This window comes from Virgibacillus senegalensis (genome assembly GCF_000821245.2).
GTDB lineage: Bacteria > Bacillota > Bacilli > Bacillales > Amphibacillaceae > Sediminibacillus > Sediminibacillus senegalensis.
Genome location: NZ_LN611424.1, coordinates 572,289 through 618,292 on the forward strand (window position 1 = coordinate 572,289; position 46,004 = coordinate 618,292).

Consider the following 46,004-nt stretch of genomic DNA (forward strand, 5'->3'; position numbering starts at 1 on the left):
CCCCCTTTTTTCGATCCTCTAAGCTTATACAGAAATTAGGAATCAACAATATCTACTTGAAAAATGAATCTGTAAATCCTACTTTATCATTCAAAGACCGTCCTTTATCAGTAGCGTTAACATTAGCGAAACAGTATGAAGTGGAGAAGGTAATCACCGCTTCAACCGGTAATACTGGAGTCGCTGCTGCTGCGTACGCAGCAAGGGCTGGAATACCTTGTGAAATTTATATTCCCGCCAGCACCCCTCAAGAAAAGCAGATGATGATGGAGGTTTATGGAGCAAAAATCAAAACCATAGAAGGTACATTTAGTGACGCCTATAAAGTAGCTGGGGAAACTGCTATTGCGAATGACTGGTTGAACCTTACGTCTACTTTCCTCAATCCTTTTGCAATAGAAGGGGATAAGACACTGGCTTATGAAATTTATGAACAATACGGGGGAGTACCTGATTGGATTATCATCCCTGTCGGAGCCGGTCCTCTGTTAGTTTCATGTTATAAAGGCTTTAAAGAGTTACAACTTGCCGGAAAAATCGATTCATTGCCAAGGATGGTGGGCGTGCAAGCTGAAGCATGTGCTCCAATCGTGGAAGCTTTTAAAAAAGGGACAAAAGTTGAACCATGGACCAAATCAGGAAAATCAGTTGCTGGAGGAATTGCTGACCCGTTGACAACTTATTCACAGGATGGAACCCGGACATTGAGGACGATTATAGAATCGAATGGACAGGCTATAGCTGTTAACGATGATAGCATTATAAAACACCAAAGACTGTTGGCAGAGGAGGAAGGGGTTTTTGTAGAACCTTCATCAGCTACAGCTTTGTCTGCTCTGGAAAAAATGAAGGAAAATGAGCTTGTACAAAAAGATCAGAGCGTCGTATGTGTGATTACAGGGCACGGTTTAAAAGATTTAGACGTCATTAAAAAGGAGAATTAAAATGAAGAGAATGATAAATTGGAGAGTCTATACAGGTCTTGCATCGCTTCTTTTGGCCTTGTTGTTGGTAGGTTGCTCTAGTAGTAGTAGTTCAGATGATTCAGGTGTTACAGAGATAACACTCTGGCATATGGAAGAGCCGCCACACCGCGTGGAAGGATTTAATAAAGTAATTAATAAGTTTAATAGCGAGCAATCTGATATCGAAATTAAGCCCCAGGTTCAGAGTTGGGATGATGCTTACTCAAAATTTCCTGCTGCCATCCAAGCAGGAAACGGTCCAGACTTATTATTTACACTACCTGATTATACAACTTTAATTCAAGACCTCGGTGTAGTTCAACCAGTAGATGAAATTGTAGAAAGTTTAGATGAAGAATATGATTTCATTGACTCCTCTTTAGCCCCTTATCAATATGATGATCATACCTGGGCAGTTCCTATTTTTGGCATGGTGCAAGCCCTTTGGTACAGAGAAGATTTCTTTAAAGAAGCAAATTTGGAAGCTCCTCAAACCTGGGAAGATTTGACCCAAGCAGCAGAAACATTAAATAAAGATGGTGTAAATGGGATAGCCCTCCCTGCTTCTAAATCTTTGGCAACCGATCAAGTGCTTTATAGTTTCTTAATCACTGCTGGTGCAAAAGATATCATAGACGAGAATAATAATGTTGATTTCAACAAGCCGGAAACCGTAAAAGCATTTAAGAAGTATGAAGAACTATTGCAGTATTCACCTAATGATAGTAACACTTATACATGGGGAGAACCTCAAGCTCAATTCAATTCCGGAAAAGTTGCCATGGCTATCGAAAAAGGACAATATTTAGCTCCATTTGAAGATGAATCTGGCCAGCCTGCTGAAGACTTAGGTGTGGTTCCTATGCCAGTCGCAGAAGGTGGCGAAGAAGGCAGCATTTATTATTCTAATGGGATAATGATCCTAACAGAGGATGAAGAGAAGCAACAAGCTGTTGAAGAATTTTTCGCTTATCTTTACAAGCCAGAAAATTATGCAGAGTTTATAAATGCTGAGCCTGGCCTGTTCCTGCCTGTTACTGAGGTAGCCTCCCAATCAGACGAATATTGGAACAATCCTGTTATTTCCAAGTATGAACAACAAGTTCAAACCTTGATAGACGTTTCAGAGAACGGCGCTTTATTTGGGTTTACTGATGGAGTCTCTTCAGAAATCGGTCAAATTTCCGGTCCTAACCTCTTAGCCCAAACTCTTCAACAAATGACGACTAATGGCATGTCAGCTGAAGAAGCAGTGGAATGGGGACAGGAACAAATGAAAAATGCAGTGGAATAAAACAAAGAATTACTCAGGGAAATAAATTTCCCTGAGTGATTCATAGGTAGGGGGTATAACTTTGAAGAAAGAAGAAGCTATATATAAGTCATCGGCATTAGTAAGTTCAAAGAAAAGCAGTCAAATAGTAAAAAAACATCGTAAAAAGTCTTTTGTTCCTTATCTACTAGTCGGCCCATTAGTTATTTGGATTCTTATCACCGTCTTTTTACCACTTAGTTCTGTAATAAAAGAGAGTTTTTTTAGTACTGGATTCGTAGGGACCGAAGGAGAATTCGTTGGATTTCAAAATTATTTCAACGTACTAACCTCTGAAATTTATTGGTCCTCATGGGGCAAAAGTTTATTTTGGGTTATCGGTAATATGCTAATACAAACTATTTTAGCCTTCAGTGTTGCATTGTTACTTAATAATAGCCGACGAATTTCAAAGATAGCGCGTACGTGGATGATTATTCCATGGATTATTCCAACAATAGTTGTTGCAATATTTTGGCAATGGATTCTGAATGGGTCTTATGGAATTCTAAACAATTTTCTTTTATCTATAGGTGCTATACAGGAGCCATTAAATCTACTTGGAAATTCTGATTGGTCATTGCCCATAATAATCTTTATCAATTCTTGGCACTGGTTTCCGTTCTTAGCTGTCATACTTTTAGCAGGTTTGTCAGGTATCCCGGAAGAATTGTATGAAGCTTCAGCGATGGATGGAGCAAATAAATGGCAGGAATTTTGGAATGTGACACTACCATCTCTTCAACATACAACGTTTGCATTAGGTTTGGTTGGAACACTTTGGATGTTTAATATTTTCGATCTTATCCAATCTTTGACGGAAGGTGGACCTGCTGGTTCTACAACCACGATTCCTGTTCTGATTTATCAAGAAGCGTTTGAAAGCTATGCATTAGGAAATGCATCTGCCATGTCAGTAATTACAGCAATTTTTATGATTGGTTTTGCGATAACATTTGTTAAATTCGCAGCTCCAAAGGATTGATAAGGGGGATAGCAAATGAAATTTATTAAATGGTTGTTTGCTGCAGTACTTATTTTTTTGATTGCTTTCCCGTTTTATTGGGTTACAATCTCTTCTTTTAAATTGCCGAATCAAATTCTAATCCCAGACTTATGGCCTAAGGGGTGGACTTTACAACACTATCAAGAATTATTGGTGGATACTCCTTATTTAAATAATTTAACTAATAGTTTAATTGTTTCATTTGGAACGATGGTTATAACAATTTTTCTTGTGGTGCCTGCTTCTTATGCTATTTACCGCATGCAATTTAAAGGAAGAAACTTTTTTTACTATTTAATTCTGGCAACATTTATTTTTCCAACTATGCTGCTATTGGTTCCCGTTTATCAATTAATGTCTAATATAAATCTTATCGATAATCTATGGAGTTTAATCATTATAAATGTAACATTTGCAGCTCCGTTTGCAACTTGGCTGATGAGTGGGTTCTTTAAAGGAATTCCACCTTCGCTAGATGAATCGGCAGCTATTGATGGCGCAGGGCAATTGAGAATACTTTTTCAAATAATTCTTCCTTTAATTGCACCTGGTCTAGCTACTATTGCTGTATATTCTTTTGTCGTATCCTGGACAGAATTTGCTTTTGCTTCAGTGCTTATTTCTAGTGAGGAAAATCAAGTGCTGACCGTAGGCTTAAATCAAATAATGGGGCAATATACAGTCCGTTGGGGTTCAATCACAGCTGGAGCTGTTTTAACCTTACTTCCGGTCTTAGTGTTCTTTGCATTTGTCGGTAAGTATTTTGTTAAAGGTTTAACGGAAGGATCTGTTAAATAGGAGGAGAAATATGAAAAACCTGAAAATAGGTGTAATCGGAACTGGACGGTTCGGCAGACTTCACTTGGAAGTGTTCAGCCATATTGATAACTGCCAAGTTTTAGGGATAGCAGATATAGATAAAGAGAATTTAAAAGCAACTCAGAAGAAGTTCCGCGTTGAAAGAACGTATTCAGATGCTATGAAACTGATACAAGATAAGGATATTGATGTCGTAGATATAGTCAGTGATGAAAGTACCCATGGTACTTTCGCTATCGAAGCAATTAAAAATGGCAAACATGTTTTTATCGAAAAACCTATCGCTACCTCCTTTGATGAAGCAGTCAAGATCGAGGAATTAGCCAGCTTACACAATGTACAGGTTATGATAGGCAATATCAGCCGTTTCAGTACACCATATTTTTCAATAAAAGAAGCTATAGAGAATGGAGCTTTAGGTGATTTGGCTATGATTCGGGCTAAAAGAAACTTCAGTAAAAGTTGGTTTGATCACTTTGGCAAAAGAGTACACCCTGTTTACGAATCTGGAATCCATGATATCGATTTAATACTTTGGTATGCCAATTCTCCATGTGAGGAAGTGTATGCAGTAGAGAACAACATAAGCGGTTATAAATATCCGGATCTCTTCTCCGCAATATTAAAATTTGGAAATGGTCTGGTTGCTTCTTTGGACTCTGCTTGGCTTTATCCCAAGGGTGGACCGCAGAATCTAGTTGAAACCCTAGAACTTGAAGGTACCATAGATGCAGACATTGAAATCATTGGTAAAAAAGGTACTGCTAATTATAAGCTTAACCATTCGGGTTACTCTATCTGGACGGAAAAGGATGTAAAGCATCCAGAGCTAACCTTGTGGACTACAGAACATGATGGTATCGGAGGAGCGATTAGAAGTGAATTACAACACTTTATTTTCCAAATTGAAAAAGGGGAAGAATCTCTGGTCGCCCCCGTCCACGACTCAGTTGAAGCAATGAAAATTGCTGATGCCATAGTACAAGCAGCAGCAAAAAATAAACCAATAAAACTATAAATGGGGGAATCAGATGAGTGTTTATGATCGTATAGAAGAACTAAATATTACTGTCCCTAAAGTCGAGCCTCGGTTCATGTTTGTCCCCGGGGTTCAAGTAGGCAACCTATTATTTATCTCTGGCCAAACACCTGAGGTTGAGGGTGAAATGTTTTATGTCGGCAAACTAGGTAAGGACATGGATATCGAAGAGGCTAAAAAAGCTGCAAGGTTAGCTGCTCTCAACTGTCTTGGAGAAATTGAAGCTGTCCTCGGAAGTCTTGATCGCATTGAGCGTATAGTGAGAGTGATTGGCTATGTAAGATCAGCCGAAAACTTTGGTGAACAGCCACTTGTTATAAATGGTGCTTCAGAATTATTAGCAGATGTATTTGGAGAAAACGGAAAGCATGCACGAGCAGCATTAGGAACGAGCGAACTTCCGTTTGGGGCTCCTGTTGAACTAGAGATGATTGTTCAAGTTAAAGAGGATGGTGCTAATGAAGATTAATGATTATGTTTATCTAGTAGCAAGTGGACAAATGGGGTTTGATTGGACCCATCCTTCTGATTGTAATGTTTATCTTTTAGAAAGCCAAGGTGAGCTTGCTTTAATTGATACAGGGACTGGTTATTCAGTCAATGATATATGTGAAAACATTGAGAAGTACGGGTTTTCTATTTCCCAGCTTAAAAAAATATTCCTTACTCACATCCATGCAGATCATGCTGGAGGTGCCGCACTCTTAAAGGAAAAAACAAAAGCGGAAGTATATGTGATTGAGAGCGCATTTGAAACATTGAAAAATGGTGATGAAGCTGCAATTGATTTAACAATAGCAAAAAGGTTTGGCTATTATCCTGACGATTACCAATTTAACCCATGTCTTGCAGACCACCTTCTAAAAGAAGGAGACCAGCTATGTCTTGGTGACTTCCAACTCAAAGTTTTTGAAACTCCCGGTCATTCTAGATTTGATTTATCATTCGAAATAAAAAGTAGTGAGAGCCCCAAGTTGTTATTCAGCGGTGATACTGTCTTTTATAACGGGAAGATTTCAATGTTGAACACCCATGATTTTCATATGCAGAAATTGGCAGATAGTATAGCGAAGTTATCCGATGTCGAAGCGGATGTTCTATTGCCAGGACATTATCAACCTGCGTTAAAGAATGGAGCAAACCACGTACAGAAAGCCCATGCAACTTTTCAGAGTATGGGTATACCTAGCAATATCGTAGGTTAGGAGGATGAAAATGTTAGAAGAAGATTATGCTTCTAAAGTCAAAGAATTATTAGATGAAGTACAAGATAGGCAGGCGGGAGTTATTAAACAGGCAGCTGCATTGATAGCTGACTCTATTATAAATGATGGACTATTACATTTATTTGGATGCGGTCATTCCCATATGCTAGTAGAAGAAGTTTTTTATCGTGCCGGAGGCCTTGTTCCTATCAGCCCTATTTTTGAAACTAGTACAATGCTGCATGAAGGGGCTGTTAAGAGTTCGAAAATTGAGAAAATGCAAGGGTATGCCGTACATATATTAGACAATTATACTTTGAAAGAGGACGAAGTAATTATTATTATATCGAACTCAGGGATTAATAGTTTGCCAATTGAAATGGCTATGGTAGCAAAAAGGAAAGGGCTTAAAGTAATAGCTTTAACATCAACTTCCTATCTATCTAAAAGATCCAGGCACCCGTCTGGCAAGAAACTTTATGATCTTGCTGATATCGTAATAGATAATATGTTGCCATATGGCGATGCTTTGGTGAAAATTCCTGATACGGAGCTTCACATGGGTCCAGGTTCTTCAGTCGTAGGGGCATTTCTAATAAATACGTTGATGGTAAGAGTAGTAGAAGAACTTCGGGCTTCAGGAATAACCCCTCCTGTTTTTGTCAGCGGAAATGTTGAAGGGGGAATGGAATACAACCAAAAGTATATTGATCAATATCAAGAGCGTATCAAGCATTTGTGAGTATAGAAACAGGAGGGGTGGAAAACTTGGATGACAAACATTTCCTCATGGCTATAGATATTGGCACAACATCCGTGAAGTGCCTAGTGATGAACGCAGAAGGTGTTACACTAACCTCTTCCTCACATGGTTATCAGATTATTAATCGGCACCCTTCATGGGTAGAGCAGTGTCCTGATGATTGGTGCAATGCCGTAATCCGTTCCATTAAAAATTGTTTAATAGACATTGATTCCAAAGATATAAAAGCTATATCATTTTCCGGCCATATGAGCGCTCTAGTAATGGTGGATGAAGAAGGGGAGCCTTTATACCCAAGTATTTTAATAACAGATACCAGGTCTTCTAAACAGACTTCTTTCTTGCGGGAAAGGTATTTAGAAAGGGTTTCCAAGGTAACGGGAAATGAACCACTCGATGCTTTTACATTATCCAAATTATTATGGGTAAAGGAAGAATATCCTGATTTGTTGGGTCGTACCTCAAAGTTTCTTTTTCCGAAGGACTATGTCAGGTATAAAATTACAGGATTAATGGGCACCGATCCTACCGATGCTGGAAATAGCTTATTGTATGATATTAAGAAGAAAGATTGGAATTGGGAATTTATAAATGAACTTGATATACCAGAGAGTATATTTCCTGCTATATCCAATACTACAGCAATCTTTGGTCAAGTAAGCAAAAAAGCGGCTAGTCTCACCGGATTAAAAGAAGGAACTCCTGTAGTGACAGGGGGAGCAGACATGGCATGTAGCCAAGTTGGAACTGGAGCGATTTTAGAAGGCGTAATGGCCATTACACTAAGTACTTCGGGACAAGTCGTTATGGCTGTGCCGGGACCACACGAATATGGGATTGGTAAGGTTACCTTCCATCCAGCAGTTAATACAGAATCTATGTACACCATGGGCACTATTTTTACAGGTGGTCTCGGAGTAGAGTGGGGCTACAAGCTATTATTTAATAAGGAAAGATTGGACAAGACGGACTATAAGGAACTTGGCATTCTGACTAAAGAAATGGAAGGTTGTTCCCCTGGAAGTGAAGGATTATTATTCTTACCTTTTCTTGTAGGTAGTAGCACTCCGCATTTTGATACTACAGATAGAGCCTCTTGGGTCGGTTTATCGTTAAACCAAGATAAAGCGTTATTATTACACTCTATTCTGGAAGGAATTACATTTAATATTTTAGAAAATGTAAATGTAGTTAAGAAAATTGCTGGGAATGCACATAAAGTTCATATTGGTGCAGGTGGAAGTCGTAACCGAGTCTGGTGCCAAATGATTGCAGATGTACTTGGAATGGATATTTGCACATTATCTAACCGTGATGGTTCAGCGTTGGGTGCAGCTATTATTGCTGGAACAGGAATAGGGCTATTTTCTTCTATAGAGGATGCTGCTTCAAAAATAGTTACAATCAAGGATGATATCCCCTTTAATACAGAAAGACACAAAACATACCATAGTCTATTTGAAGGCTATCAAGAAGTTTATCATTCAATGAATAGGTATATGCATAAGTATCTATCCTCCCCTAAAAATCACTAGCTATATAATTTCGAATAAATATCGTTTTCACAAGTATGGAACTATAAAACCAACGATTACATTTATGTAAACATTTGCTTGGGTGCCTACGACAAATATGAGAGTTCACCTCCCTCACAGCATCGTAAACCTCTATTATTTATAGGGGCGACAAAATAAGCAAATAAACTTCCGCGGAATCGACCGTTGCGACACTCTAAGAACAAAAGTGTTGTTATATCATCCCTTAAAGGAATTAGAGGCTTTCAACGGGATTGAGGAGGAAGAGCAAAATTCTCCACCTCAATATTTGACTACGCACCTACCCTTTCACTTTTAACGATTATGAAAGTGAAAGGAGGTGAGCGGCATGGCTGACACTCAAAAGGTTGATTCCCGGTTACAGCTGGTCTTCCAAGAGGGGATTGATGGGGAAACTGGAGATCCGATTCTCAAAAACAAATCCTTCAACAATGTAAAAACCGAGGCGACAGCTGACCAATTGATGGCGATTTCCACAGCTTTGGTCGACTTGCAGCAGCGTGATCTCTACTCGGTTAAGCGTAATGATAGCTCGCTTATTACGGAGTAGCGGTTAGGAGTTATTTTTACTTGATTGATAATGCAAGGGAGGAGGTGGAAAGATGAAAAAGTTGGAGCTAAAGTTTTTAAATGAAGAAGATAAAACGGTGACAATTTCTCTGGACCATCCAGTAGAACCGGCAGACCCGGCAGCAGTCAGTGCTGCGATGGATGAAATCATTTCCCAAAACGCCTTCTTTTCTTCTGGCGGTGATCTCGTCAGTAAGAAAAGTGCCCGCATCGTAGAACGTAACGTCGAAGAAATCGAAATATAATTCAAATCCCAAAGGGAGCGGCATCCACCGCTCCCTTTACTAATACGAGAGAGGGGACAGTCCCCAATCCATTAATAAGTTTCGGGTGATAGGATTTGGGGTCAGTCCCTCTTTCGTTAGTTTTAGCGAAGGAAAATGGAGGTACACCTTGATTTAACAGGCTTCTATTACTTTCGGGGACAGTCCCCATCCGGGGAATAAATTGCCGATACAGTTAATTGGGGTCTGACCCCAAAAGAAAGGAGGAAGGGGAACTTGGAGACGTGGTTATCGTTGATAACGGATGTCGGTTTTCCTGCAGCGGTGACGTTTTATCTACTCCATCGTATCGAAGGTAAACTGAATACGTTGATTGAATCCATCCATGCCCTGCCAGGGAAATTAAAATGAATGGCCCTTTAAAAGCAGGCAGCTATTTCTTTAGCTGCCTACTTTCACTTATTATGTTGATTTTTTTTCGCTCGCTGCTCACAATCTAGCTTAGGATGAAATTGGCAAGACGATATTATTTGCCCTTTCCATCCCTTTTCCTATATCCTAGTACGGAGACCAATTGAGTAAGGTGGTATTCCTTTGAAACACGAATTGGAGTATATCGGGAAAAAAGTAGTCGATATCCATCGAGAGCTGGCGAATAAGCTGGAAGACATCATGGATGATGATTATACGGAAGGCCTGGAAAAAGTAGGAATGCCTTTAGAGGAGCGGACGGAGTACCGGGCCGAACTTCTAAGATATCTTGGCGAGTCTTTATATGAAGGATCAGAGACGATGATGGCCGCGGTCGAGGATTGGGGGAGGCGTACGTCTGATTTTACGATTCGTTATAACGTAAAATTGAGTGATGCGTTGCGAGCTGTTTCTTTTTATCGGCGGGTGATATGGGATGCAGTCACTCTGGAATTAGAAAGCCGGCAGTTTGCTCCAATTACTCTGTTGGATGTATCCAAGATTATTGACCCATTACTTGACAAAGTCAGTGCGGTGGTTGGGAATGTTTATGAGGAGTATAACGACCGTTTGATGAAAGTCGCATACAGTGCGCTGGAAGAATTGTCCGTTCCTGTTGTTCCGGTTGCCCAGGGAATTGCTGCCGTTCCGATTGTGGGGGAGATTGATACCCATCGTGCCCAACTGATAACGGAGATTGTGTTAAAAGAAGGGACAAATTTGGAACTCGAGTTTGTAATATTGGATATTTCCGGTGTACCGATGATTGATACGATGGTATCCGACCAAATATTCCAAATCTTGAAGGCACTCAGTTTAATCGGAGTTAAAGCAATCATCACCGGTATACGACCAGAGGTTGCGCAAACAATCGGTAACCTTGGACTTGATTACAAAGGAGTAACAACGAGAGCAACATTACAACAAGCATTAGCCGAGTTAGGATTTAAACAAGTTAAATCTCCTAAATGGTGAAATAATCATAAAAGGGACTGTCTCCATGGATATTGGGGACAGTCCCTTTTTGCTGTTCTAGCTATTCAAAAAGCCTCTGGAGGGACTGACCCTCCTGAGCCTGAATAGAAACGATAAATCAATACGTTTCCCGGTCTAACAGCGTTTGTGCTGCTCAGGGGACTGTCCCCAAACGTGGGAATATTAAGTGAAACCTTGAACAGAGGGACTGTCCCCGGTACTCATTTAAGTGAACAGCATCCCTCTAGGAGGGACTGTCCCCTCAATTAGTCCCCTCAATTACTCATTCCTCCATTCAGTCCCGTCATCCTCTATTTATTCCATCATCCGAACCAGCCTTTTTTCTTGAACCAGAAGATCATGCCGACGGTGAGTATCAGCATGACAATTAAGCTGGCATAGTAACCATAATGCCATTCTAATTCCGGCATGTTGACGAAGTTCATCCCGTAGATACCAGCAATGAATGTTAACGGGGCAAAAATCGAGGTAATCACGGTCAACACTTGAATCACTTTGTTCTGTTGATAAGAGTTGATCGATATGAAATTGTCCCGAATGTCATTGGTGATTTCCCGGTTGGACGCAACCATCTCGGACAGCTTCATCAAATGGTCGTAAATGTCTGCGAAATATTCCCGCCGTTCACGAATCCCTTCTAAACGATGGGAGCTTAACACCCTGTAAAACAAATCCCTGATCGGGTTAATGGTGTGTCGCAGCCGCAACAGTTCATGTCGTAAATCAAATAACTGGTCCAGAAGGACATCCATTGGTTTGTCCTCTGGATTTTCTTCCACTTCATTTATTTGATCCTCCAATTGATAAACGATCGGGAAAAAATTGTCTACTACCTTGTCCAGCACCTCATAAAATACCCTATATTCATCCCAGCCTGTTAAGTCCTGTTGCTGCAACAGTCTTTCCCACACCTGTCGGACCTCACCAGAATTCCAATGATGAAAGGTAACGATATAATTACTTCCTAGGAAAAAATCAATTTCCCGCTGTTCCAGACTTTCAGGCCGAATGGCATGGGTCACGAAAAAGGAGAAATTATCATAGTAGTCAAGCTTGGGACGCTGCAAGCTGTGGATACAATCTTCGATGGCAAGTGGATGAAAATGCAATGCGGTATCCAATTGCTTGATTTCTTCCGATGTCGGTTCACTGAAATCAATCCACCACCACTTGTATGCTGAAAAGTCGACTTCAGTGATGTCAATATCAGTCAGTTTTCGGTTGTCTTCTGTTACTGCGACGATTTTGATCATATAGATGCTCCTTAACTAATCCTCTATTCTAAGTATAAACAGATTCCCCAGTCGGTTAAACGCCAAATTGGCAGCCCTTGCTAATGACATACCCGAAAATCTATGACATAATAACATTGTTGAAAAATGCAACGGAAAAAGAGGGGTAAGTATGATAAAAGCAATGGTAGTTGCTCCATATCCTGGTTTAGCAGAAACAGTTAAGCAGATCCGTCAACAAGAGACAGAGCTTACAATAGAGATTGGAATCGGGAACCTCGAAGATGGGGTGGAACTCGCCATCCAGGCGGAAAAGGACGGTTATGACATAATTATTAGCCGCGGGGGAACAGCCTCCATGATCGAAGAAGCCGTATCCATACCAGTTATCCATATTAATGTCACTGGCTATGACATGTTGCGGGTATTTACGTTGGTTCGTGGCATCGAATCAGGAGTAGCGCTAGTCGGTTTCCCGAATATTTCGCAAGGGGCCTCAACGATCTGCAATATTCTGGAATACGATATTAAAATGATTACCATCGGAAGCGGCAAGGAAGTGAAAGGGCACCTGCGAGCTCTAAAACAAGCAGGTTATTCCGTGGTGATGGGCGATGTGGTAACTGTCCAAACAGCAGAACAAGTTGGATTAAGAGGAATCCTAATCACTTCTGGAAAGGAAGCGGTTTTGGATGCGATCAGTGAGGCAAAACGGATTCACCGGCTGTTCAGCAGAGTGAAGTTCCAGACCTCACATATACATAACACTTTTCAATCTTTGCCTGTGGCTCTGGTAATCACCACAACGGATGGAGAGATTATCGATCATAATCGGACGTTCGCAGAAACGATTGCTGATCAAGATATCCTTCAGTCTGAATCGGTTCAGTCGATATTGGAAAAAACGAACAAGCAGCAAACCGAACAATCAGCCACGGTCGAAAGTAAAACACAATCCTACTTTGTACAGTCCTTTCCGATTAAAGAGGATCCCTCGCATATAGGTATCCTGATCCGACCGTCCCTTTTATACAAAGAAACAGACCAGGCGATTCGGATTACAGGAAATCCGGCGCATGTACCAATAATAGGGGAAAGCTCTTTCGCGAAAAATATAAGAGAGAGCATTCAAAGCTATGCAAGCCTGGATGAAGTGCTCTGGATTGCTGGGGAAACAGGAACTGGCAAAGAAACAATAGCGCAGGCTATCCATTTTGAACGTCATGGCCAGGAAGCGCCGATCATCACAATCGACGGAGCCTTGGCTACGGAGAGAGACTTGCATATCCTGGCATCCAAAACCTTATTGACAGAGTTGAAGCGAGGAACCGTCTTACTTAAGCATTCGGAAAAAATGCAAAAAAGTGCACAGGAAATGTTGTTACAGTTGGTTGAGAAAAAATCTGAGAACGTGTCGGTGATTGCTTTGGGGGATATCCAAATCGCTTCTGAGCAGTTGAATAATGAGCTATTCCGGAAACTGGCACACACAACCCTGCATTTAATTCCGCTTCGTAAAAGAAAACAAGACATTTCAGCTTTCGTTCATTACTTTTTATCAGAAATCCATGCCAATCAAGGCAGTGAAACATTGGGGATTAAGCAGGAGGCTATACGGCAGCTTAAAGAATACGACTGGCCGGGAAACCTGGACCAACTGCAGTTCGTTGTGCGGGAGTTAAGTATACGTACAACCGGCTATTATGTCGACCAGACCCTTGTACAGTCTGTTCTCCAAACGCACATCGACCTCGCTGATCGTGAAGATGCATCCGTAATTCCCTTAAATGGGACCTTGGCCGACATGGAGCAACTTATTATGCGGAAGGTATTAGCGGAAGAGGGGATGAATCAATCAAAAGCGGCAAAAAGACTAGGAATCAACCGATCTACCTTGTGGCGCAAGCTTAATCATTGAGCTCGCGCTTTTTTGTTGCAGAATAAAACGGTGATTTAGGAGAAAAGTTGTTATTTTCGACAAAAAATTAACAATAAGTGTTGCTTTTTGTAACTTTATGACTTAATATAATAACTGAAAACGCTTTATAGCAATTATAATTGTTTAATTTTAAAACATTCATGTTAAAATGGGGGAGGAAGAAAAAATGCAAATTAAAGCAACGCTTGATAGAATTCCAGGAGGTATGATGGTTGTTCCATTGCTTTTGGCAGCTATCTTAAACACATTTGCTCCTGATTTACTAAGAATCGGTAACTTCACAGAGGCACTATTCGTGGATGGAGCAAGTACTTTGATTGCACTGTTCCTACTTTGTACTGGTGCACAAATCAACTTCCGTAATGTCGGGGTCAGTCTTGGAAAAGGTGCAACACTTTTAACCACAAAATGGATTGTCGGTGCTGCATTCGGTTTATTAGCATATGCACTAGCAGGTGACAATGGTTTATGGCTCGGCTTGGCTCCGATTGCGATTGTCGCTGCAATGACCAATAGTAACGGCGGATTGTTCATCGCGATTGTAGGTCAATACGGGAACAAAACAGACCGCGCTGCCTACTCTTTGCTGGCACTAAATGACGGACCGTTTTTCACCATGGTAGCCTTGTCCATTTTTGGAGCAATGGGCTTTGTGGACGGCATGTTCTCATTGCAATCTTTCATCGCTGTTCTTTTACCGATAGTCGTTGGTATGGTTTTGGGTAACTTGGATCCAAACATGCGGGACTTTCTTGATAAAGGAAGCTCGATGCTGATTCCATTTTTCGCATTTGCCTTAGGTATGGGAATCGATTTCGGTAAAATTATCGAGGGTGGATTGTCAGGTATTGTGCTTGGACTGCTTACGGTATTCCTTACTGGAACAGTTTCCTACTTTGTATTCAAAGCATTCAAATGGAATCCGATTGTCGGTGCTGCAGAAGGCTCGACTGCCGGAAACGCAGTGGCCACACCTGCCGCAATCGCAGCAGCAAATGCCAGTTTTGCCAGTGTAGCAGATTTGGCAACCGTTCAAGTAGCAGCATCAGTAGTAACCACTGCGATTTTATTGCCTTTGTATATTGCATTCTTAGTGAAACGACTGGAGAAAAAGGGAGTCAACCTTCCAGGAGATTACGAAGAGAAGGAAACCTCTTCAAAAGAAGCTTCCATCTCAGCATCATAAGAACGGGGGAGTATTATGGCACAAGTAATCGGAATTATTGCAGATGATTTGACTGGCGCTAATGACAGCGGCGTTCAGCTAAAAGAAAAAGGCATCGATACGTCCGTGTTATTTGATGTTCCTGAACAGCAGGAAAACGTGGATAAGGGCATCGTCATCGATACAAATTCACGGGCGCTAAACAGGGAAGATGCCTATGCAGTTACGAAAAAAGCGGCAAATTTCTTGAAAAAGTCAGGCTATCAGCATATTTATAAAAAAATGGATTCTACGTTACGCGGCCATATTGGGACAGAGTTGGAAGCTGTGCGGGAAGTATTTAAACCGGAGTTTGTCATTATAGCTCCGGCTTTTCCCCCTTATGGCAGAACAACTGTAGATGGCCACCACTATGTGAAAGGTGTCAAAATTTCCGAAACGGAGATTTCCCAGGATCCGAAACATCCTGTTAAGGAATCTTATATTCCGGCAATCATCGAAGAGGAAATCGGCGCGCCAGTCGGATTAATTAAATCCGCTGATTTACGTAAAAGCTTTGTTTCCTGGGTAGATAAAATAAAACAATTCAGAGCAGAACAAGTTCACTATATTGTCTGTGATGCGGAAACACAGGCTGACTTGCAAGCCATCGTGGAACGGATGGTGTTAGTGACAAACAACATTATTTGGGCAGGCTCAGCCGGTTTGGCAGAAGTTCTTCCACTTGTGCTAAAACTGGGTGATCAACCTTCTGAAACAACAATCCCGCATTCAGAGCAAGTCATGACCGTGTGTGGAAGCCTGTCCGAAGTGACGCAGCAGCAAGTCCATTACGCAAAGGACCAGGAAAACGTTGCCCCAATCGAAGTCGACACGATGCAGATTTTTTCTGATAATTGGCAGCTTCATGCGGAACGTTATGTACAGAAGACCGGTTCGGCATTGAAAGAAGGCAAGGACATTGTGCTTTATGTTCCGTCCAACCAGCAAGTTCGGGAGCAGGTTAAGCAGTTGGGACAAGAGCTGGGTCTTAGTAAAAATCAAATCGGTGAACGGATTTCGGAAGCGATTGGCCAGATTGTCGCAAAGGTTTCGGAGCAGAATCAGAATTTGAGAGGATTCTTCTTGACTGGCGGCGATACCGCCAAAGAAACCGCCCGCCACTTAGGCGCAGTGGGCTTTCGACTAATCAAACAAATTGAGGCAGGCATTCCTGTCGGTACTTTGATTGGAACCAACCGAGAAATTACAGCAGTGACAAAAGCAGGAGCGTTCGGAAAAACAGAATCGATTTACCGAGCCATGCAGGAATTGAAAGGAGTCTTACATGATGAGCAAGAAGCCAATCGTCGGTATAACTATGGGTGATGCCGCAGGTGTCGGTCCAGAGATTATCGTAAAGAGTTTACAAAAACAAGAAGTATATGACAATGCCCATCCATTTGTTATCGGAGATGCGAAAATGCTAGAACGGGCAGCAAAAGTACTTGATACAGAAATCACGATTAAACGCGTTAATGAAGCTGAAAGTTTTGAAGCTACGACTTTCGGAGAAATTGCTTGCTATGACCTCGATATTTTACCGGAAGACTTGCCGTTTGGCCAGGTTTCACCAGAAGCAGGACATGCAGCTTTTGAATATTTGAAAACGGCAATCGAGCTTGCAAACGCCGGCCGGATCGATGCGATTTGTACAGCGCCTTTGAACAAAGAAGCCTTGCACAAGGGCGGCCATGTCTACCCAGGACATACGGAGATTTTGGCCGAATTGACCGGAACCAAGGATTTCTCGATGATGCTTTCCTCACCGAAGCTGAAAGTAATCCACGTAACGACACACGTCGGTCTTATCGACGCCATCAATATGATCGAACCGGAGCGCGTTTACCATGTAATCCGTCTCGCTCATGAAACATTAAGCAATTCCGGCATCAAGGAGCCGAAAATCGCTGTTTGCGGCATTAACCCGCATGCTGGTGAAAACGGACTGTTTGGCTATGGGGAAGAGGAAGAAAAAATCATCCCTGCTATCGAACGTGCAACAGGTGAAGGAATCAATGTAGAAGGACCACTTCCTGCAGATACATTGTTCTTCCGGGCACAGCGCGGAGATTTCGATATTGTAGTTGCTATGTACCATGACCAGGGCCATGGTCCAATCAAAGTACTCGGCCTCGAAGCTGGTGTAAACATCACCGTCGGCTTGCCGATCATCCGGACGAGTGTCGACCATGGAACAGCCTTCGACATTGCCGGTACAGGCATCGCTGATGACCAAAGCCTTTTAGAAGCATTACGCCAGGCGATAGAATTGGCACCTGAGAAATAAATAAGATGAGAGAGGAACCCCCAACATTGTGTTGGGGGTTTATTGTGTAGTGGCAAAGTATTACGACAGTCGCAAAGAAGATCAACTATTTGCGGAAGAAGATCAAGTACCCGTAAAAGATGATCAACTAACTTCGGAAGAAGATCAAGTACCCGGAAAAGAAGATCAACTCCCCCTGGAAGAAGATCAAGTACCCAGAAAAGAAGATCAACTAACTTCGGAAGAAGATCAAGTACCCGGAAAAGAAGATCAACTCCCTGCGGAAGAAGATCAAGTACCCGGAAAAGAAGATCAACTCCCTGCGGAAGAAGATCAAGTACCCGGAAAAGAAGATCAACTCCCCCTGGAAGAAGATCAAGTACCCGGAAAAGAAGATCAACTCCTCCTGGAAGAAGATCAAGTACCTGTTAAAGAAGATCAACTAACTTCGGAAGAAGATCAAGTACCTGTTAAAGAAGATCAACTAACTTCGGAAGAAGATCAAGTACCCGGAAAAGAAGATCAACTCCCTGCGGAAGAAGATCAAGTACCCGGAAAAGAAGATCAACTCCCTGCGGAAGAAGATCAAGTACCCGGAAAAGAAGATCAACTCCCCCTGGAAGAAGATCAAGTACCCGGAAAAGAAGATCAACTCCTCCTGGAAGAAGATCAAGTACCTGTTAAAGAAGATCAACTAACTTCGGAAGAAGATCAAGTACCTGTTAAAGAAGATCAACTAACTTCGGAAGAAGATCAAGTACCCGGAAAAGAAGATCAACTCCCTGCGGAAGAAGATCAAGTACCCGGAAAAGAAGATCAACTCCCTGCGGAAGAAGATCAAGTACCCGGAAAAGAAGATCAACTCCCCCTGGAAGAAGATCAAGTACCCGGAAAAGAAGATCAACTCCTCCTGGAAGAAGATCAAGTACCTGTTAAAGAAGATCAACTAACTTCGGAAGAAGATCAAGTACCTGTTAAAGAAGATCAACTAACTTCGGAAGAAGATCAAGTACCCGGAAAAGAAGATCAACTCCCTGCGGAAGAAGATCAAGTACCCGGAAAAGAAGATCAACTCCCTGCGGAAGAAGATCAAGTACCCGGAAAAGAAGATCAACTCCCCCTGGAAGAAGATCAAGTACCCGGAAAAGAAGATCAACTCCTCCTGGAAGAAGATCAAGTACCTGTTAAAGAAGATCAACTAACTTCGGAAGAAGATCAAGTACCTGTTAAAGAAGATCAACTAACTTCGGAAGAAGATCAAGTACCCGGAAAAGAAGATCAACTCCTCCTGGAAGAAGATCAACTACCTCCAAAAAGAGCCGGGCTCCTGCAATGTACCTATTCAAGTCACTTAAAATATACTCTTTTATTCGCGTATCCGGAGACTTTTAAATTCTTACTGAGAATTCTTTTTGCTAAATGCCGATTGATATGAAGAAACTTTTGGCATTGGTTATTGGTGATAGATGGATTGACGAGAAGCAGATAGTCGTTGAGTGCCTGCAGATGAGCATCTTTTGACTTACTAGAGCAGAAGGGGCAATACCAGTTGTTATACAATCGTTTCATTGAAAATTTTTTGCACTCTGGGCACTGCACGCCTGTTCGAATATCCTTTTTGTTAATTCCTTTGAATAGATAGTCTTTGGCTGTGAGTTCTGTGTGCGAGGTAAGCAGGTGCTTGAATACTTTTTCGATAGGAAATGAGGGGGAATGGGCATAATTATTTTTTAACTGATCGAGCCTTTCCGCCAAAAACTCTGAGTGGATAACTTTCTGTGAAACTTCTTCTTTATCATTGTCGGCTTTGATAATCGTGCCAGGGTGGCTGATTACAATGAGGCTCTCTACTGGTAGAGAAGGAAGCTGGTGTTGTTGTAAGTATTCTTTCAGTTTTCTTCTCTGATTCTCCGCTTGTACCAGGGGCGACTGGAATCCTTCTTCTTTCCCGTCTGCGGTCCGGATTAATTGCTTAAAATGTTCATCAAAAACAAGCGTTCCGGTAAAGTTTTTCACTTCTAAAATAACTGCATAATTCTCCGTAATTAATAACGTATCAATCTGAAAATAATGTTGATAATGCGGGAGGCGTAAATCGTGAAATATGTAGAGGGGTTTTTGAGGGAGTAAGTTCAATTGGTAATCGACCTGTCGTTCACCGTGATACCCAGCCAACCTTTTGGCGTATTCCTCTTGTATGAAGGAAAATCTGGGGTGATTCATAGAAAGACGTCTTATCAATGCTTCTAACACTTGTAACTTGCGGGGAATTTCTCTTTTTTTAACGATCAATAATCATCACCTTCCTTTATATACATCTTTTCTACTTATGATTTGAAACTCCTTTTGTTGAACAAAAAAATTATCACATTTTGACAGCGTGGGGGATGTTCTTTACAAACAAACAACCAGGGCCTGTCCCTCGACAGGCCCCTTACAAGAAGATGCTTAATGCTTTGGCTCGAAGGTTTGGCAGTCTGTTTCTTCTTGGTCCGATGCTTCTTTGCCAGTATGACTTACAACATAAATGGCATCGGCCGCACACTTATTACCGTGTGCCCAATATATACAGTTTTTCACTTCGCATAACACATCTTGAGCCATCACTTACACCTCCTGTAAGAGTATCATTCCAAGTTTGCTTGTTAACATGTATGTGGGGGTCAGTCCCCCAACATAGTAATGCTGCGTCGTGGTAGTGTGTTGGGGGACTGTCCCCAAATCCTGACCCCAAAAATCAAAAAAATTTTAAAAAAGTGGTTTAGCTGTTTTTAAGGCGGGTATATAAGGAGTAATTCCAACTCTATCCCTAGAGATCTGTCCCTGTAGTACAACTGAGTGTGCAGCAGCCCGCAATTGGGTTTAAATAAAAAACAGATCGAGAATGCATCTCTCGATCTGTCTGGATTCTTCAATGTTATATCGGCTTATAAGCTGCCGTAGCCTGCAAAATGACCTTTCCAGTAGGAGTTGCTTAGGCTTGTAAGCTGTACACCGCTTGAACTTGCGTGTACGAATTGGTTATTTCCTGCATAAATACCCATGTGAGAAATACCAGATTTATAGGTATTTTTGAAGAAAACTAAGTCTCCTGGTTGTGGGCTGCTGATCTTGGTTGATTGATTGTAGTATCCAGCGGCATTGGCACGGGAAACATTTTGACCAGCTTTATTGAATACATAATAGATAAAACCGCTGCAGTCAAATCCGCTCGGACTCGTTCCACCCCATGCATATGGAGTGCCGACGTGCTTCTTCGCTTCATTAACGAGAGCAGAACCGTTGCTTACTGTAGACGATTTTACTTGTGTTTTCGGTGAAGAACTGGAAGTTCCGTTAATTTTCAAGGTTTGTCCCACAAAAATTAAATCAGAAGAAAGACTGTTCCATTTCTTCAGGCTGCTGACGGAAACACCGTATCTGACACCGATATGTGATAACGTATCTCCAGCTTTCACTTTATATGTAGTAGATGAACTGGAACTAGCTGTATTGTTGGAAGATGTAGTAGTAGATTTGTTAGAGTCCGTTTCAATTACCTGGCCAGGATAAATGATATGGCCGGAAATGCTGTTGATCGATTGTAAATTGGAAACGGATGTGCCATATTTCTGCGAAATTCCCCAAAGGGTATCCCCAGATTTTACTGTGTACGAGGCGGCTTCAACGTTTGTTGTAAAAGCAGATGCGATAGCGACAGTTGCTGCGAAAGACAATAATGTCTTTTTAGTCTTCATTCCTTCACTCCTCAGATGTTTTATGACTTTTCCAATATAGCATGAATTTGCCAGATTAATAGCTTTGTAATAGTTTTGTAATGTAACTTACAAAACCTTGTCATAGTAGGTCGAACTATATTCCTATGGGCTGGAATTGCAAGGTATAATTCAAAATATACTAATAAATTTAATTCTGGTCATAAGAAGATCTAGGCGATGAAAGGAGTGTAGAAAAACAAAAAACTCTCAATCATCATTTTAGATTGAGAGTTTTGCTATATTAATAAAACCGCTTAAATCCATCAAAGTGCTTTTTCCAATAAGAGTTATCTAAACTAGTCACTTTCACACCGCTTGATTCAGCTGAAATAAAACTGTTATTCCCTACATAAATGCCGATGTGGGAAATACCTGCCCGATATGTACCTTCAAAGAACACCAAGTCACCGAGCTGCGGTTTATTGACATAGTAGGAACGGTTATAATATCCATCGGTAGAGTAGCGTCCAATGCTTTTACCCGCTTTATTATAAAGGTAATAGATAAATCCGCTGCAATCAAAACCGCTCGGTGAGGATCCTCCCCAAACATATCCGGTTCCTATGAAACTCTTCGCTTCATCGATCAATTTGGTAACATTGTAATCAACAGTCTCGGACTCTACTTTTGTATCAGGAGTATCTTTTTTTGTTTCAGCTGATGAGTTGTTACCGCCATTCACTTTCAGCTTTTGTCCAACATAAATTAGGTCAGAGGACAATCCGTTCCACTTTTTCAGATCGCTTACCGATACACCATACTTACTGGCAATTTTTCCGAGATAGTCACCAGAAACTACCTTGTATGTAGTAGTTTTCGTAGAACCAGAAGACGAATCTGTTTTTTTATTTGAGGTTCCCGTATTTCCCGAATCTGAGGTAGAACCAGAAGAAGACTTGGAGACAACAAACACATCGCCAGGATAGATCAACGTTGTCGAGAGATTGTTCCATTCCATTAGATCAGATAACGAAATGTTGTGCTGGGCGGCGATTTTGCTTAGTGAATCGCCAGATTTTACTGTGTATGTAGAAGACTTAGAAGACCATTGATTTGTATCCTTTTCTTCCTTTTTGGTAGAAGAGGATTTCCCGTCCACCTGTAAGACTTGGTTAGGGAATATGATATTGTTTTTTAGCTTGTTTACTGATTTCAAAGAATCGACAGAAGTATTATACTTTTGGGCAATGGACCAAAGCGAGTCACCTTTTTGGACCTTGTAGGAAGCAGCTTCAACTGTCATGCTGTAGGATGAAGCAATCACAGCTGTGGCAGTAATCGATAATAATGTCTTTTTCATACCAACTTTCCCCCTTATGTACCGTTCTTTTACAAGTTTTTCTAATAAAATTAGTATAGCATATAGGACGAAAGATTCTGTATTTGTAATAAAAATGTAATATTAATTATGCTTATACAGGGAGTAAACCTCTCTATATTTAATAGATTGACTTTTCCTGCAAAAACACTATGTCACCAATTGTTAAATTGTGTTATAATTTCGAAGATGCTTACTAGCGTAGCAAAGTAGAATGTACCCGGGGGGAAAGGCATGGAAGAAACTATTTCATTGAAGGAAATTTTTGAGGTAATCAAAAAGCGCCTGAAGTTAATTATAGTGTTAATTGTCGGAGCTGCTGTTTTGAGTACGATTATCAGCTATTTTATCATTACGCCAACTTATGAAGCCAGCTCACAGTTTATCGTTAACCAAAATACCAACAATAAGGAAGAATCTGTCGAAATAAACGAAATTCGTTCCAATGTTGAACTCATCAATACGTATAATGTGGTAATTAAAAGCCCGGCTATCTTAGAACAGGTCGCGGAAGAGTTGCATTTGAACCTTACTGCTGGGCAGTTAAGTGAAAAAATACAAGTGTCGAGTGAACAAAATTCACAGGTGGTAAATGTGACAGCATCTGACATCAATCCAGAAACTGCTGCATCGATTGCCAATACAACGGTGAATGTGTTTCAAGATCAGATTCCTGATTTAATGAACGTAGACAATGTGAAAATACTTTCAGAAGCCGATCTAACAGAAAACCCTTCACCGGTAAGTCCTAAACCAATGCTAAATATTGCCATTGCCATTGTGTTAGGCGGAATGGTCGGTGTAGGACTAGCATTCTTGCTGGAATATATGGATAACACGGTTAAAACAGAATCCGATGTCGAGAAGAAGTTGGAAATGCCGGTTCTAGGTGCTATCTCCCATATCAGTGAAGATGATATGATATCTAATCAATTCGGCAATGCAGTTAATCCAAGGGGAAGGGGAGAGTTGAATGGCCAGACGAAAAAAACTGTCTAGAAGCAATATCCGTCACTTAATTACAAAAATGAATCCCCGCTCGCCGATATCTGAACAATACCGAACCATCCGTACCAATCTTCAGTTTGCAGCTGTTGATGAAGAATTAAAAACGATGATGGTAACTTCTTCCGGACCATCGGAAGGTAAGTCATCAACGGTAGCGAATATGGCAATCGTTTTTGCACAGCAAGGAAAAAGTGTGCTTCTGATTGATGGAGATATGAGGAAGCCGACCCTTCATTATACGTTTCGGATGGACAATCGATTTGGTTTGAGTAATGTCCTTGTGGGCGAAAAATCACTGGGCGAGTCAGTAGTACAAAGCGACGTACCCAACTTGGACTTGCTTTCTTGTGGACCAATTCCCCCTAATCCCTCAGAGCTTTTAGGGTCAAAGGCGATGGAAAGGATGCTGGAGGAAGCTTCCGGACGTTACGATTTAGTCATTTTTGATACCCCGCCTGTATTGGCAGTGACCGATGCACAAATCTTAGCGAATCTTTGTGATGGAGCATTAATGGTGGTACGCAGTAAGCAGACAGAGTACGAAGCTGCGCAAAAAGCAAAAGAACTTCTCCAGCCAGCTAAAGCCAAGCTTCTCGGAGTCGTACTGAATGATTTGGAACAGAAAAAAGGTCACTATTATTATTATGGAACAAACTAATCAAAAGATTCTTCCTTTTTATAGGAAGAATCTTTTTGTAAAAAACGAATCGATAGATAACTTTGCTAGGAAACCTTGTCAATTGAATTGCCAATGAAAGCAATTTCAATGTGCTTACTTGAAAAAATGTACTCATTCTACATGTTTCGACATGATTTACTGTTCAAATTTTTGTAAAATCCTGCTATAATGACTAAGGCGGATAACCAAAAAAGTCCCAATTGCAGGGAGGTAAGCTTTTTGATTGATATACATTGTCATATCCTGCCGGGAATTGACGATGGGGCCAAGCATATGGAAGATAGTCTTGAAATGGCTCGAGAAGCTGTCGCTCAAGGTATTCATACCATTATTGCAACGCCTCATCATTTAAATGGCAGATACAATAACTATAAAACTGACATTCTAGGCTATGTAAGTCAATTGAATAATCGATTGCAGGATGAGAACATCCCTCTGACTGTATTGCCTGGACAAGAAACAAGAATAAATGGGAATATGGTAGACCATTTAGAACAGGGAGAGTTACTTCCTCTAAATGGCAAAGGCTATGTATTTGTCGAACTACCATCTGATCATGTACCGCGTTATACCAAACAGCTGTTATTCGACCTTCAGGTTCAGGGTTTCAAGCCGATTATCGTCCACCCAGAAAGAAACCGGGAATTGATTAAAGATCCTGATCAGTTATACGAATTCGTGAAAAATGGAACGCTAACTCAAGTGACCGCAGCAAGTGTTGTCGGAAAATTCGGAAAAACTATTCGGAAATTCAGCCAGCAATTAATCGAGGCAAATTTAACGCACTTTATTTCATCGGACGCTCACAATACAACCAATCGGGGCTTTTGTATGCAGGAAGCCATAACCGAAATACAAACAATTTACGGAAGTTCCTTGGTTTACTACTTCATGGAAAACGCTCAATTGGTTGCAGAAGGCGAAGTGGTAGTCGGAGACGTACCGGAAAAAGTAAAGACAAAGAAATTCTTAGGACTATTTTAACGTAATGTATCATTGGGTGATGCCTCCTTACCCTTATGAATGGAGACACTCGGTCATGCTGTGGGCGGGAAACCATTCTCAGCCTTAGACGCTTGTCGTCGCTAGTGTGATGTGAGGGTGGGTTAGATGCCCGTTTAATTTAATACCCCAAAGGATTACCCAATAAACTTGGAATGATAGATAACTAGTGAATGGGTGTTTAGCAAATTCCTCTTCACTAGTTATTTATTGTGCTCATTTACTTACGAAACATAACAAACTGGGAGAGAGTAACTTGAAAAAAGTGAAAAAAGCCATCATCCCGGCTGCTGGTCTGGGGACAAGGTTCTTACCAGCGACAAAAGCAATGCCGAAAGAAATGCTGCCGATCGTCGACAAACCGACGATTCAATATATCGTGGAAGAAGCAATTGCTTCTGGAATAGAAGATATTCTGATTGTTACCGGAAAAGGAAAGCGCGCAATCGAGGATCATTTCGATCACAATTTCGAATTAGAAGAGAACTTAATCAAAAAAGAAAAATTCGACCTGTTGGAAAAAACCAAGCAGCCTGCCCAAGTGGACATTCACTACATAAGGCAGAAGGAACCAAAAGGATTGGGCCATGCTGTCTGGTGCGCACGGAAGTTCATCGGCGACGAACCATTCGCTGTCTTGCTCGGTGACGATATCGTCCAAAGTGACACACCATGCTTGAAGCAGTTGATCAATCAGTATGAAGAAACCGGTTCTTCTATCATCGGTGTCCAACAGGTAGACCAAGGCCAGACGCACCGCTATGGAATCATCGATCCGAACACGAGTGAAGGTCGCCGCTATCAAGTGAACACGTTCGTGGAAAAGCCGGCGAAAGGAACGGCACCATCCAATTTGGCGATCATGGGACGCTACATCCTGACCCCTGAAATCTTCGGCTTTTTGGACAAGCAGGAAACAGGAGCTGGGGGAGAAATCCAACTGACTGATGCCATCCAGCATCTGAACGAGCTGCAAAATGTATATGCGTATGACTTTGAAGGCAAGCGGTATGATGTCGGAGAAAAGTTGGGATTTATTAAGACGACAGTTGAATTTGCTATACAGAATGAAGAATTTGGCGAGGAAGTAAAAGAATTACTACGTAGTCTCTTGTCGACAAAAACAGAAGTACAAATGGAGGGTTAAAAATTGAAGATAGCTGTAGTTGGTACCGGTTATGTTGGATTAGTCACGGGTGTGAGTCTTTCGGAGATCGGCCATGATGTCACATGTATAGATATTGACCAAAAGAAAGTGGAGAAAATGCAAAAAGGGATATCGCCAATCTACGAGCCAGGCCTTGATGAACTAATGACAAAGAACATTCAGGAAGAACGCCTGTTTTTCACTACTAGTCATCAGCATGGATTTGATAAAGCGGACGTTATTTATATTGCAGTGGGAACCCCGGAAAATGAAGATGGTTCTGCGAATCTTGCCTTTGTCGAACAAGTTGCAAAGGATATTGCCGCCAATGTAACAAAGGATACCATCGTCGTTACCAAAAGTACTGTGCCGGTTGGAACTAATCACAGGATCCAGCAAATTATCAATATTAATCTGATAAACAGTGTTAATGTAGAAGTAGTTTCCAATCCTGAGTTTTTGAAAGAGGGATCGGCGATCTATGATTCTTTTAATGGAGATAGAATTGTGATCGGTGCTGATAGCGTAGAGGCTGCAAATGTGATTGAGGATATCAATCGGCCTTTTGGTGTACCGGTTTTCAGAACGGATATTCGGAGTGCGGAAATGATAAAGTATGCTTCTAATGCATTCCTGGCAACAAAAATCAGCTTTATAAATGAAGTGTCGAACATATGTGAACGGGTGGACGCGAATATTGAAGATGTTGCTCAGGGAATGGGAATGGACAAACGAATCGGAGATAAATTCCTTAATGCCGGTATAGGTTACGGGGGCTCTTGTTTTCCTAAAGATACTAAGGCGCTTATCCAAATTGCAGGAAACGTTGATTATGATTTTGAGTTACTAAAAGGTGTTGTCAATGTTAATAAAAAGCAGCAAGGCCTGTTAATAGATAAATTGGATGAACGGCTCCCAACTATCCAAGGGAAAAGGATAGCAGTATTAGGCTTGGCATTCAAACCAAATACAGATGATATGCGGGAGGCTGCTTCGCATATAATTGTTGATAAATTACTGGAGAGAGGTGCTGAAGTAGTAGCATTTGACCCTATTGCGATAGAAAATGCTAAAAAAACGCTTAGTGACAAGGTTCGGTATGCCTATAATGTTGAAGATGCGGTAAAAGATGCTGATGCAGCTCTGATACTAACCGAATGGAAAGAAATAAAAGACGTAGATTTAAATGTTTTTTCATCTATGAACTACCCCTTGGTTATAGACGGTAGGAACTGTTTTCATCTAGATGATATGAAGGATAAATCGATAGAATATCATTCAATCGGGCGACCATCAGTGGTAGCGTCAAAACAGATGCTTGTGTGATTTTATAGAACCCAAAATATAATCTCATTAAGAAAGGTGAAGTAAATGAACTATCGCACAAGATTATCGTTATTAGTCTTGATGGATACTATCATCGTAGGCACTGCGATATTTATCGCGGCATGGATTGCGTATCCCTATACAAGTTCTGTCATTCATGCAGATGCAATTGTTATTAGCGCTATAGCCCTTGTCTTGTTTCATCATTTGTTTGCATTTGTTTATAAGTTGTACAATAAGGTTTGGTCGTACGCCAGTGTCGGCGAATTAGTTGCCATCGTCAAAGCTGTTACTTTCTCTATTTTGGCAACCACCATTTTGCAGTTTTTAGTAAACGATTTTGCACTTTATAAACGAGCTCTTATTGTAACTTGGATGCTCCACGTTATTTTTATCGGTGGTTCAAGGTTTGTTTGGCGAATTTTTAGAGATCGGTTCATCACGACTAACACCAATCAAAAGAGAACCTTAATCGTTGGTGCTGGAGCGGCAGGGGCAATGATTGCCCGGCAACTTAAAAATGAACAAAACAAAGCTGAGTTACGTCCGGTTGCCTTTGTTGATGACGATTTGTCCAAACAAAAAATGCAGCTCTATAATTTGCCGGTCGAAGGCACTGTCGAAGAGATACCAGAGATTGTGGAACGACTAAGTATCGAACATATCGTCATTGCAATCCCTTCGTTAAAAAACGGGGAGCTAAATGAAATTGTATCCAAATGCAACAAAACGAACGTGAAGGTGCAGATGCTGCCGAAAATAGAAGATCTTATGTCTGGGAAAGTATCAGTGAATACGTTGAAAAATGTCGAAGTCGAAGACGTTCTTGGGCGAGATACAGTAGAACTTGATATTCATACGATCACTGAATATGTAACTGGGAACACGGTGATGGTTACCGGCGCAGGTGGGTCTATCGGCTCGGAAATCTGTCGGCAGCTGATGAAATTTTTGCCGAAAAAAATCGTACTGGTCGGACACGGAGAATTCAGTATCTATACCATCGATATGGAGCTAAGAGGGACTTACAGTGATTCCGACACGGAAATCGTGCCGGCGATCGGCGACGTCCAGGATCGCAAACGAATTTTTGAAATCGTGGAAGAACATAATCCGACGATTATTTATCATGCAGCGGCACATAAACACGTTCCGCTAATGGAACACAATCCGCATGAAGCGGTAAAAAACAATGTAATCGGTACGAAGAATGTGTCAGAAGCTGCGGATACATTTGGCGTCAACACGTTTGTATTAGTATCTACCGACAAAGCAGTAAACCCGACGAACGTCATGGGTGCCACCAAACGTCTTGCGGAAATGGTTGTGCAGGACATGGCCCAGCGGAGCAATACGAAGTTTGTCGCTGTACGGTTCGGCAACGTGCTTGGAAGCCGGGGCAGCGTCATTCCGTTATTCAAGAAACAAATCGAAGCAGGCGGACCGGTTACGGTAACCCANATGGATTGCGTATCCCTATACAAGTTCTGTCATTCATGCAGATGCAATTGTTATTAGCGCTATAGCCCTTGTCTTGTTTCATCATTTGTTTGCATTTGTTTATAAGTTGTACAATAAGGTTTGGTCGTACGCCAGTGTCGGCGAATTAGTTGCCATCGTCAAAGCTGTTACTTTCTCTATTTTGGCAACCACCATTTTGCAGTTTTTAGTAAACGATTTTGCACTTTATAAACGAGCTCTTATTGTAACTTGGATGCTCCACGTTATTTTTATCGGTGGTTCAAGGTTTGTTTGGCGAATTTTTAGAGATCGGTTCATCACGACTAACACCAATCAAAAGAGAACCTTAATCGTTGGTGCTGGAGCGGCAGGGGCAATGATTGCCCGGCAACTTAAAAATGAACAAAACAAAGCTGAGTTACGTCCGGTTGCCTTTGTTGATGACGATTTGTCCAAACAAAAAATGCAGCTCTATAATTTGCCGGTCGAAGGCACTGTCGAAGAGATACCAGAGATTGTGGAACGACTAAGTATCGAACATATCGTCATTGCAATCCCTTCGTTAAAAAACGGGGAGCTAAATGAAATTGTATCCAAATGCAACAAAACGAACGTGAAGGTGCAGATGCTGCCGAAAATAGAAGATCTTATGTCTGGGAAAGTATCAGTGAATACGTTGAAAAATGTCGAAGTCGAAGACGTTCTTGGGCGAGATACAGTAGAACTTGATATTCATACGATCACTGAATATGTAACTGGGAACACGGTGATGGTTACCGGCGCAGGTGGGTCTATCGGCTCGGAAATCTGTCGGCAGCTGATGAAATTTTTGCCGAAAAAAATCGTACTGGTCGGACACGGAGAATTCAGTATCTATACCATCGATATGGAGCTAAGAGGGACTTACAGTGATTCCGACACGGAAATCGTGCCGGCGATCGGCGACGTCCAGGATCGCAAACGAATTTTTGAAATCGTGGAAGAACATAATCCGACGATTATTTATCATGCAGCGGCACATAAACACGTTCCGCTAATGGAACACAATCCGCATGAAGCGGTAAAAAACAATGTAATCGGTACGAAGAATGTGTCAGAAGCTGCGGATACATTTGGCGTCAACACGTTTGTATTAGTATCTACCGACAAAGCAGTAAACCCGACGAACGTCATGGGTGCCACCAAACGTCTTGCGGAAATGGTTGTGCAGGACATGGCCCAGCGGAGCAATACGAAGTTTGTCGCTGTACGGTTCGGCAACGTGCTTGGAAGCCGGGGCAGCGTCATTCCGTTATTCAAGAAACAAATCGAAGCAGGCGGACCGGTTACGGTAACCCATCCGGATATGACCCGTTACTTCATGACGATACCGGAAGCTTCCCGTTTGGTGATACAAGCCGGCACATTGGCTCAAGGCGGAGAGATCTTTGTGCTGGATATGGGGGAACCGGTGAAGATTGTCGACTTGGCCAGAAATCTGATCAAGTTGTCAGGATACACAGAAGAAGAGATTCCAGTCAAATTTTCCGGAATCAGGCCAGGAGAGAAAATGTATGAGGAACTGCTGGATGAAAAAGAAGTACATCCGGGGGCTGTTTATGAGAAGATTTATGTTGGTCGTACAAAGGAAGTCAATTTGGATGTAGTAGTTGATTTAATTGATCAATTACAGGATTACAATCCAGTAGACTTGAAAGAAGCTTTGATGGGGATTGTTTATGGGGAACGAGAGGTTGTTGCGAAGGGATCTTAATGAGAGAAATTCTAGTATGGTGTCATAATTTTTTTCTTGTGTTTATTATTGAAATAAGGGCAGTTGCCCTTATTTCAATTAATTATAAAATTGTACTTAGATTTAGTGGATTAGTAGTTCATCGGGAATCATTTTAATTCCGATCAAGTCCTAGGCTACTAAATTCTATTTTTAGGGAAGGAAGTCACAGAATGAACTCGACTGAAGTAAAAGAAAGAATATTCCTCTCTTCGCCACATATGAGTGAAGAGGGTTACGAGTTGGATTATATAAAGGAAGCTTTTGATACTAACTGGATCGCCCCCCTTGGTGAAAACGTAAATGGATTCGAAAAAGAATTAGCTGAAAAGGTTGGTTCTAAAGCTGCTGCTGCACTGTCTTCCGGAACAGCTGCTATCCATCTAGCTCTTAAAGCAGCAGGGGTTGGGGAAGGGGATGTTGTTTTTTGTCCAACACTCACTTTTTCTGCAACTGCAAATCCAATTATCTATCAAAATGCCATTCCTGTTTTTATCGATAGTGATTATGAAACCTGGAATATGAGTCCAAAGGCATTGGAAGAAGCGTTTGTGAAGTACCCAGAAGTAAAGGCAGTCATCGTTGTTCATTTGTATGGCTTGTCCGCTGACATGGATAAAATTATGAGTGTTTGCAGGAAACATGATGTGGCGGTTATAGAAGATGCAGCGGAATCATTGGGTACTTACTATAAAGGTAAACATACAGGAACTTTCGGTGACTATGGCATCTTCTCTTTTAATGGAAATAAGATTATCACCACTTCTGGTGGTGGGATGCTTGTTTCTAATAATGAAGAACGAATTTCAAAAGCTAGATTCTGGGCTACTCAATCCAGGGATCAAGCAAGGCATTATCAACATAGCGAATTAGGGTTTAATTATCGAATGAGTAATGTTGTAGCAGGAATTGGTAGAGGTCAGCTCAAGGTATTGGATCAAAGAGTTGAAAAGAAGAGATATATTCTTGAGTTCTATAAAAGAGAACTTGGTGGGCTTGAAGGTATTGAATTCATGCCTAGCAATGAATGGGATGAACCAAACTATTGGTTAAGCTCGATAACCTTGTCTGGTAAAGTTAGACCTATTGATATATTTGATGCATTGGAAACTGAGAACATTGAGTCAAGACCGGTTTGGAAACCGATGCATATGCAGCCTTTCTTTGAGAAATATGATTTTGTTGGTGAGGGTGTATCGGAAAAACTGTTTGAGAATGGTGTATGTTTGCCTTCTGATACGAAGATGACGGATGAGGACTTAGAAAGAGTTATAGAAATTATTAAAGGGTTGTGGAGATAAGTAATGAGAGCTTTAAACTTATTTATAAAACGTCTGATAGATTTCTTTGGAAGCCTGATTGGTGTAATTATTATTTCCCCAATTTTTATAATTATAGCACTGTCTATTAAATTGACTTCGAAAGGTCCAGTGTTTTTTAAACAAGAACGACTCGGCAAGGATGGTAGAGTTTTTAAGATTTTAAAGTTCAGAACGATGGTTGTTAATGCTGAAAAAATTGGAACGGGTTTGTTTGTTAAGACAGAGAGTGACAACCGTATCACAAAAGTTGGCAAATTAATCCGTGCTACAAGTTTAGACGAACTTCCCCAACTTTGGAATGTTGTTACGGGTAATATGAGTTTGGTTGGCCCGAGACCACCCGTACCTCACCATCCATATAAATATGAAGAATATAGTGAGTTTCAACGAAAACGATTCGAAATGAAGCCAGGTATAACTGGTTTAACACAGGTCACCGTTAGAAACTCTGTACCTTGGGATGAACGAATTCCGATTGACGTCAAATATATTGAAACGTTTAGTATTTGGTTAGACATTAAGATTCTTTTTAAGACACTGCAGAAGCTATTCAAACGTGAAAGTATATATACTCATAACAATGTAAAAGGGTCAGAGAAATCATCTAACATTAATTAAATTGCGGGGAGTTATAAAATGGAGATCGCGATTCGGAAATTTCAAGAAGGAGATATACCATATAAGGTACAATGGATAAATGATGATAGAAATAATAAATACTTACATTATGATTTGCCTTTAAGAGAAGATAAGACCCTTCAATGGTTCAAATCACTTGAAGGTAGAAATGATAGGGTCGATTATACCATTACTCACGCTGCCGAACCTGCTGGGTTAATAGGACTACTGAATATTGACTTAAAAAGTAAGGAAGCGGAATATTATATTTGTCTTGGAGGAGACAATTTTAAAGGTAAGGGCATAGCTAAAATTGCAACGGACCTCTTAATTCAAAGGGCTTATAAGGAATTTGGTCTTAATACGATATATCTTTATACAGAAGTAGATAATGTTCGAGCTCAAAAACTCTTTGAAAAGAGTGGATTTGTAAAAGAGGAACTACTAAAAAATGATCTTTTTTATAACGGAAAATATGTAGATAGATATATATATACCTTAGATGTAGAAAACTATATTCGTAATGTAGGTGTATTGAAAAGTGGAATTAAATAACTATCATGCAACTCCAATTCAAAGTTTAAGTGAAAATCTAAATAACAACTCATTTTATATAAAGCGAGATGACCTACTTCCTATTTCATTTGGAGGAAATAAGGCAAGAAAAGCAGTTCTTTTTTTCGAAGATTTAATCTTAAAAAAGTCAGATTGTGTAGTTACGTATGGTAGCAGCAGTTCAAATCATTGTAGAGTTATAGCGAATATTGCAGCTGCAAAAGGTATCCCATGCCATATCATTTCACCAATTGAATCAAGTCATCCAACCTCTAATAGTAAAATGATTAAACTGTTTGGTGCTTTTGTTACAAATTGTCCAGTATCTCAAGTAAGTATCATGATTGAAAGTAAAATGGACGAATTAAGAGCAAAAGGTTACAAACCTTATTTTATTCAAGGGGGAGGACATGGTGATATTGGAACACAATCTTACGTTAATGCTTATGAAGAAATTCTAAAATATGAAAAGTCATCCGGTATATACTTTGATTACATTTTTCTTACTACTGGTACAGGAACCACACAAGCTGGGCTTGTATGTGGAAAAATACTACATGGAGATGAGAGAGAAGTTATTGGAATTAGCAATGCGCGAAAAAAATCTTACGGTAGTCGAGTTGTTCTTGAAAGTGTCAGTAGTTATTTTTTGAGTCAGGATAAAGAACCATTCGAATCTGAAGATATAGCATTTATAGACGACTATGTGCTTGATGGATATGGTTCATATAACGACAAAATACTACAAACTATTAGGGATGTTTTAATTAATGATGGTATCCCAATGGATACAACTTATACTGGTAAAGCTTTTTGGGGGATGAAAGAGTTTATCAAAAAAAAACATATTACGGATAAGAAGATACTATTTATTCATACGGGTGGGACACCATTGTTTTTTGATAAATTGGAGGATCTAAATGATGAACAATAACATAAACATACTTATATTAAGCTGCGGTACTAGAAATAAAATTGTACAGTATTTCAAAAAAGAGTTAGACGACAGGGGGCAGGTATTAGCCACAGATTGTAGTGATTTAGCACCAGCCTTATATGAAGCTGATAAACACTTTATAGTCCCTAGAATGAGTGAAGAGGGATATTTAGAGGTGATCCTCTCTATCTGCAGAGAGAATGACATCAGAGCAGTTATATCATTAATTGATCCTGAACTATGTTTTCTTGCAAAACACAAACAGGCCTTTCTGGATATTGGTACGATTCCAATCGTCTCAGATTCTGATGTGGTTGAAATGTGTTTTGATAAGCATAAGATGTTTGAATTTTTAGTTCAGAATGGGTTCCAAACGGTAAAAAGTTATTTAGACAAAGAAGAGTTCTATAATGATGTAGATGCAGGAATCATTAACTATCCAGTTTTTGTTAAGCCTGTAAGAGGTAGTGCAAGTATTAATATTAGCAAAGTAACCTCACAAGAAGAAATTGAATTGTTATTTAGTAGATTTGATAACCTAATGATTCAAGAGTTCATGGATGGAACTGAATACGGTGCTGATGTTTATATAGATATGATTTCTAGTGAACCAGTTGCGATATATGTTAAAGAGAAGATTAAGATGAGGGCTGGTGAAACTGACAAATCGGTTTCAATTAAGGATGAGCAACTTTTTGAATTAATTAAAAAGTTTGTAAGAGAAACTAGGTTTAAAGGCATTATTGATATTGATATCTTTAAGGTTAATGGTGAATATTATATCTCTGAAGTAAATCCTCGTTTTGGTGGAGGCTATCCTCATGCATATGAAAGTGGGGTGAATGTGCCAAAGATGATTATTAATAACATACATGGAAACGCAAATGCAGAGGCAATCGGTAACTATGATAAAGGTATCTATATGATGAAGTTTAATGATGTAAGAATTATAAGAGATATAGCAGACATCAATTATAAGAAAGAGGTTTAGGGAATGAAATTCGTCATACTTCTTATTTTTTATTTAAATGTCTTTATAATCTTTTGGGCTATGATCGGTTACCCACTTTCATTAAAAATTCTAAATCGAATATACAAACATAGAACCCTGAAAAAAGATTATACGTATGAGCCAACGGTGACAGTAATGATAGTTGCCCATAATGAAGAGAAAGTAATACAGAAGAAGTTAGCGAATGTACTAGAGCTTAATTACCAAAGTGATAAGATCGAGTTTTTAGTTGCTTCAGATAATAGTACAGATAAGACTAATGAATTAGTTAGGTATTTCATAATTAATAATCCTAATTATAAAATTCGGTTATTTGAAGTAAAGCAGCGTAAGGGAAAAACAAATGCTCAAAATGAGGCACAGAAAACTGTTCAAAGTGAAATTCTTGTAATGACTGATGCTAATTCCATGTTGAAAACTAATTCTATAAAAGAATTAGTTTCAGCATTTACAAGTGAAGACATTAGTTATGTTAGTGGTAGATTGGTAATTACTAATAAAGATTGTAGTGACGTTACAAATTCTGAAAACACATATTGGGATAGTGATACAAAATTACGAAAAATTGAGAGCGATATTCAAACTATTACCGCAGGTAATGGGGCTATTTATGCTTGTAGAAACGCTGATTATTATGATTTTGAACCAATGAAAAGTCATGATGGAAATATGCCAAGATACTATGCTTTGAAATGTAAAAAGGCTTTATATAACCCCGATGCCATAGCGTATGAAAAAGCTGGAGAAAATATCGAGGATGAGTTTAAGCGCAAAGTAAGAATGAATCGTGGGATTTTGAGGAACATCTTACCAGATTTCCGCATATTAAATATATTTAAGTACCGCTGGTTTTCTTATTTTTACTTTGGACATAGAACTTGTAGATATTTATTATGGTTATCACATTTAATAGTTTTTATTACTAATATCATAGTAATTCAAGAACACTGGTTTTATTTGTTAACAATGGTAGGGCAAATACTATTTTACCTATTAGCGTTAGTTAAGGTGACTACAAATTCAGATAATAAATATCTTACTTTAATTTATTATTATTGTGTGACTTTGTTTGCGCAATGGACAGGAGTTTATAACATTTTGAACGGAAAGGCAAAGCCGTTTTGGGAGAAGGCTGAGAGCACAAGGTAGAAACATAATCTAACAGGATTGTAATACGGAAATGATAACAAGAAGTATTTGCTAGTGAAGCTGTTATTTAGATGTCTTGAAAGAGTTCAAGGATGACAGGGTAAATGTGTTAAAACAATTAAAAAACTAGCAGTACTAAGTAAGGTGGTTTTTAAGTTGAAGGTTCTTCATATAAATTCATACTACAGTAATGGTAAGTTTTATAGGAATTTATTCGATAAACAATCAGCAAATGGTTTTGAAATTGATGTATATGTTCCTGTTACTAAAGATTTTGATGATTCAGAAATAAATCTGGGACATTATTCAACAATAAGTAAAAACCATAGTAAATATGATCGATTCTTTTTTCATATCAAGCAAAATAAAATATATAAAGATGTTATAAAAAAGTATAAAGTAAATAATTATAATATTTTACATGCGCATTCGCTATTTACGAATGGATGCGTAGCCTGGAGATTGAAAAAGGAGTTCGGAGTTCCTTATATTGTAGCAGTTAGAAGTACTGATGTGAATGTATTTCTAAAAAATATGGTTTACTTAAGAAAACTTGGAATGAAAATTTTAAAAGAGGCTAAGAAAATAGTTTTTTTATCAGAAACTTATAGAGATTTAGTAATAGATAAATATATCCCTGTAAGTTTAAAAGAAAGTGTATACAGTAAATCGAACGTTATTCCAAACGGTATTGACGATTATTGGTTTAGAAATAAAGGTTCTAAAAAAGTATATTCTGGTTCAAATAATTTAAAAATAGCTCAAGTAGGTATTATTAACAAAAGGAAAAATCAAATAACAACTGTAAAGGCAATAGAAATACTTCAGAAGAAGGGGTACAATATAGAGTTTACCATCGTAGGTAAAATCGATGATGAGAGTATTTATGATAGGATAAAAAACCTGCCTTTTATAAGATATATATCACCAAAACCTAAAGAAGAGCTAATAGATATATATAGAGATAATGATATTTTTGTTATGCCATCTATTCATGAAACTTTTGGTTTAGTTTATTCTGAAGCAATGAGTCAAGGGTTGCCCGTTATTTATTCAAGAGGCCAAGGATTCGATAGTCAATTTAATGAGGGGCTAGTTGGATATAATGTTGATTGTTTTAATCCGGAGGAAATTGCAGATAAAATTGTTAAGATTCTATCCGATTATGATTTTTTATCATCTAATTGTATTGAACTCTGTAATAAATTTAATTGGGAGAACATAGCAAATGAATACGCGTTTTTATACTCAGATAAAAAATAGCAGCTACAAAAGTATAGATGGGGTCAATGGAACTCGATTAAGTACAGATATAGTTACAGAGGGGGAGAAAGTTAAAATCCTTATTTGGCAAATTATATCGGTAATTGGGTTAAACATTGCTTATATAATTGTTATATCTGACATATTTGATTATTATAACTTTCAGTATGAATTTGACTTTTTTAAATTTATTATAGGAATTTTTATATTACTATTAAGCCTTGGATTGGGGTTTAAAATAAATAAAGCGTATTTTTCTGCTATTTATAACGTGATATTTTTATATCTTCTTTGTGGGCAAGTAATTTATTATCAATATAATCCCGATGTTAGTATTATTCAAGTTATAGTAATATTTAGTTGTCTAATATTTATCTTTTTGTTTTCACGTATTAACAAAAAGTTTGAAAGACCAGTAAGGATAAAAAACTCCGATTTTTATATTGGGCTAGTAACAATTTTCTTATTCTTACCTTTTTTGATTCTATTTTATAACCATATAAATTTGAAAAACCTACTATTTATTGATGTATATAAAACTAGAGCTTACTTTAATGGTATTAAAAACTCTTATACTGCTTATGCATCGGCGCATTTGGCGAGAATACTGCTACCTTACTTAATTGTTAGAAAATTAGTCAAAAAGCAACATATTATGATGATACTATATATAGTAATGTTGCTATATTTGTATTTATGTGGAGCTTTAAAGAGTATTTTTATTGGTTTATTAGCATTACTAGTTTTTTATAAAGGTACTTATTATAAGAAAACAATATTTTTTATAAAAGGTATATCGTTTATTAGTTTCGGTGGAATAATAATGTATAATTTATTTGATAACATATTTATATTAGATAAATTTGTAAGAAGGGTTCTATTTGTTCCTGCAAGATTGGGTAATATAACTTACGAATATTTCAAAGATAACTTAACATATTTATCTCACTCTCCGTTTGGATTTGGAATCGTTGATTATCCATACGATTTAGGTCCGGCCCATTATATAGGAGAAGTTGTAATAGGGACTCCGGGTTTGAGTGCTAATACAGGAGTTTTCACAGAAGGTTTAATGTCCTTTGGACTTTTAGGAGGTATTGTGGCTGCACTAATTTGCAGTCTGATTTTATTATACTTTGGGATGGTTGAAATTAATCCAAAATACTTTGGGTTAATATTTGTTTACATTTACTATATGAATACCTCTGTCTTATCAACTTTATTATTAACACATGGGTTGTTTTTTCTTATGTTTTTTGCATCTTTATTTTTAAGAGAAGAAGGTAAAACATTTGTTAAGAAAAAATAACTTAGATAGTTAGTTGTTGATTTCATTAATTACCTTTTTGGTAGAAGCATATTTATCTTTTGATTGTTGTATATGTAATACTTTATGATCGTAAAAGTAGAAATATATTGTAGAAAAGAGATATCTTATGAAAGAGCTTTTAAGAAAATTGTTAAAAAGGAAATTTGTTAAAAATGTTTTATTTGTTTCTTCAGGGACCTTAGTCGCTCAAATTATTTCATTTTTACTTTTACCAGTCATTACTCGGTTATATGGACCAGACGCATACGGATTAATGGGAGCATTTCTAGCAATAATTGCAATAATTACACCAATTGCTTCACTAACACTTCCTATTGCTATAGTGTTGCCTAAAAAAAAATCGGAAGCCGTTAGTATAATTCGCACCTCCTTTTTTATAACTGGGATGATGACAAGTTTTTTATTCATTATTATACTTTTATTTCATAATAGAATTGTTTCATTGTTTCATTTAGAGAACATTGCCATTTACCTATATTTAATTCCACTGGTCATTCTGTTTTCAGGAGTATATCAAATATTGAGGCAATGGTTTATTAGAAATAAGCAATTTAGATTGCTTAGTACAGCAACAGTTGGCCAATCTATTTTTACATACGGAGGTATGGCTGGAATAGGATTTGTTTATCCTGCTGCTACCGTATTAATGGTTCTTTCTTCAATGAAAAATGGATTTGCTGCTTTGTTGCTGTTTTTTAATATAAGAACATTTGATGAATCACTAAAGATTAACTTGAAAGATTTTTCTTTGAGTTTTAATAGTGTAATAAAAAAATACCGAGATTTTCCTCTGTTTCGTGCACCTGAAGTTTTTCTTAATGCTATATCACAGGGCTTACCAGTTTTGCTAATGACTAGTTTTTTTGGACCAGCATCTGCTGGATTCTATTCTTTATGTAGGAGCGTAATGTCAGCACCAACTGAGTTAATTGGAAATTCTATTGGCGATGTGTTGTATCCAAGGCTATCTGAAGCAGCAAATAACAATGAAAACCTTACTTCTTTAATTAAAAAGGCAACTTTTTCTTTGGCTATGATTGGGATGATTCCATTTGGAATAATAATTATTTTTGGACCAGAACTATTTACTTTTGTATTTGGTAGTAAGTGGTTAACTGCAGGAAGTTATGCTCAGTGGATTGCTTTATGGTCATTCTTTGGTTTTTTAAATAGACCCTGTATCAAGTCATTGCCAGTATTAAATGCTCAAAGGTTTCATTTGCTTATGTCCATTACTATGCTTATCAGTAGAATAATAGTATTAATTATTGGTTTCTTAATTATAAAAGACGATAAAACTACCGTTGCTTTATTGGGGATTACCGGAGCTATGTTAAATCTAACGCTGATTCTGATAACATTAAAAATAAGTAAGAGTTTCGATCAAAGTAATCTATCAATCAATATTAGTGAAAAGGGTAATATTTATGAATGATTTCATTATTAAAAATTACTAAAGAAAAGTAAGAATATACAGTATTTTTAATGATGTGTTATGGAGCATAAATGAAGAGGTTAAATGCTAAATATAAAAGTAATATATGGGGGATGAGATGAAAATTACAATAGCAGGAACAGTTATGAAGTCCTATCTAATGCAAAGAACTTAATTTAACAGCAACAACTGATAATTATAAAGCTTAGAAACGTAGTTTACGTAATTATCTCAACACCTATAAATTATGATCCTGAGAAAAATTATTTTAATACTAGATCAGTTGAAGCAGTAATTGCAAATGTTTTGTCTATTAATCCAGATACAATAATAGTAATAAAACCAACAGTCCAGTTGATTATACAGAAAAAACAAAAGAAAAGTTTGAAATAGATAATATTAGCTTCTCACCTGAATTTTTAACGTGAAGGGAGGGTTTGTACGATAACTTATACCCATCTCATATAATCATTGGTGAACAGTCTGATTGAGCTCGAATATTTGCTGAATTGTTTGTACAGGGAGCTATTAAGGTAGATATTCCTGTGCTATACATGGGTGAGAGAGAGTAGCATATTTTAATGAGCTCGATTCTTATGCAGAGGTGCGAGGATTAGACAGTAAACAAATTATCGATGGGTTTGGACTTGCTCGCGTATAGTTAATTATTATATTAACCCATTCTTCGGATATGCTGTTACTGCCTGCCAAAGGATACAAAGCAGTTATTAGCTAATTATGGAGACGTTCCAAAATGACCGCAATTGTTGATGCAAATAGAACAAGAAAAGACCATGTTGCTGAAGATCATAAAGACCAATCCTGAAATAGTTAGTATCTATAGACTTACAATGAATATGGATTAAGATAACTTTAGACAATCAGTTATTCAAGGAGTTATGAAACGTATTAAAGCTAAGGGTACTGAAGTTGTTTGTATAATAGCCAGTACTTCATGAAGAGACATTTTATGATTCAAGAGTAATTAACGATTTGAAGAATTTTAAAGAGTTTCCAGAACTAATTGTTGCAAATCGATTGTCTGAGGATTTATGTGTTGTAGAGGAAAGATATATACGGGGATTTGTTTAGTAGAAGCTTATATAATATATTGAATACTTGTAGTACTGGAGGAGAAAAAAATGTTGAAAAAAAAACTCTTGAGAAAGTTTCCTATTTTTTATAAAATATATCAGGAATTTCAATTATTGAAATGTAGATACTATGGTTCATTAAATGAAAATGAATATCCAGAAAAGCTCGCTCAAATTTATAAGAAAAAAACAGGTAAAGTTTTAGATTGGAATAATCTACAGACATATAATGAAAAAATGCAATGGGCAAAATTATATGAAAACAATCCGCTAAAAACTACATTAGCTGATAAATATCTTGTTAGAGAATGGGTTAAGGATACTATAGGTAAAGAGTATTTAATCCCTTTATTAGGGGTATGGGACTCATTCGATGAAATAAATTTCGATAATTTACCAAAAAAATTTGTTTTAAAGACTAACCATGGCTCAGGTACAAATATAATTGTAAAAGATAAAAATCACTTAGATAAAAGTGAAGCGAAAAAGAGACTTGATAAATGGTTAAAAATGAATTTTGCTTATAAAAACGGGTTTCAAATGCAATATAAGAATATTAAACCAAAAATAATTGCTGAAGAGTACATTGAGGGTATTAATGGGGACTTAAACGATTACAAATTTCTCTGTTTTGATGGGAAAGTTTATTACTGTTGGATAGATTCTGGGCGATATTCTGACCATCGTAGAAATATTTACAATCTTAATTGGGAGTTACAAGAATGGCAACAACATTATTATAAAAATACAGATAACCAGGTAACTAAGCCTGAAAATTTCGAATTAATGATCGAGTTGTCAAAAAAATTATGCCAGGGTTTTTCACATGTTAGAGTTGATCTTTATAATGTAAATGGAAAGGTTTACTTTGGGGAAATGACCTTTACTAATAGTAGTGGTTTTGAAGCGATACGACCACATAAGTATAATTTAATGTTAGGGGATTTATGGAATTTACAAACTGGTGTTTATGAAAAGAGATAAGAATTTTCCTGATTTATCCAAATTTAAGTTTATCTATCTATAGAACTGATTGATTCTTCCCCCCCTTGTGAGCTTTTCTAGATTTGTGGAATAGGACGAACAACATTACTTTAATTTATTATTATAAGTAACTCAACTTTCGCAGACTGAAAGGGCTCTCACGCACTTTTAGTGATAAATAGCGAGTTTCTTTTATTTGCCTTGCTTGGTATCTCATAAAGTCTGAACATTAATCGCTTCCTAAGCAGCCTGATGCCTGCACGGCCATACAGTTGTCGCTTGATCATTTTCAGCCTGGTTATATTACCTTCCAGTACGCTATTAGTGTATGAATAGGTGAGGGCTGCCTGGATGGAGTCCTTTTCCTCTTTTAGCTTATCGATGAACGAAGTAATGTCACGGTGACCAAAAGATTTGGGGCACCTAATAAAATAATGCAAAATACTTTCATCTTTTTCTTTTATCATTTCCCTGAATAGTTGAATGAAACCATACACACCTTTGGTGTTTGGATAAAGGTTGTTTATGGCATTTAATAAATGTACCTTTTGGCAATCGGGGTATGCAGCACATCCTGCATAAATACAACTTTACATGGAGAGGTGGTGATGGTAGGCTAATTTACCAAGCAATACCAACCCTTGGCCTATTGCCTTTTACCTTTACCACAGAGGCTCCATGTCAAGTTACCGTGGGTATGAATATATATACTGCCATACTTATAATGCCGATTGCCATTTCCTACAAAAATTAAATGCCAAATACATAAAGGTATAGGACTTTGTTCAGCACTTCTCTCTCTTTATCGGAGAGTTCTTTAAGCTGCTGCCAAAAAAGCTTCCAGACCTGCTTTCGATAAATAAGCGTTTCTTTTTTCGTTTTATTTTTCTCTTTACGACGTATGGCCTCCACTTGATGGCGTATAGCGGAATTACTCCCCTTATACCTCTTTTTTCGCAGGGATCTCTCTATGCTGTCTATCGTATAGCCATCTCTTACCTGTTCCTGCAATTCCGGCAGGAAACGTTCCAAACCACTTGATCGGCGCCTCCTCCGTGCATCTGGTGGTCCTGTCAGGGATTCGTACTTTTTTACCGTGGTCCGATGGATTTTTAATTTACGGCCTATTCGTATATAAGGTAGCCCCTGCTGGCGCAAAGCTTTAACCACCAGTGCTAACTGCCATTTCTTCCTTGCATTCTCTTCCCGTCGTTTGGCGGAATAATCCATCTCAGTTGGATTTGCTTCTTCTGATGACTCCTCTTTGTACCCACTATCGGTTATTTCCTCTTTAATTCGGTGGGGCAATTCTTTCATCAAAATCCGATCTAGTAGCGAACCCAGGTTGTGTACGAGATGGAACCGGTCACTAATTTGTACAATCGATGGATTCGCTCTCTCTCTATACCATTACGGAAGGTACGAGAGCGGTCACGCGTGACCATTAGGATATTAGGACGCTCCTTAAACCATCTAGCACCGTCTCTTCTTTCCGATCCTCCAGTAGATCAATAGTGTTCATGTGTAGTGTAAATCACACAAAAGCGTTCCATATTTATGGCCTTTCCATAAAGCAAAAATCATCCAATCCCACGAAAGGGAGGTGTCTTTCACCAATTCTTTTCGATAGACTAACGCTAATAAGGCATCATGGCTGGCAGGTGTCTTCCATTGATTGCAAACTTTTTCTGCCTTTGAGTATTGCGGAGAGATTGAGCCATTAGTGTGGAGATTTGAGCCACTGTTTGCGGTCAACTGAGCCATTAAGTGCGGGGGTGAGAGCCACTTTGATGAAAGTAGTTAATAATATAAACAACCACTGGAACTACACTGGCTCCAATGGTTGTTTATATTATTATTTAAATCTCTTATCTCTTAATTCCTTATCAATAATCTCAATAGCCCAGCGAACTAGTTCCTCCTCATCTATATCCTCTTCGTCGTTCCAAATGCAGGAGGGTGAATACAGCCAAGAGATTTTACCACCCTTGCCATCTTTTTTACCACTCTCCGCCAAGGAATTTACCAGGCTACGCCAACACGTTTACCATAGGGTAAGGTCGCAATAAAAACATACGCTGGAATCGTTTCTCCTGTTGAACGGTCATTAATCTTCAATGTAGTACCAGCCCAATCTACTTCCATCACTTCACCAGGTTTTCTGCGAATAGGCATGGTAAGTTTATACTTTTTCGCATATTTCCCATAGTTCTCACAAAAAGTACGATAGGCATAGGGGATCTTTCCACCTTCACGTGCCTCTGTCGAATACTCATGATGCAATAGAGACAGGGTCACATTCTTCTTTTGTAGTTCCTTATGCACTCTTTCCCAATCAATTGGGAAGTACCCTTTCTCAACAGCCTGTTTCTCTGGGAAGAGAAACGCTTCTAGCCATGTATTGGTCATGGTGTCATTCAAGCTTTCCACGCCAAGTTTTTTGGCACGTTGAATGACATCTGAAACTGTATTCCTTGAGTGCCCAGTGCTAGAACTAATCGTTCTTTGACTGACTTCTTCAAAGTGAAGTTCCAGAATCTTTAGGTAATTAACCATAAAAAAGCCTCCTGTATAATAATGTCATGCTTGCTAGCATGCAAGGTTATTATACAGGAGGCTTTTCCTTTTTCTATTTATAGTGGCCCTGCATTCCGCAAAGGGTGGCTCTTTCCTCCGCAATGACTGGCTCAAAACTCCGCATAAGTGGCTCATTTTCACTGCAATAATCAAAAGTGTGTGTGCGCTTAGTTCATCGAAACTAAAGTAACCTAATTCATCAATAATTAGTAATTCTGGTCGGCTATATCTTTTAATAATCCGTTGGATTAACCCTTGTTTCTCTGCCTTTTGGCATTCAGCTATAAAATCATTGGCTGTGATAAAAAGTGCTTGGTGTCCATTCGTGATAGCTTCAAAAGCCATGGAAATGGCTAAATGTGTCTTTCCTACTCCTGGTGGTCCAAGAAGTAGGATGTTATCCCCATTATGGATGTATCTACCCGATAACACTTCTTTAACTCTTCGTTCATCTATACTTGGTTGAAAACTAAAGTCGAAGTCATGAATGCTCTTAAGATAGGGAAGCTTCGCTTTCTTTAGACGTTTATCTAAAGCTGCCTTTTCCTTCTGTTCGATTTCTTGTGATAATAGCGTGATTAAGAAGTCCGAATATGGTACATTATTTTTAGATGCGTCTTCAAGCAGACCATCTATTTGATCGGCGGTGTAATGCCAACCGATTTCTTCTAAGCGTTCAACTAAAAGG

General features: G+C 38.9%; 44 protein-coding genes and 1 pseudogene (1 of these 45 only partly in view). 36 read left to right on the plus strand and 9 right to left on the minus strand.

Annotated elements, in window-relative coordinates; translation table 11 throughout:
* The 13 genes from BN1067_RS06915 to BN1067_RS06975 all read left to right on the plus strand — a co-directional run.
* Nucleotides 1-944, plus strand: partial view of a threonine synthase gene (locus BN1067_RS06915; RefSeq protein WP_199868484.1) — the 3' portion only. Its footprint begins 235 nt before the window's first position; the window shows 944 of its 1,179 coding nt (coding positions 236-1,179); its start codon lies beyond the left edge, outside the window; the stop codon is at nucleotides 942-944.
* Between the two features lies 1 nt (nucleotide 945).
* On the plus strand, nucleotides 946-2,259 hold the full coding sequence (locus BN1067_RS06920) for an ABC transporter substrate-binding protein (RefSeq protein ID WP_053218164.1): 1,314 nt from the start codon (nucleotides 946-948) through the stop codon (nucleotides 2,257-2,259).
* Nucleotides 2,260-2,320: 61 nt separating this feature from the next.
* The gene (locus BN1067_RS06925; RefSeq protein WP_053218165.1) at nucleotides 2,321-3,262 is read left to right on the plus strand and encodes a carbohydrate ABC transporter permease; all 942 of its coding nucleotides are present in this window, start codon (nucleotides 2,321-2,323) and stop codon (nucleotides 3,260-3,262) included.
* A 15-nt stretch (nucleotides 3,263-3,277) separates the two neighbouring features.
* On the plus strand, nucleotides 3,278-4,081 hold the full coding sequence (locus tag BN1067_RS06930; RefSeq protein ID WP_053218166.1) for a carbohydrate ABC transporter permease: 804 nt from the start codon (nucleotides 3,278-3,280) through the stop codon (nucleotides 4,079-4,081).
* Nucleotides 4,082-4,091: 10 nt separating this feature from the next.
* The gene (locus BN1067_RS06935; protein WP_053218167.1) at nucleotides 4,092-5,120 is read left to right on the plus strand and encodes a Gfo/Idh/MocA family protein; all 1,029 of its coding nucleotides are present in this window, start codon (nucleotides 4,092-4,094) and stop codon (nucleotides 5,118-5,120) included.
* 13 nt (nucleotides 5,121-5,133) lie between these two features.
* Nucleotides 5,134-5,610 (plus strand): RidA family protein, encoded by a 477-nt coding sequence (locus tag BN1067_RS06940; RefSeq protein ID WP_053218168.1) that lies wholly within the window; start codon nucleotides 5,134-5,136, stop codon nucleotides 5,608-5,610.
* The gene (locus tag BN1067_RS06945; protein WP_053218169.1) at nucleotides 5,600-6,346 is read left to right on the plus strand and encodes an MBL fold metallo-hydrolase; all 747 of its coding nucleotides are present in this window, start codon (nucleotides 5,600-5,602) and stop codon (nucleotides 6,344-6,346) included. The genes BN1067_RS06940 and BN1067_RS06945 overlap by 11 nt, the downstream gene beginning before the upstream one ends.
* A gap of 10 nt (nucleotides 6,347-6,356) precedes the next feature.
* Nucleotides 6,357-7,088 carry an SIS domain-containing protein gene (locus BN1067_RS06950; protein WP_053218170.1) on the plus strand — a complete coding sequence of 244 codons (732 nt, stop codon included), beginning with the start codon at nucleotides 6,357-6,359 and terminating at the stop codon, nucleotides 7,086-7,088.
* Between the two features lie 26 nt (nucleotides 7,089-7,114).
* Nucleotides 7,115-8,644 (plus strand): xylulokinase, encoded by a 1,530-nt coding sequence (gene xylB / locus BN1067_RS06955; protein WP_053218171.1) that lies wholly within the window; start codon nucleotides 7,115-7,117, stop codon nucleotides 8,642-8,644.
* A 349-nt stretch (nucleotides 8,645-8,993) separates the two neighbouring features.
* Entirely contained in the window at nucleotides 8,994-9,215 is a 222-nt protein-coding gene (locus tag BN1067_RS06960; RefSeq protein ID WP_053218172.1) for a DUF1659 domain-containing protein, read from the plus strand.
* Between the two features lie 52 nt (nucleotides 9,216-9,267).
* Entirely contained in the window at nucleotides 9,268-9,480 is a 213-nt protein-coding gene (locus tag BN1067_RS06965; protein WP_053218173.1) for a DUF2922 domain-containing protein, read from the plus strand.
* 255 nt (nucleotides 9,481-9,735) lie between these two features.
* On the plus strand, nucleotides 9,736-9,870 hold the full coding sequence (locus BN1067_RS06970; RefSeq protein ID WP_110943357.1) for a YvrJ family protein: 135 nt from the start codon (nucleotides 9,736-9,738) through the stop codon (nucleotides 9,868-9,870).
* Between the two features lie 183 nt (nucleotides 9,871-10,053).
* A complete protein-coding gene (locus BN1067_RS06975) occupies nucleotides 10,054-10,905 on the plus strand; it encodes an STAS domain-containing protein (RefSeq protein WP_053218174.1) in 852 nt (283 codons plus the stop codon).
* A gap of 323 nt (nucleotides 10,906-11,228) precedes the next feature.
* On the opposite strand, the gene corA is transcribed toward BN1067_RS06975, so the two are convergent.
* Nucleotides 11,229-12,179 (minus strand): magnesium/cobalt transporter CorA, encoded by a 951-nt coding sequence (gene corA / locus BN1067_RS06980; RefSeq protein WP_053218175.1) that lies wholly within the window; start codon nucleotides 12,177-12,179, stop codon nucleotides 11,229-11,231.
* Nucleotides 12,180-12,330: 151 nt separating this feature from the next.
* Between corA and BN1067_RS06985 the strand changes: the two genes are divergently transcribed.
* From BN1067_RS06985 to BN1067_RS07005, 5 genes are all read left to right on the plus strand, one after another.
* Nucleotides 12,331-14,076, plus strand: a complete 1,746-nt coding sequence (locus tag BN1067_RS06985) for a sigma-54-dependent Fis family transcriptional regulator (protein WP_053218176.1) — start codon at nucleotides 12,331-12,333, stop codon at nucleotides 14,074-14,076.
* A 187-nt stretch (nucleotides 14,077-14,263) separates the two neighbouring features.
* Nucleotides 14,264-15,283 (plus strand): 2-keto-3-deoxygluconate permease, encoded by a 1,020-nt coding sequence (locus BN1067_RS06990; protein ID WP_053218177.1) that lies wholly within the window; start codon nucleotides 14,264-14,266, stop codon nucleotides 15,281-15,283.
* A gap of 15 nt (nucleotides 15,284-15,298) precedes the next feature.
* Nucleotides 15,299-16,630, plus strand: coding sequence for a four-carbon acid sugar kinase family protein (locus BN1067_RS06995; RefSeq protein WP_053218178.1), 1,332 nt, complete (start codon nucleotides 15,299-15,301; stop codon nucleotides 16,628-16,630).
* Complete coding sequence (gene pdxA / locus BN1067_RS07000) at nucleotides 16,593-17,591, plus strand: 4-hydroxythreonine-4-phosphate dehydrogenase PdxA (RefSeq protein WP_407701353.1); 999 nt, start codon at nucleotides 16,593-16,595, stop codon at nucleotides 17,589-17,591. The genes BN1067_RS06995 and pdxA overlap by 38 nt, the downstream gene beginning before the upstream one ends.
* Nucleotides 17,592-17,640: 49 nt before the next feature.
* Entirely contained in the window at nucleotides 17,641-19,005 is a 1,365-nt protein-coding gene (locus BN1067_RS07005) for a hypothetical protein (RefSeq protein ID WP_053218180.1), read from the plus strand.
* On the opposite strand, the gene BN1067_RS07010 is transcribed toward BN1067_RS07005, so the two are convergent.
* The 4 genes from BN1067_RS07010 to BN1067_RS07025 all read right to left on the minus strand — a co-directional run bounded on the left by BN1067_RS07010 (nucleotide 18,918) and on the right by BN1067_RS07025 (nucleotide 22,628).
* Entirely contained in the window at nucleotides 18,918-19,862 is a 945-nt protein-coding gene (locus tag BN1067_RS07010; RefSeq protein WP_053218181.1) for a nuclease-related domain-containing protein, read from the minus strand. The genes BN1067_RS07005 and BN1067_RS07010 overlap by 88 nt on opposite strands.
* 156 nt (nucleotides 19,863-20,018) lie before the next feature.
* A complete protein-coding gene (locus BN1067_RS07015; protein WP_110943358.1) occupies nucleotides 20,019-20,174 on the minus strand; it encodes a DUF1540 domain-containing protein in 156 nt (51 codons plus the stop codon).
* 323 nt (nucleotides 20,175-20,497) lie between these two features.
* Entirely contained in the window at nucleotides 20,498-21,307 is an 810-nt protein-coding gene (locus tag BN1067_RS07020) for a C40 family peptidase (protein WP_053218182.1), read from the minus strand.
* 262 nt (nucleotides 21,308-21,569) lie between these two features.
* The gene (locus tag BN1067_RS07025) at nucleotides 21,570-22,628 is read right to left on the minus strand and encodes a C40 family peptidase (RefSeq protein WP_053218183.1); all 1,059 of its coding nucleotides are present in this window, start codon (nucleotides 22,626-22,628) and stop codon (nucleotides 21,570-21,572) included.
* 252 nt (nucleotides 22,629-22,880) lie between these two features.
* Between BN1067_RS07025 and BN1067_RS07030 the strand changes: the two genes are divergently transcribed.
* From BN1067_RS07030 to BN1067_RS07120, 18 genes and pseudogenes are all read left to right on the plus strand, one after another.
* Complete coding sequence (locus BN1067_RS07030; RefSeq protein ID WP_053218184.1) at nucleotides 22,881-23,645, plus strand: YveK family protein; 765 nt, start codon at nucleotides 22,881-22,883, stop codon at nucleotides 23,643-23,645.
* Nucleotides 23,620-24,312, plus strand: a complete 693-nt coding sequence (locus BN1067_RS07035; protein WP_053218185.1) for a CpsD/CapB family tyrosine-protein kinase — start codon at nucleotides 23,620-23,622, stop codon at nucleotides 24,310-24,312. Before BN1067_RS07030 ends, BN1067_RS07035 begins: the two co-directional genes overlap by 26 nt.
* 240 nt (nucleotides 24,313-24,552) lie before the next feature.
* The gene (locus BN1067_RS07040) at nucleotides 24,553-25,317 is read left to right on the plus strand and encodes a tyrosine-protein phosphatase (protein WP_053218186.1); all 765 of its coding nucleotides are present in this window, start codon (nucleotides 24,553-24,555) and stop codon (nucleotides 25,315-25,317) included.
* Nucleotides 25,318-25,591: 274 nt separating this feature from the next.
* Entirely contained in the window at nucleotides 25,592-26,482 is an 891-nt protein-coding gene (galU, locus tag BN1067_RS07045; protein WP_053218187.1) for a UTP--glucose-1-phosphate uridylyltransferase GalU, read from the plus strand.
* 3 nt (nucleotides 26,483-26,485) lie between these two features.
* Nucleotides 26,486-27,808, plus strand: coding sequence for a UDP-glucose dehydrogenase family protein (locus BN1067_RS07050; protein WP_053218188.1), 1,323 nt, complete (start codon nucleotides 26,486-26,488; stop codon nucleotides 27,806-27,808).
* An 81-nt stretch (nucleotides 27,809-27,889) separates the two neighbouring features.
* Nucleotides 27,890-29,326, plus strand: coding sequence for a polysaccharide biosynthesis protein (locus BN1067_RS07055; RefSeq protein WP_456119732.1), 1,437 nt, complete (start codon nucleotides 27,890-27,892; stop codon nucleotides 29,324-29,326).
* The gene (locus tag BN1067_RS07060; protein ID WP_110943360.1) at nucleotides 29,274-31,022 is read left to right on the plus strand and encodes a polysaccharide biosynthesis protein; all 1,749 of its coding nucleotides are present in this window, start codon (nucleotides 29,274-29,276) and stop codon (nucleotides 31,020-31,022) included. Before BN1067_RS07055 ends, BN1067_RS07060 begins: the two co-directional genes overlap by 53 nt.
* A 191-nt stretch (nucleotides 31,023-31,213) precedes the next feature.
* Nucleotides 31,214-32,341, plus strand: coding sequence for a DegT/DnrJ/EryC1/StrS family aminotransferase (locus BN1067_RS07065; RefSeq protein ID WP_053218189.1), 1,128 nt, complete (start codon nucleotides 31,214-31,216; stop codon nucleotides 32,339-32,341).
* A 3-nt stretch (nucleotides 32,342-32,344) separates the two neighbouring features.
* The gene (locus BN1067_RS07070) at nucleotides 32,345-32,980 is read left to right on the plus strand and encodes a sugar transferase (protein WP_053218190.1); all 636 of its coding nucleotides are present in this window, start codon (nucleotides 32,345-32,347) and stop codon (nucleotides 32,978-32,980) included.
* A gap of 18 nt (nucleotides 32,981-32,998) precedes the next feature.
* Nucleotides 32,999-33,535, plus strand: coding sequence for a GNAT family N-acetyltransferase (locus BN1067_RS07075; protein ID WP_053218191.1), 537 nt, complete (start codon nucleotides 32,999-33,001; stop codon nucleotides 33,533-33,535).
* Nucleotides 33,522-34,469, plus strand: a complete 948-nt coding sequence (locus BN1067_RS07080) for a 1-aminocyclopropane-1-carboxylate deaminase/D-cysteine desulfhydrase (protein WP_053218192.1) — start codon at nucleotides 33,522-33,524, stop codon at nucleotides 34,467-34,469. The genes BN1067_RS07075 and BN1067_RS07080 overlap by 14 nt, the downstream gene beginning before the upstream one ends.
* Nucleotides 34,456-35,463 carry an ATP-grasp domain-containing protein gene (locus BN1067_RS07085; protein ID WP_234400638.1) on the plus strand — a complete coding sequence of 336 codons (1,008 nt, stop codon included), beginning with the start codon at nucleotides 34,456-34,458 and terminating at the stop codon, nucleotides 35,461-35,463. Before BN1067_RS07080 ends, BN1067_RS07085 begins: the two co-directional genes overlap by 14 nt.
* Before the next feature lie 3 nt (nucleotides 35,464-35,466).
* Nucleotides 35,467-36,633, plus strand: coding sequence for a glycosyltransferase family 2 protein (locus BN1067_RS07090; protein WP_053218193.1), 1,167 nt, complete (start codon nucleotides 35,467-35,469; stop codon nucleotides 36,631-36,633).
* Between the two features lie 156 nt (nucleotides 36,634-36,789).
* Nucleotides 36,790-37,896 carry a glycosyltransferase family 4 protein gene (locus BN1067_RS07095; protein WP_053218194.1) on the plus strand — a complete coding sequence of 369 codons (1,107 nt, stop codon included), beginning with the start codon at nucleotides 36,790-36,792 and terminating at the stop codon, nucleotides 37,894-37,896.
* Nucleotides 37,862-39,205 (plus strand): hypothetical protein, encoded by a 1,344-nt coding sequence (locus tag BN1067_RS07100; protein WP_053218195.1) that lies wholly within the window; start codon nucleotides 37,862-37,864, stop codon nucleotides 39,203-39,205. The genes BN1067_RS07095 and BN1067_RS07100 overlap by 35 nt, the downstream gene beginning before the upstream one ends.
* 127 nt (nucleotides 39,206-39,332) lie before the next feature.
* Nucleotides 39,333-40,661: a lipopolysaccharide biosynthesis protein gene (locus tag BN1067_RS07105; RefSeq protein ID WP_053218196.1), complete on the plus strand. Its 1,329-nt coding sequence runs from the start codon at nucleotides 39,333-39,335 to the stop codon at nucleotides 40,659-40,661.
* Between the two features lie 164 nt (nucleotides 40,662-40,825).
* Nucleotides 40,826-41,760: pseudogene (locus tag BN1067_RS20110) on the plus strand (UDP-glucose 6-dehydrogenase); the annotation flags it as partial.
* Nucleotides 41,761-41,803: 43 nt separating this feature from the next.
* Nucleotides 41,804-42,739 (plus strand): ATP-grasp fold amidoligase family protein, encoded by a 936-nt coding sequence (locus BN1067_RS07120; protein WP_053218197.1) that lies wholly within the window; start codon nucleotides 41,804-41,806, stop codon nucleotides 42,737-42,739.
* A 158-nt stretch (nucleotides 42,740-42,897) separates the two neighbouring features.
* On the opposite strand, the gene BN1067_RS20610 is transcribed toward BN1067_RS07120, so the two are convergent.
* From BN1067_RS20610 to BN1067_RS07140, 4 genes are all read right to left on the minus strand, one after another.
* A complete protein-coding gene (locus BN1067_RS20610; RefSeq protein WP_110943362.1) occupies nucleotides 42,898-43,323 on the minus strand; it encodes a transposase in 426 nt (141 codons plus the stop codon).
* Between the two features lie 166 nt (nucleotides 43,324-43,489).
* Complete coding sequence (locus tag BN1067_RS07130; protein WP_053218199.1) at nucleotides 43,490-44,056, minus strand: hypothetical protein; 567 nt, start codon at nucleotides 44,054-44,056, stop codon at nucleotides 43,490-43,492.
* A 705-nt stretch (nucleotides 44,057-44,761) separates the two neighbouring features.
* Nucleotides 44,762-45,295 (minus strand): helix-turn-helix domain-containing protein, encoded by a 534-nt coding sequence (locus tag BN1067_RS07135; protein ID WP_053218200.1) that lies wholly within the window; start codon nucleotides 45,293-45,295, stop codon nucleotides 44,762-44,764.
* 33 nt (nucleotides 45,296-45,328) lie between these two features.
* Nucleotides 45,329-46,004: ATP-binding protein (locus tag BN1067_RS07140; protein WP_053218201.1), on the minus strand; the 676-nt coding region annotated here is incomplete at its 5' end.

Bases quoted from the DNA above. Each gene is read 5' to 3' on its own strand.
- BN1067_RS07085 (WP_234400638.1), top strand. From the start codon at position 34,456: ATGATGAACAATAACATAAACATACTTATATTAAGCTGCGGTACTAGA.
- BN1067_RS07015 (WP_110943358.1), bottom strand. From the start codon at position 20,174: ATGGCTCAAGATGTGTTATGCGAAGTGAAAAACTGTATATATTGGGCA.
- BN1067_RS07030 (WP_053218184.1), top strand. From the start codon at position 22,881: ATGGAAGAAACTATTTCATTGAAGGAAATTTTTGAGGTAATCAAAAAG.
- BN1067_RS06985 (WP_053218176.1), top strand. From the start codon at position 12,331: ATGATAAAAGCAATGGTAGTTGCTCCATATCCTGGTTTAGCAGAAACA.
- BN1067_RS06950 (WP_053218170.1), top strand. From the start codon at position 6,357: ATGTTAGAAGAAGATTATGCTTCTAAAGTCAAAGAATTATTAGATGAA.
- BN1067_RS07120 (WP_053218197.1), top strand. From the start codon at position 41,804: ATGTTGAAAAAAAAACTCTTGAGAAAGTTTCCTATTTTTTATAAAATA.
- BN1067_RS06935 (WP_053218167.1), top strand. From the start codon at position 4,092: ATGAAAAACCTGAAAATAGGTGTAATCGGAACTGGACGGTTCGGCAGA.
- BN1067_RS07035 (WP_053218185.1), top strand. From the start codon at position 23,620: ATGGCCAGACGAAAAAAACTGTCTAGAAGCAATATCCGTCACTTAATT.
- BN1067_RS07130 (WP_053218199.1), bottom strand. From the start codon at position 44,056: ATGAAAGAATTGCCCCACCGAATTAAAGAGGAAATAACCGATAGTGGG.
- BN1067_RS07025 (WP_053218183.1), bottom strand. From the start codon at position 22,628: ATGAAAAAGACATTATTATCGATTACTGCCACAGCTGTGATTGCTTCA.
- corA (WP_053218175.1), bottom strand. From the start codon at position 12,179: ATGATCAAAATCGTCGCAGTAACAGAAGACAACCGAAAACTGACTGAT.
- pdxA (WP_407701353.1), top strand. From the start codon at position 16,593: ATGAGCAAGAAGCCAATCGTCGGTATAACTATGGGTGATGCCGCAGGT.
- BN1067_RS07075 (WP_053218191.1), top strand. From the start codon at position 32,999: ATGGAGATCGCGATTCGGAAATTTCAAGAAGGAGATATACCATATAAG.
- BN1067_RS06940 (WP_053218168.1), top strand. From the start codon at position 5,134: ATGAGTGTTTATGATCGTATAGAAGAACTAAATATTACTGTCCCTAAA.
- BN1067_RS07020 (WP_053218182.1), bottom strand. From the start codon at position 21,307: ATGAAGACTAAAAAGACATTATTGTCTTTCGCAGCAACTGTCGCTATC.
- BN1067_RS06945 (WP_053218169.1), top strand. From the start codon at position 5,600: ATGAAGATTAATGATTATGTTTATCTAGTAGCAAGTGGACAAATGGGG.
- BN1067_RS07105 (WP_053218196.1), top strand. From the start codon at position 39,333: ATGAAAGAGCTTTTAAGAAAATTGTTAAAAAGGAAATTTGTTAAAAAT.
- BN1067_RS07100 (WP_053218195.1), top strand. From the start codon at position 37,862: ATGAATACGCGTTTTTATACTCAGATAAAAAATAGCAGCTACAAAAGT.
- BN1067_RS06960 (WP_053218172.1), top strand. From the start codon at position 8,994: ATGGCTGACACTCAAAAGGTTGATTCCCGGTTACAGCTGGTCTTCCAA.
- BN1067_RS07065 (WP_053218189.1), top strand. From the start codon at position 31,214: ATGAACTCGACTGAAGTAAAAGAAAGAATATTCCTCTCTTCGCCACAT.
- BN1067_RS06920 (WP_053218164.1), top strand. From the start codon at position 946: ATGAAGAGAATGATAAATTGGAGAGTCTATACAGGTCTTGCATCGCTT.
- BN1067_RS06930 (WP_053218166.1), top strand. From the start codon at position 3,278: ATGAAATTTATTAAATGGTTGTTTGCTGCAGTACTTATTTTTTTGATT.
- BN1067_RS07090 (WP_053218193.1), top strand. From the start codon at position 35,467: ATGAAATTCGTCATACTTCTTATTTTTTATTTAAATGTCTTTATAATC.
- BN1067_RS06990 (WP_053218177.1), top strand. From the start codon at position 14,264: ATGCAAATTAAAGCAACGCTTGATAGAATTCCAGGAGGTATGATGGTT.
- BN1067_RS06995 (WP_053218178.1), top strand. From the start codon at position 15,299: ATGGCACAAGTAATCGGAATTATTGCAGATGATTTGACTGGCGCTAAT.
- BN1067_RS07135 (WP_053218200.1), bottom strand. From the start codon at position 45,295: ATGGTTAATTACCTAAAGATTCTGGAACTTCACTTTGAAGAAGTCAGT.
- BN1067_RS06965 (WP_053218173.1), top strand. From the start codon at position 9,268: ATGAAAAAGTTGGAGCTAAAGTTTTTAAATGAAGAAGATAAAACGGTG.
- BN1067_RS07070 (WP_053218190.1), top strand. From the start codon at position 32,345: ATGAGAGCTTTAAACTTATTTATAAAACGTCTGATAGATTTCTTTGGA.